Source organism: Geomonas limicola, from assembly GCF_014193675.1.
GTDB classification, from domain to species: domain Bacteria; phylum Desulfobacterota; class Desulfuromonadia; order Geobacterales; family Geobacteraceae; genus Geomonas; species Geomonas limicola.
Window position 1 is genome coordinate 228,575 of sequence record NZ_BLXZ01000003.1, and the last position, 56,859, is coordinate 285,433.

The 56,859-nt window shown below is 60.8% G+C and carries 54 protein-coding genes, 4 tRNA genes, 1 pseudogene and 2 riboswitches (2 of these 61 only partly in view); of the genes and pseudogenes, 15 read left to right on the plus strand and 44 right to left on the minus strand.

Annotation, left to right across the window (positions count from 1 at the left end):
- The 4 genes from H7688_RS08160 to H7688_RS08175 all read right to left on the minus strand — a co-directional run.
- A protein-coding gene (locus tag H7688_RS08160) for a riboflavin synthase (protein WP_183360585.1) crosses the window boundary here: on the minus strand, positions 1–34 show its 5' end (the start). Its footprint begins 611 nt before the window's first position; 34 of the gene's 645 nt are visible here — the first part of the coding sequence; it begins with the start codon at positions 32–34; its stop codon lies off the left edge, out of view.
- Positions 35–254: 220 nt separating this feature from the next.
- Positions 255–1,358 (minus strand): bifunctional diaminohydroxyphosphoribosylaminopyrimidine deaminase/5-amino-6-(5-phosphoribosylamino)uracil reductase RibD, encoded by a 1,104-nt coding sequence (gene ribD / locus H7688_RS08165; RefSeq protein ID WP_183360586.1) that lies wholly within the window; start codon positions 1,356–1,358, stop codon positions 255–257.
- A 226-nt stretch (positions 1,359–1,584) separates the two neighbouring features.
- The gene (gene nrdR / locus H7688_RS08170; RefSeq protein WP_183360587.1) at positions 1,585–2,037 is read right to left on the minus strand and encodes a transcriptional regulator NrdR; all 453 of its coding nucleotides are present in this window, start codon (positions 2,035–2,037) and stop codon (positions 1,585–1,587) included.
- Positions 2,034–2,501: a deoxycytidylate deaminase gene (locus H7688_RS08175; RefSeq protein ID WP_183360588.1), complete on the minus strand. Its 468-nt coding sequence runs from the start codon at positions 2,499–2,501 to the stop codon at positions 2,034–2,036. Before H7688_RS08175 ends, nrdR begins: the two co-directional genes overlap by 4 nt.
- A gap of 346 nt (positions 2,502–2,847) precedes the next feature.
- Between H7688_RS08175 and H7688_RS08180 the strand changes: the two genes are divergently transcribed.
- The gene (locus H7688_RS08180) at positions 2,848–5,130 is read left to right on the plus strand and encodes a Tex family protein (RefSeq protein ID WP_183360589.1); all 2,283 of its coding nucleotides are present in this window, start codon (positions 2,848–2,850) and stop codon (positions 5,128–5,130) included.
- 96 nt (positions 5,131–5,226) lie between these two features.
- Here H7688_RS08180 and H7688_RS08185 read toward each other — a convergent pair whose 3' ends face one another.
- From H7688_RS08185 to H7688_RS08255, 15 genes are all read right to left on the minus strand, one after another.
- Entirely contained in the window at positions 5,227–5,682 is a 456-nt protein-coding gene (locus H7688_RS08185; protein WP_183360590.1) for a hypothetical protein, read from the minus strand.
- Between the two features lie 291 nt (positions 5,683–5,973).
- Positions 5,974–6,624, minus strand: coding sequence for a phosphatase PAP2 family protein (locus H7688_RS08190; protein ID WP_183360591.1), 651 nt, complete (start codon positions 6,622–6,624; stop codon positions 5,974–5,976).
- 89 nt (positions 6,625–6,713) lie between these two features.
- Positions 6,714–7,001 carry a DUF2325 domain-containing protein gene (locus tag H7688_RS08195; protein WP_183360592.1) on the minus strand — a complete coding sequence of 96 codons (288 nt, stop codon included), beginning with the start codon at positions 6,999–7,001 and terminating at the stop codon, positions 6,714–6,716.
- 63 nt (positions 7,002–7,064) lie between these two features.
- Complete coding sequence (locus H7688_RS08200; protein ID WP_183360593.1) at positions 7,065–7,793, minus strand: DUF3793 family protein; 729 nt, start codon at positions 7,791–7,793, stop codon at positions 7,065–7,067.
- A gap of 383 nt (positions 7,794–8,176) precedes the next feature.
- A complete protein-coding gene (locus tag H7688_RS08205) occupies positions 8,177–9,361 on the minus strand; it encodes a methyl-accepting chemotaxis protein (protein WP_183360594.1) in 1,185 nt (394 codons plus the stop codon).
- A 1,042-nt stretch (positions 9,362–10,403) separates the two neighbouring features.
- Positions 10,404–10,802 carry a bacteriohemerythrin gene (locus tag H7688_RS08210; RefSeq protein ID WP_183360595.1) on the minus strand — a complete coding sequence of 133 codons (399 nt, stop codon included), beginning with the start codon at positions 10,800–10,802 and terminating at the stop codon, positions 10,404–10,406.
- Positions 10,803–11,018: 216 nt separating this feature from the next.
- Complete coding sequence (locus H7688_RS22625; protein WP_183360596.1) at positions 11,019–11,258, minus strand: hypothetical protein; 240 nt, start codon at positions 11,256–11,258, stop codon at positions 11,019–11,021.
- A gap of 1,099 nt (positions 11,259–12,357) precedes the next feature.
- Positions 12,358–12,442 (minus strand) — tRNA-Leu (locus tag H7688_RS08220).
- Positions 12,443–12,487: 45 nt separating this feature from the next.
- Positions 12,488–12,563 (minus strand) — tRNA-His (locus H7688_RS08225).
- Between the two features lie 12 nt (positions 12,564–12,575).
- Positions 12,576–12,652: transfer RNA gene (locus H7688_RS08230), tRNA-Arg, on the minus strand.
- A 12-nt stretch (positions 12,653–12,664) separates the two neighbouring features.
- Positions 12,665–12,742 (minus strand) — tRNA-Pro (locus H7688_RS08235).
- Between the two features lie 184 nt (positions 12,743–12,926).
- Positions 12,927–13,535 (minus strand): XTP/dITP diphosphatase, encoded by a 609-nt coding sequence (locus tag H7688_RS08240; RefSeq protein ID WP_183360597.1) that lies wholly within the window; start codon positions 13,533–13,535, stop codon positions 12,927–12,929.
- On the minus strand, positions 13,532–14,248 hold the full coding sequence (gene rph, locus H7688_RS08245; RefSeq protein ID WP_183361020.1) for a ribonuclease PH: 717 nt from the start codon (positions 14,246–14,248) through the stop codon (positions 13,532–13,534). The genes H7688_RS08240 and rph overlap by 4 nt, the downstream gene beginning before the upstream one ends.
- A gap of 172 nt (positions 14,249–14,420) precedes the next feature.
- On the minus strand, positions 14,421–15,527 hold the full coding sequence (locus H7688_RS08250) for a right-handed parallel beta-helix repeat-containing protein (protein WP_183360598.1): 1,107 nt from the start codon (positions 15,525–15,527) through the stop codon (positions 14,421–14,423).
- A 35-nt stretch (positions 15,528–15,562) separates the two neighbouring features.
- Positions 15,563–16,630, minus strand: coding sequence for a GGDEF domain-containing protein (locus H7688_RS08255; protein ID WP_183360599.1), 1,068 nt, complete (start codon positions 16,628–16,630; stop codon positions 15,563–15,565).
- Positions 16,631–16,871: 241 nt separating this feature from the next.
- Between H7688_RS08255 and H7688_RS08260 the strand changes: the two genes are divergently transcribed.
- Positions 16,872–19,109 (plus strand): vitamin B12-dependent ribonucleotide reductase, encoded by a 2,238-nt coding sequence (locus H7688_RS08260; protein ID WP_183360600.1) that lies wholly within the window; start codon positions 16,872–16,874, stop codon positions 19,107–19,109.
- 491 nt (positions 19,110–19,600) lie between these two features.
- Positions 19,601–20,086 (plus strand): ferritin-like domain-containing protein, encoded by a 486-nt coding sequence (locus tag H7688_RS08265; protein WP_183360601.1) that lies wholly within the window; start codon positions 19,601–19,603, stop codon positions 20,084–20,086.
- Between the two features lie 203 nt (positions 20,087–20,289).
- On the opposite strand, the gene H7688_RS08270 is transcribed toward H7688_RS08265, so the two are convergent.
- The 17 genes and pseudogenes from H7688_RS08270 to H7688_RS08350 all read right to left on the minus strand — a co-directional run bounded on the left by H7688_RS08270 (position 20,290) and on the right by H7688_RS08350 (position 34,930).
- A complete protein-coding gene (locus H7688_RS08270; RefSeq protein WP_183360602.1) occupies positions 20,290–20,577 on the minus strand; it encodes a checkpoint protein HUS1 family protein in 288 nt (95 codons plus the stop codon).
- A 22-nt stretch (positions 20,578–20,599) separates the two neighbouring features.
- A complete protein-coding gene (locus H7688_RS08275) occupies positions 20,600–20,788 on the minus strand; it encodes a ferredoxin (RefSeq protein ID WP_183360603.1) in 189 nt (62 codons plus the stop codon).
- 235 nt (positions 20,789–21,023) lie between these two features.
- Complete coding sequence (locus H7688_RS08280; RefSeq protein ID WP_183360604.1) at positions 21,024–21,320, minus strand: DUF1540 domain-containing protein; 297 nt, start codon at positions 21,318–21,320, stop codon at positions 21,024–21,026.
- Positions 21,321–21,466: 146 nt separating this feature from the next.
- Positions 21,467–21,793 (minus strand): annotated as a pseudogene (hgcB, locus tag H7688_RS08285) (mercury methylation ferredoxin HgcB); the annotation flags it as partial.
- Positions 21,771–22,934: a mercury methylation corrinoid protein HgcA gene (gene hgcA, locus H7688_RS08290; protein ID WP_281379427.1), complete on the minus strand. Its 1,164-nt coding sequence runs from the start codon at positions 22,932–22,934 to the stop codon at positions 21,771–21,773. The gene hgcA and the pseudogene hgcB, both read right to left, overlap by 23 nt.
- Before the next feature lie 106 nt (positions 22,935–23,040).
- On the minus strand, positions 23,041–23,397 hold the full coding sequence (locus H7688_RS08295; protein WP_183360606.1) for an ArsR/SmtB family transcription factor: 357 nt from the start codon (positions 23,395–23,397) through the stop codon (positions 23,041–23,043).
- A 216-nt stretch (positions 23,398–23,613) separates the two neighbouring features.
- Complete coding sequence (pyk, locus tag H7688_RS08300) at positions 23,614–25,074, minus strand: pyruvate kinase (RefSeq protein WP_183360607.1); 1,461 nt, start codon at positions 25,072–25,074, stop codon at positions 23,614–23,616.
- Between the two features lie 434 nt (positions 25,075–25,508).
- The gene (locus tag H7688_RS08305) at positions 25,509–25,973 is read right to left on the minus strand and encodes a nitrous oxide reductase accessory protein NosL (protein ID WP_183360608.1); all 465 of its coding nucleotides are present in this window, start codon (positions 25,971–25,973) and stop codon (positions 25,509–25,511) included.
- 12 nt (positions 25,974–25,985) lie between these two features.
- Positions 25,986–26,678 (minus strand): ABC transporter ATP-binding protein, encoded by a 693-nt coding sequence (locus tag H7688_RS08310; protein WP_183360609.1) that lies wholly within the window; start codon positions 26,676–26,678, stop codon positions 25,986–25,988.
- Between the two features lies 1 nt (position 26,679).
- The gene (locus H7688_RS08315; protein ID WP_183360610.1) at positions 26,680–27,864 is read right to left on the minus strand and encodes an ABC transporter permease; all 1,185 of its coding nucleotides are present in this window, start codon (positions 27,862–27,864) and stop codon (positions 26,680–26,682) included.
- Positions 27,861–28,496 (minus strand): hypothetical protein, encoded by a 636-nt coding sequence (locus H7688_RS08320; RefSeq protein WP_183360611.1) that lies wholly within the window; start codon positions 28,494–28,496, stop codon positions 27,861–27,863. Before H7688_RS08320 ends, H7688_RS08315 begins: the two co-directional genes overlap by 4 nt.
- Positions 28,497–28,546: 50 nt before the next feature.
- Positions 28,547–30,286, minus strand: a complete 1,740-nt coding sequence (locus H7688_RS08325) for an ABC transporter substrate-binding protein (protein WP_183360612.1) — start codon at positions 30,284–30,286, stop codon at positions 28,547–28,549.
- 50 nt (positions 30,287–30,336) lie between these two features.
- Complete coding sequence (locus H7688_RS08330) at positions 30,337–30,777, minus strand: hypothetical protein (RefSeq protein WP_183360613.1); 441 nt, start codon at positions 30,775–30,777, stop codon at positions 30,337–30,339.
- A gap of 187 nt (positions 30,778–30,964) precedes the next feature.
- On the minus strand, positions 30,965–31,519 hold the full coding sequence (locus tag H7688_RS08335; RefSeq protein ID WP_183360614.1) for a hypothetical protein: 555 nt from the start codon (positions 31,517–31,519) through the stop codon (positions 30,965–30,967).
- 492 nt (positions 31,520–32,011) lie between these two features.
- Positions 32,012–32,599: a DNA-3-methyladenine glycosylase I gene (locus H7688_RS08340; RefSeq protein WP_183360615.1), complete on the minus strand. Its 588-nt coding sequence runs from the start codon at positions 32,597–32,599 to the stop codon at positions 32,012–32,014.
- Positions 32,600–32,646: 47 nt separating this feature from the next.
- Positions 32,647–33,324, minus strand: coding sequence for a hypothetical protein (locus tag H7688_RS08345; RefSeq protein WP_183360616.1), 678 nt, complete (start codon positions 33,322–33,324; stop codon positions 32,647–32,649).
- Positions 33,325–33,390: 66 nt separating this feature from the next.
- Positions 33,391–33,467: riboswitch (cyclic di-GMP riboswitch) on the minus strand.
- Between the two features lie 131 nt (positions 33,468–33,598).
- A complete protein-coding gene (locus H7688_RS08350; RefSeq protein ID WP_183360617.1) occupies positions 33,599–34,930 on the minus strand; it encodes a sensor histidine kinase in 1,332 nt (443 codons plus the stop codon).
- A 318-nt stretch (positions 34,931–35,248) separates the two neighbouring features.
- Here H7688_RS08350 and H7688_RS08355 point away from each other — a divergent pair, with 318 nt between their 5' ends.
- Positions 35,249–35,614 carry a DnaJ family domain-containing protein gene (locus tag H7688_RS08355; RefSeq protein ID WP_183360618.1) on the plus strand — a complete coding sequence of 122 codons (366 nt, stop codon included), beginning with the start codon at positions 35,249–35,251 and terminating at the stop codon, positions 35,612–35,614.
- Between the two features lie 361 nt (positions 35,615–35,975).
- Here H7688_RS08355 and H7688_RS08360 read toward each other — a convergent pair whose 3' ends face one another.
- Positions 35,976–36,215, minus strand: coding sequence for a hypothetical protein (locus H7688_RS08360; protein WP_183360619.1), 240 nt, complete (start codon positions 36,213–36,215; stop codon positions 35,976–35,978).
- A gap of 224 nt (positions 36,216–36,439) precedes the next feature.
- On the opposite strand from H7688_RS08360, the gene H7688_RS08365 reads away from it, so the two are divergent.
- Together H7688_RS08365 and H7688_RS08370 are read left to right on the plus strand one after the other, a co-directional pair.
- On the plus strand, positions 36,440–36,742 hold the full coding sequence (locus H7688_RS08365; protein WP_183360620.1) for a hypothetical protein: 303 nt from the start codon (positions 36,440–36,442) through the stop codon (positions 36,740–36,742).
- A 40-nt stretch (positions 36,743–36,782) separates the two neighbouring features.
- Entirely contained in the window at positions 36,783–37,079 is a 297-nt protein-coding gene (locus tag H7688_RS08370) for a hypothetical protein (protein ID WP_183360621.1), read from the plus strand.
- An 84-nt stretch (positions 37,080–37,163) separates the two neighbouring features.
- On the opposite strand, the gene H7688_RS08375 is transcribed toward H7688_RS08370, so the two are convergent.
- Positions 37,164–37,943 (minus strand): transglycosylase domain-containing protein, encoded by a 780-nt coding sequence (locus H7688_RS08375; RefSeq protein ID WP_308470305.1) that lies wholly within the window; start codon positions 37,941–37,943, stop codon positions 37,164–37,166.
- 604 nt (positions 37,944–38,547) lie between these two features.
- Between H7688_RS08375 and H7688_RS08380 the strand changes: the two genes are divergently transcribed.
- The gene (locus H7688_RS08380) at positions 38,548–40,833 is read left to right on the plus strand and encodes a hybrid sensor histidine kinase/response regulator (protein WP_183360623.1); all 2,286 of its coding nucleotides are present in this window, start codon (positions 38,548–38,550) and stop codon (positions 40,831–40,833) included.
- A gap of 30 nt (positions 40,834–40,863) precedes the next feature.
- Here the strand turns inward: H7688_RS08380 and H7688_RS08385 are convergent, their stop codons facing one another.
- The 4 genes from H7688_RS08385 to H7688_RS08400 form a co-directional block, all read right to left on the minus strand.
- On the minus strand, positions 40,864–41,265 hold the full coding sequence (locus H7688_RS08385) for a hypothetical protein (protein ID WP_183360624.1): 402 nt from the start codon (positions 41,263–41,265) through the stop codon (positions 40,864–40,866).
- Positions 41,266–41,418: 153 nt separating this feature from the next.
- A complete protein-coding gene (locus tag H7688_RS08390; protein ID WP_183360625.1) occupies positions 41,419–42,108 on the minus strand; it encodes a hypothetical protein in 690 nt (229 codons plus the stop codon).
- Between the two features lie 228 nt (positions 42,109–42,336).
- Positions 42,337–42,831 (minus strand): maleylpyruvate isomerase, encoded by a 495-nt coding sequence (locus H7688_RS08395; RefSeq protein ID WP_183360626.1) that lies wholly within the window; start codon positions 42,829–42,831, stop codon positions 42,337–42,339.
- Positions 42,832–42,998: 167 nt separating this feature from the next.
- Positions 42,999–44,108 carry a hypothetical protein gene (locus tag H7688_RS08400; protein ID WP_183360627.1) on the minus strand — a complete coding sequence of 370 codons (1,110 nt, stop codon included), beginning with the start codon at positions 44,106–44,108 and terminating at the stop codon, positions 42,999–43,001.
- A gap of 361 nt (positions 44,109–44,469) precedes the next feature.
- Between H7688_RS08400 and H7688_RS08405 the strand changes: the two genes are divergently transcribed.
- The 5 genes from H7688_RS08405 to H7688_RS08425 all read left to right on the plus strand — a co-directional run bounded on the left by H7688_RS08405 (position 44,470) and on the right by H7688_RS08425 (position 47,776).
- Positions 44,470–44,955 carry a VOC family protein gene (locus H7688_RS08405; RefSeq protein WP_183360628.1) on the plus strand — a complete coding sequence of 162 codons (486 nt, stop codon included), beginning with the start codon at positions 44,470–44,472 and terminating at the stop codon, positions 44,953–44,955.
- A gap of 320 nt (positions 44,956–45,275) precedes the next feature.
- The gene (locus H7688_RS08410) at positions 45,276–45,437 is read left to right on the plus strand and encodes a hypothetical protein (protein WP_183360629.1); all 162 of its coding nucleotides are present in this window, start codon (positions 45,276–45,278) and stop codon (positions 45,435–45,437) included.
- Complete coding sequence (cmoA, locus tag H7688_RS08415; protein WP_183360630.1) at positions 45,434–46,165, plus strand: carboxy-S-adenosyl-L-methionine synthase CmoA; 732 nt, start codon at positions 45,434–45,436, stop codon at positions 46,163–46,165. Before H7688_RS08410 ends, cmoA begins: the two co-directional genes overlap by 4 nt.
- Entirely contained in the window at positions 46,162–47,109 is a 948-nt protein-coding gene (gene cmoB / locus H7688_RS08420) for a tRNA 5-methoxyuridine(34)/uridine 5-oxyacetic acid(34) synthase CmoB (protein ID WP_183360631.1), read from the plus strand. The genes cmoA and cmoB overlap by 4 nt, the downstream gene beginning before the upstream one ends.
- A gap of 295 nt (positions 47,110–47,404) precedes the next feature.
- Complete coding sequence (locus H7688_RS08425; RefSeq protein WP_183360632.1) at positions 47,405–47,776, plus strand: hypothetical protein; 372 nt, start codon at positions 47,405–47,407, stop codon at positions 47,774–47,776.
- On the opposite strand, the gene H7688_RS08430 is transcribed toward H7688_RS08425, so the two are convergent.
- Complete coding sequence (locus H7688_RS08430) at positions 47,757–48,650, minus strand: alpha/beta hydrolase (RefSeq protein WP_183360633.1); 894 nt, start codon at positions 48,648–48,650, stop codon at positions 47,757–47,759. The genes H7688_RS08425 and H7688_RS08430 overlap by 20 nt on opposite strands.
- A 428-nt stretch (positions 48,651–49,078) precedes the next feature.
- Between H7688_RS08430 and H7688_RS08435 the strand changes: the two genes are divergently transcribed.
- Positions 49,079–50,602: a HAMP domain-containing methyl-accepting chemotaxis protein gene (locus tag H7688_RS08435; protein WP_183360634.1), complete on the plus strand. Its 1,524-nt coding sequence runs from the start codon at positions 49,079–49,081 to the stop codon at positions 50,600–50,602.
- Positions 50,603–50,793: 191 nt separating this feature from the next.
- Here H7688_RS08435 and H7688_RS08440 read toward each other — a convergent pair whose 3' ends face one another.
- Positions 50,794–53,751 (minus strand): ATP-binding protein, encoded by a 2,958-nt coding sequence (locus tag H7688_RS08440; protein WP_183360635.1) that lies wholly within the window; start codon positions 53,749–53,751, stop codon positions 50,794–50,796.
- Between the two features lie 363 nt (positions 53,752–54,114).
- Positions 54,115–54,190, plus strand: a riboswitch (cyclic di-GMP riboswitch).
- 266 nt (positions 54,191–54,456) lie between these two features.
- On the opposite strand from H7688_RS08440, the gene H7688_RS08445 reads away from it, so the two are divergent.
- Complete coding sequence (locus tag H7688_RS08445; protein ID WP_183360636.1) at positions 54,457–56,169, plus strand: beta strand repeat-containing protein; 1,713 nt, start codon at positions 54,457–54,459, stop codon at positions 56,167–56,169.
- 229 nt (positions 56,170–56,398) lie between these two features.
- Positions 56,399–56,859, plus strand: the beginning of a protein-coding gene (locus tag H7688_RS08450) for a right-handed parallel beta-helix repeat-containing protein (RefSeq protein WP_183360637.1). Its footprint extends 1,126 nt past the window's final position; the window shows 461 of its 1,587 coding nt (coding positions 1–461); its start codon is at positions 56,399–56,401; its stop codon lies off the right edge, out of view.

Genomic DNA, 56,859 nt, shown 5'->3' on the forward strand with positions numbered 1-56,859 from the left:
GTTCGCCGACTGTTTCAATGAGACCTGTGAACACGTGAAACCCCTAAAGGCGGGGACTAGGGACGAGGGGCTGGGGACTGGAAAAGTCCTTGCCGCACCTTCGCTCCTGCCTGCCAACAAATTTAGCTGCCGCTGAATAACTACCAGTTACAAGGCGAGGGGCTCCCTCCCCAGGTCCCGGGTTTGTTGCCTTTCCCCTAGTCCCTAATCCCTAATCCCTAATCCCTAATCCCTAATCCCTAGTCCCTAATCCCCTAGTCCCTGCCTCTCACCACCGGGATTCCGGTTACCACGAGGTCGTTACCGCTGCGGGCGACCTTCATCTCTTCCAGGTGCAGGACGTCGGCCATCTTGAGCACTCCCTGACCGGCGAAGAGTCCCATGCCGACGCCGCCCACGAGCTTCGGGGCGAAGAAGATCATGAGGCGGTCGACGAGGCCCGCCCTGAGCGCCGCTCCGGCCAGGTGACTGCCCCCTTCCAGCAGGATGGACTGGATCCCCATCGCGCCCAACTGCTCGAAAAGGTCCTCGAGGTCCACCCGCCCCTCCCTGGCGCCACAGGCAACTACCTCGCCACCATGCGCGGCAACCGCGGCGATCTTCGCGGTGTCGCCGCAGCAGGTCGCCACCAGGGTCTTCGCGGCGGAGTGTGCATTGAAAACGGCGGCATGCAGCGGCAGGCGCAGACCGGAATCGACCACGATGCGGATGGGATCCTTGCCGCCGGGGACCCGGCAGGTGAGCTGCGGGTCGTCTTTGATGACGGTCCCCACGCCGACCATGATGGCGTCCAGTTGGCCGCGCAGCCGGTGCACCAGGCGCCTCGAGGCGTCGCCGGTTATCCAGCGCGAGTCGCCGGTGGCGGTGGCGCTCTTGCCGTCCAGGGTAAGCGCGCTCTTCAGGATCACGTAGGGGCGCCGGGTCTGGATCCACTTGATGAAGGGGAGGTTCAGCTCGCGCGCCTCGGCTTCCAGGAGCCCGACCTCCACCTCGATCCCCGCCTCGCGCAGGATCTCGATCCCCTTCCCCGCGACGAGCGGGTTCGGGTCGACCATCGCCACGAAGACGCGGGCGACACCCGCCGCTACCAGGGCGCGGGCGCAGGGGGGAGTCTTGCCGAAGTGGGCACAGGGTTCCAGCGTCACGTAGACGTCGGAGCCGGCGGCCCGCTCGCCCGCATCGTTGAGGGCGTGCACCTCGGCGTGCGGCGTACCCGCCTTCTTGTGCCAGCCGCGTCCGGCCACGACACCGTCGCGCACGATGACGCACCCGACCGCCGGGTTCGGTGCGGTCTTCCCCACCCCCCGCCGTGCCAGTGCCAGCGCCTGGCGCATCATCTTCATATTGAAAGCGGACATGAAACCTCAGCAGCAGGGATTAGGGGCTGGGGGCTAGGGACGAGGAAACGGCTCAATGTCCGAAGCCGCAGGTACCGGCCTTCTCCGGGGCAAAACATCGGCGCGTTGCGGCCCCCTCACCCCTACCCTCTCCCGGACGGCGAGGGAGGAGAAAACCTCCAGGGCGCTCCAGGTGGATTCTTTGGGCCCAGTCCCTGCTCTTGTCCTCAGTCCCCGGTCCCCGCCGTTACTTTTTCAAAAGATCCTGCAGCTCGCTCATGAACTCGTTGATATCCTTGAAGGAGCGGTACACCGAGGCGAAGCGGACGTAGGCCACCTGGTCGATGCCGTGCAGGTCGTTCATCACCCACTCGCCGAGCGTGGTGGTGGGGACCTCTTTCTCGCCGCTCTCCTGCATGCGGATCTCGAGCCGGTCCACCAGCTTCTCGATGGTCTCCACGGAGACCGGACGCTTCTCGCAGGCCTTCTGGACGCCGGCCACCAGCTTCATCCGGTCGAAGGGCTCGCGCCGCCCGTCCCGCTTGGTCACCAGGGGGAGCACTTCCTCGACCCGCTCGTGGGTGGTGAAACGCTTGCCGCAGGACTCGCACTCGCGCCGGCGACGGATGGTGGCACCACCCTTGTCGGGACGGGAGTCGACCACCTTGGAATCGGCAAAACCGCAGAAGGGGCACTTCATTTCGCGGTCTCCTTTTCCGGCACTTCCAGCTTCTCCACGATGACGCCCGACTCGCGGATCATCTCTTCTGCCAACTGGTCCGGGTAGCCGGCGAGGTACACCACCCGCTTGATCCCGGCGTTGATGACCATCTTCGAGCAGATGATGCAGGGCATGGTGTTGCAGTAGAGGGTCGCCCCCTCGATCACGGTACCGTGCTTGGCGGCCTGGATGATGGCGTTTTGCTCGGCGTGCAGGCCGCGGCACAGCTCGTGACGCTCCCCGGACGGGATGTTGAGCTTTTCCCTCAGGCAGCCGATGTCCAGGCAGTGCGAGGTCCCGGCGGGCGAGCCGTTGTAGCCGGTCGCCAGGATGTTCTTGTCCTTGACGATAACCGCGCCCACCTGGCGTCTGAGACAGGTGGAACGCTTGGCCACCAGGCGGGTTATTTCGATGAAGTACTCATCCCAGCTGGGACGCGACATAGCGCACCTCTCACGTGAAATTCGGTCAGGATAGCTGATTACGCAAGCCCGGTCAAGCGGCGTCACACTCTCGGCAGAAACCGGATTACTCACGGTTTCCGCACTCCACCTTTTCCGGGATCCCCTGATAGTGCAGGGTTCCCTCACTGTGCCAGTGAGGCAGGTTCGCTGAGACAATGAGACGGAATTGTCCTTCGCCAGGTACCAGGCCGTGGCCGGGAAAGGCTGAGCCGCCGCCCCGAGCCCCGCTCCCCTTGGTCGGGACCCCGCTCGCCGTGAAAGTGCTTGTCCGCTTGGCCCAAAGAGTGTAAAAAGGACCTCTTTTTCGCCCAAGGAGAGTACCCAAATGCACGCAAGCGATTCACCGCAACTGTTTGAAATCATCGTAGAAGAGAGCGCCCTGCCGCGTGCGGGCGTCCTTGCCACCATAGCCCTTTTGAACGAGGGGGGGACCGTCCCCTTCATCGCCCGCTACCGCAAGGAACAGACCGGCGAACTGGACGAGGTGCAGATCCGCGAGATCGAGGACCTGCTCGCCTACCACCGCGAACTGGCCGAGCGCAAGGTCACGGTGCTGAAAAGCATCGAGGAGCAGGGTAAGCTCACCCCGGAGCTTGCCGCCCGTATCGCGACCTGCCGCAAGAAGACCGAGCTCGAGGATCTCTACCTCCCCTACAAGCCCAAGCGGCGCACCAAGGCGACCATCGCCCGCGAGCGCGGCCTTGAGCCCCTGGCGGACCTCGTCGCCGCACAGGAGCTGAAAACCGGGAGCGCCGAGGAGGCCGCCCTCCCCTTCGTGAACGCGGAGCTTGGGGTACCGGATGCGGCAGCCGCACTGGAAGGGGCCTCGCACATCCTCGCCGAGCGGCTGAGCGAAGACGCCGATGTGCGCGCTCTGGTCCGTGCGCTGACCCGCGAGCAGGGAATCTTCTCCTCGTCGCTCATCTCCGAAGGGGCCGACCGCGAAGGGAAGTATCAGATGTACTACGAGTACTCCGAGCCGATGAAGAGCGTGGTCTCCCACCGCATGCTCGCCATGCGGCGCGGCGAGAAGGAGGAGGTGCTCAGGCTGGTGCTCCTTGCGCCGGAGCAGGAGATCCTGGAGCGGCTCACCTTCCGGCTCGTCAAGGGTGAGAGCATCTTCAAGGGGGTCCTGGAGGGGGTCGCGGTGGATGCCTACAAGCGGCTCATCTCCCCTTCCATCGAGGTGGAGCTGAGGCTCGAGGCGAAGACCCGCGCCGACGAGGCGGCCATCGCCGTCTTCGCCCAGAACCTGAGAAACCTGCTGCTGCTCCCGCCCGCGGGCGGCCGCCGCGTCCTGGGGATCGACCCGGGGCTGAGGACCGGCTGCAAGGTAGCCGCCCTGGACGAGACCGGGCGCTTCCTGGAGCACGCCACCATCTACCCCCACACCGGGGGCGCGAAGGTCGCCGAGGCGGCCCGCGAGCTGGTGCGCCTGGTCGAGAAGCACGACTGCCGCCTGCTCGCCATCGGCAACGGCACCGGCGGGCGCGAGACCGAGATCTTCGTGCGCGAGTCCTTGAGAAACGCGGGTGTCAGGGCCGAGGCCGTCATGGTCAACGAGGCCGGCGCCAGCATCTACTCCGCCTCGGAGATCGCCCGCGAGGAGTTCCCCGAGCTCGATCTCACCATCCGCGGCGCCATCTCCATCGGACGCCGCTTGCAGGATCCCCTCGCCGAACTGGTGAAGATCGACCCCAAGAGTATCGGGGTGGGACAGTACCAGCACGACGTGAACCAGGTGCTCCTGAAAAAGGCGCTCGACGCGGTGGTGGAATCCTGCGTGAACTACGTCGGGGTGGATCTCAACTCGGCGTCCTGGGCGCTGCTCTCCTACGTCGCGGGGATCTCGGAGAACCAGGGGCGCGCCATCGTGCAGTACCGCAACGAGAACGGCGCCTTCGCAAACCGCCAGGCACTTTTGAAGGTACCGCGCTTCGGTCCCAAGGCCTTCGAGCAGGCGGCGGGCTTTCTGAGGATTCGCGGCGGCGACAACCCGCTGGACAACAGCGCGGTGCACCCGGAGAACTACGAGCTGGTGGGTCGTATGGCGGCGGACCTGGGGAAGAGCCTGGCCGAGCTGGCGGCCGAGCCGGCGCTGGCGGCGGGGATCCGGATCGAGCGCTACGTGACCGAGACGGTGGGGCTTCCCACCCTGCGCGACATCCTGGCCGAGCTGAAAAAACCGGGACGCGACCCGCGCGACAAGTTCCAGAGCGCGAGCTTCCGGGAGGACGTCACCACCATCGCCGATCTGAAAGAGGGGATGATCCTGCAGGGGGTGGTAACCAACGTGGCGGCCTTCGGCGCCTTCGTGGACATCGGGGTGCACCAGGACGGACTGGTCCACATAAGCCAGCTCTCACAGCGCTACGCGAAGGACCCCAACGAGGTGGTCAAGGTGGGCGAGATCGTGAAGGTGAAGGTGCTCTCGGCGGACCCGGAGAGAAAGCGGATCTCGCTCTCCATCAAGCAGGCCGAACCGGAACGCACCGGCAAGGGGGGGCAGGCACCGGCACCGGCACCGGAGCGCCGCAACACCAAGCCGAAGGCCGAGGAGTCACTCAGCTGGGAGAAGGCGGGCTTCCGGGTGAAAAAGAAAAACTGAAAAACCTGTAACAGGGATACAACGGATGAAGGGGATGCAGAACCGATGCGGGTTCACCATCCCCTTCTTGTTTGATCACCGCAGGTTGAGGTTCTGCTAGCAGCCGCAGCGCAGCAGCTTACGGCCGGTCTTGAAGACCACCTCGACCTTACCGGACTGGCAGGAAACCACCACGCCAATCCCAAAGCTTGGGTGCGCCATCAAGGTGTTCGCCTTGAACTTCCCCTCCATGCTGTAGGGACCTGCGAGATCCGGGTCGAGCGGGCGGATCATCTCTTCCCAGATCGACTCGTCGGACTGGGCCGGCACCTTCGCCCTGCTGCGCGGAGCGGCGCCGGTAGTCGAGGTCCTGGCGCTGGCAGCCTTGGTAGCAGCCACCTTGGGTTCCTTGGCCTCCTTGGCGGGGCGGTGGTTGTGCTCGCTGCCGCAGGTATTGCACTTCACCCGTACGACCTGTCCCGCCACCATGGCGATGATGGTGTGATTCAAAAGCGCCTTGCAGCGCGTGCACTGTGAGTCGACAATATCTCCTACCGTTTTTACTCGTAGCATCCTGGTCCTCCCTGACCTCTTTTCAAACAAAAAGGGCTTAACCCTGGTGGCTAAACCCTTTACATCCCTAGCTGAGACCGGTGCCAATCTGGCCATTCCGGTTCTGGTAGTATCGTCTGGTTGAGCGTTCGAAATCTGTCGTCAAGCTGTTCGTGAAATATAGGTGATTTTGTCAGAACTTGCAAGGGAAAAAGCGGTCAAAGCCCTCCCGGATAGCCGTGCCACCAACGGGCAAGATCCTTTAATTGCTGGCGTTTATCGCTTCGGAAGGCAATCTGGGGGAGCTGGTACTCAAGCGCTCTCGGAGCGCAGAGCACGTGTGACAAGCACGGCGACACCGCGTTCGACCAGTACGCCGAGCACGGCGCCGGCCAGCACGTCGGAGAGGAAATGGTAATCGGTGGCGACGAGGGCGCCGCCCAAAAGGACACCCACCGCGGTGCAGCCGGCCCGCCACCTCGGGTAGCAGCGCACCACGGCTGCAAGCAGAGCGCCCAGGACGACCATATGCCCCGAGGGGAAGCCTTGGCACTCCAGGCTCGGATGAAACCAGTGAAAGCCGTACAGTCCCGGCTCCTGGAGCCAGTCCCGGGTGTTCACCCTGCCAAAGACCATCTTGGCGAGGGCCTTTACCAGGTAGGCGGCGGGGGCAAGCGAAATGTTCAACAGTACCAGGCGACTGAGGGGTTCATCAAGGCGCCATTTGTGACGCATCCGGTAACAAAACAAGGAGAGTACGGAGGTCGCGATGACGACCTGCAGCAGGAGGTCGGGAAGGTCGGAGGTGAGCCGGGACCAGGGACCCGGGGTGTAGAGGTTGTCGCGTACCCACAGGGCAAGCGGCACGTCGAGCCATCTCACGCTGAGCAGCACCAGCAGGGCGGCCAGCAGCACGCGGACCAGCCCGGCCAGCCAGGGGGTGGCAACGCCGGCAGGGTTCATGGTTCTCCTTGTGGTCGATTGGTTCCAGCGCGTGAACCTACCACAAGAACGCTGCAATATGAAGCCCCTATCTCTGTCCGTGATCGAGATCAGTGGCCAGTCTTGCAGCACTCGAGGCAGTTACGCAAGGTACAGACACCGCAGGCGTGCTGCATGACGACCGGGATGCCACGCGCCTTGGCCGCCTGCAGGGCCTCGTTGCGCGCCTGGTGCGAGACCTTGTTGGTGAAGATGACCACCGCGTCCGCCTTTTTGAGCTTCACGGCGAAGTTCGCCGGAGCGGTATTGTAGACATCCAGGGTGATGCCGGCCGCAGCCGCTGCCTCCTGGTAGTGTTTTTCCAGCCGATCCATCCCGCCGACGAGTGCGATGCACATAGCCCCTCCCGATTATTTCGAAAGGGCGTCCGCCCCCTCGAGGAAAATGACATCTTTTTTCATTCACGCGGCGCAGGAAAAGAGCTCACCCGCCAGACCAGCACCACCTGCGCTGCGCAGGCACTCCAGCGGCGAGCAGCCGGCCGCCAGGCGCTGCGACATCAGGCAGCGGCACTCCCGGTGCAGCCGGGCAAGGCTCAGACTCTGGCTCGGCTCGCCGAAGATTTTCCAGGGGCCCTGGCAGGTGAAGCTCAGCCGCGCCCAGCCCAGAAAGCCGACCACGTCCTTGAGCGGGTAGCCGAGGAAAACCCCGATCTCGTGCGGGAAACCTTCCCCCGCCACCCGGCGGGTTAATTCCTGCAGCACGGCTTCCCGGTCGGAGCAGTGTGGATAGCCGACCTTGCCAAGGATCACCGCGACGCTCTTCTTGGCGAGCAGCTCATCCAGCGCCTCGGGACGGTAGAGCAGGAGCAGGATAGAGCTGTCGCGGTCGGCAAGTTCCCGCACCGCGAGACCGCTCTCGGCCATGAGTGCTGCTCCGTGCTCCTTCCAGAGCTGGTAGGGATTCCTGCCGCAGCTGCGGCGCCGGTTGGCGATGCTCACCAGGTTTGCCGGCTTGGCCCCCTGCAGCACTTCGGCAACCTCGAGTACCAGAAAGGAGGCGAGACAGTCGCGGTCGTCGGGGAACTGTGCCGAGAGCACCTGCCACCCGGGGCGAGCCTCCTGGAAAGGAGGTAATGCGGTGCTCCTGGTCAGTAAACCACCATCCCCTTGCCGGTCGAGCCTTGCCATCTGTGCCTCCTCTAGTAGTGCTGACTGTCACAACCTGCCAAAAGATCGTGCCTTTGCCAGCATCATTGCTGCGATATTGAAAAGCGAAATCATTTATAGGGGAAAGGCCGTTTCTTGTCAAGAAAAAGTTCTGGGAGCTTCGGTTGAAGTCTCAAGGCCGGTACGACGGTTTCCAGGAAGGAGTCAGCTGAGTCAGAGCGATGCGGGGGTGGTGACAGATAGGGAGCAGGCTGGAATCAGCAGGGGCGTCTGAATGAGAGTGGGACCCGGGTGCAGACACAGGAGTGCCTGGCCGCGCAGCAAAAGCACGACGGCAGGCAGCATGGCAATAGAGACTGGGGAGAGCGACGAGTCCCCGTACGGCAAGGTTGTCGCTGTTCGGGCTAGCTGGCCAGCTTGAACCGGTTCACCATCTGCTGCAGTTCGCGGGAGGAGCGGGACAACTCCACCGCGGCATGCTCCGTTTGGTGGGCGCCGGCCGCGGCCACCTGGATCACCTGCGAGATGTTGCGCATGCTGCCGGTTATGCCGGAGGTGGTCTGGGACTGCTGCTGTGCCGCGGCGGCCACCTGCCCCACGTAGTTGAGCAGCGGCTCGATGTGACCCTTGATGACGTTCATCGCCTCGCTGGAATGCTGGACATCGACGGCACCGTTACGCACGCTGCTGGCGCTCTGCTCCATCGAGTTCACCACGTTTTTCACATCGCCCTGCAGTGCACCGATGATGCTCTGGATCTCGCGGGTGGAGCGCGAGGTCCTCTCCGCCAGGTTACGCACCTCGTCGGCCACCACCGCAAAACCGCGCCCCTGCTCTCCGGCACGCGCCGCCTCGATCGCTGCATTGAGCGCCAAAAGGTTGGTCTGGTCGGCGATATCCTCGATGGCGACCACGATGTCGCCGATGCGCTCCGAGTTGGTCCCCAACGCCTTGACCGCCTCCATGGTGCCGATCACCATCTGTTCGATCTCACCCATGATGGAGCGCATCTTGTCGATCGTTTCGGCACCGCTGCGTGTTGCGGTACTGGTCTTTTGGGCGCTGTTGGACATCTCCTGGCAGTTCTCGGCGATCGTGCAACTGATCGATGCCATGTCGTCGACCGAGGTGGTGACCACTCCCGACTGCACCGATGCATCCTCGGTACCCGCCACGATCTGCGTCGAGGTTGCACTGAGCTGACCGGAGGACTCCTCGAGGTGGTCGGCGGTGCTCTTGATGCCCGAGATGATGCTGCGCATGGCATCCTGCAGCTCGGCCATGGCGCTGATCATCTTGCTGAACTCGTTCTTTCTGAGGGCCGAGATGTTCTGGCTGAGGTCGCCGCGTGCCATGGCCTGCAGGTAGGCGATGGCACGCTGGATGGGGCGATTGATGGACCAGATGTTGACCCAGCCGAACACGCCGCCCAAGACGATGAAGAGCAGCATGGAACCGTACTTGATCAGGTTGGAATCGGACTGCGCGGTGAATGCCATGGCGACAATGCACAGGCTGTAACAGACACACAGGGTCCCGAGACGGGCCTTTATGGTGAAATTAAGGTAGTAGTTCCACAGTGATGCCATGGTTTGCGTCTCTCCTTGTCCAATGGTTTTCAGCCCAGGGAGGGAGCAGCTCAGCTAACTACCCGTTCATGCGCCGAAACCACGCCCAGTGTTTACACAATGGTTCGGAGCATGGACGGAAAACTTGAGCCCCGCGGAAAAAAAACTGGTCATTTTTGAGACATGCAGTGCTAACAGGAAGCCCTCGGCAGGGAAGACGTAACCGGTCAGGCGTTTTTGATACCGTACGGTAATTAGAGGTCTCGACAAAGGCAGGTGGATACGGTGAGGATCGCCAAGGAAAAGATGAGCAGTTGCAGTCCGCCGGCACGACCGAGGGGTTCAGCCACCTGCCGGTTACCGCGGAAAACGCCGCCCAGCAGCGGGGCAGCTCCGGCATGGAAAACGCTCCGGCAACCTGGCCCGAAAGCCCTCCACCAGCAAGCGGGACGGCAGGAAGTGCCCCCCATTCCGTGCCGTACCAAGCCCCCGCCGCGTTAGCGCCCGGGGGCTTGGTTTTTCCTGACATCAATGGTTCGCGCAAAAAGAAAGGCCCGTCGCTGACAGCGACGGGCCTTTCCCAAGAAATAACTGGCGTTCAATTACGGGACACTTTCACCTGATCCGTCGGTAGATAACATCGAGGTTTTTGGCACGCGACGCTTCATTCACGTTGCCATCCCCCTGGCATCTCCTTTTCAGGCGGTTGCGCCGCCTGGCGGATACGGTGGTAATCGCGGTGGATTGGTCTCTTGAACGCCAATTACCAACCCCGATACTCTCGGCTTGTGAGATTGATGCTTCCTGCTGTGTAGCTGACCTGAAGTTCCAGGAAGGTTTCGCCGGTGACCCTTTTTCAAGGGGTTCATGCTGTGCCTGAACCTGAAACAGCTGAGTCAGTGCTTAGCAGGTCGTGACTACCTCAAGAGCTCCAGCCGTGTCTCGGGATTGATTTCAAAGATCTCTCCGACTTGATTTAATTGTACTCCTGCCATTTTTACCAAGTCAACAAAGAAAATGGTGCCCTGTTTACTCCAGGAGGGCTGGCAAAGCAACGGCTCCGCTACCTCCGGATGAACGCACCGTACTTGCCGTCCGCCTGCACGATGTGGTCGAGGAGCCATCTCCTGAGAAAGGCGATGATCTCCAAGGCGAGGTGCTCCTTCTCCGTTCGGTAAAGGTGGTTGAACTCGACGATTTTGAAGATGAACTGTTTGTGCTGCAGAACGTGTTCGTCATAGGCTGGATACTCCACCTGCAGCATCCAGCTCTCCTCGAGCGTGAAGTGATAGTCGGCATACTCGGTAAGGTTACTGACCGCGTCCCTGAGCAGCGCGTCGTCATCCTTATGGGTCGCGTACTTGTCATAGAGTTCGTTGAGCAGCCCCACCAGGTGCTGGTGATGCAGGTCGAACTGTTCAACCCCAAGCTGATATTTCGGCTCCCACTCAACAAACGTCATGCCACCTCCTCGAGGCCAAGCCAGGCTGTCTGCTGCAGAGCCGCTCACCGTACCACGCCATTTAAGTATCCCTCCCACCGGCACCGTCGGCATCCGGCCGACGCACTATAGAGCAAGCAGGCAGCAAAGGCAATGACGGACCCAAAAAAAGAGCCTAACACGTGGTTAGGCTCCGCACTCCTCTTTCCTACCAATGGATCATCGGTCTGTAGCTTGCTAGCGGCCACCACCGCCTGCACCGCCACCAGCACCTCCGGTCCCGCCGGCACCACCAGTTCCGGTACCCATCGAGCCACCTGTGCCGGTCCCCATCGACCCGCCGGTCCCCATGGAGCCGCCAGTGCCCGTTCCTGTCGAACCACCAGTATCCATGGAGCCACCGGTACCGGTACCCGTCGAACCGCCGGTACCCATCGAGCCGCCGGTGCCGGTACCCATCGAACCGCCAGTATCCATGGATCCGCCGGTGCCGGTACCCGTTGAACCACCAGTACCCATAGAGCCGCCTGTTCCGGTACCCGTTGTGTCGCCACTGCCGGTGCCCATAGAGCCGCCGGTACCTGTGCCGTAGGACCCGCTACCCGTGCCGGTGCCTGAATCCAGCGAACCTCCCGTGCCAGTGCCATAGGAGCCGGTTCCGGTGTCGAGAGAGCCGCCACTTCCGGTGCCCATTGAGCCGCCCGTTCCAGTTCCAGCCCCAGTCCCCGTACCCATTGAACCAGTCCCCATCGAGCCGCCGGTCCCCATAGACCTATCAGTACCCATAGTGCCCCTGGTGCCCGTAGAGCCACCGGTGCCAGTGCCAGTGCCTGTGCTGCCGGTGCCCATGGTTCCGGTTCCGGTTCCGGTGCCGGTGCCATAGCTGGATCCGGATCCAGTGCCCATCCGGCTCCCGGATCCGCTACCCGTGCTCGTGGTCCCGCCAGCTCCGGTGCCTGTTGTGGTACCCGCGGTACCAGTGTCATAGCTCGGTCCGGTCACGGTAAAGTCGCGATCAGTCGTGGTCCAGGCGCCGGTCCGGTACGGATCGGTATTGCTGGCCGCGTAACCCATGCCGGTGAACAAGGCCATTGCGCCGATCATGGCTACTGTTGTTAACAGCATTTTTCTGATGCTTTTCATGTCGTGCCTCCTCGTAAAGCTTGTGGGCAGCTGTTAGTGTAAAAAATCCGCGATGCAGCGACCCGCAGATCTCACCTACTGATTTTATTCTAGGCCTTATTGTTTTTGCAAACAATGGATTTATCGAGTATTAAACGCCACGCTTAATGATACGTAGAGGATATAATCATAATTAAAGGTGAACTATAACTGTGTTAACCTCGAGGTAAAGCGCCACGCAACACTGCAGGTAGCACCTTAGTTCATAGAAATTTTCAGATAGTGCTTCTAGTACATGGTACAAAATGAATACCATCCAGAAACAACAGGAGTATGTACTATATATGCAGCTGGGAATAGAAGCTAAGTACGGCAATATTGGGTGAGGAAGGATGGGGGGTGAGAAACAAAAAAAGCTCCAACCTTCAAAAGGTGGAGCCTTACAGAGCATGATTGGTGCGAGAGAGGGGACTTGAACCCCTATACCTTGCGGTGCCAGATCCTAAGTCTGGTGCGTCTGCCAATTCCGCCACTCTCGCTTGCGGCACAAACAGAAAACCCCGCTTGCACGGGGTTCTATTATTTGGGGTGGCTAGTGGGATTCGAACCCACGTATGAACGAGTCACAGTCGTTTGTGTTAACCGCTTCACCATAGCCACCATATTCAATTTTGGCACGCCTGAGAGGGTTCGAACCTCTGACCTACGGCTTAGAAGGCCGTTGCTCTATCCAACTGAGCTACAGGCGCAGAGTGCTTGAGTGGTCGGGGTGAGAGGATTCGAACCTCCGGCCCCCTGCTCCCAAGGCAGGTGCGCTAGCCAGGCTGCGCTACACCCCGTTCAAGAACCAACCTTATAGCACAGGGCATTTCGGGGTGCAAGCTTTTTCATCGCTCCTGCCATTAAAGTCAGCCAACCGCTCTCAGGAAAACCGGGAGCATCGAGGACGCGTACCCAGCACCGGCCCCATAAGGCTGCCCACTCCAACCTAGTTGCAGCGTCTTCTTGGCAGAAGCCCGCCCCCTACCCTTGTGCTGCCTCGCCATTGTCGGCAAGCGCTACTTTGAGGAGCTGCATGGCCCGGCCACGGTGGCTGATACGGTTCTTGATTTCCAGCGGCAGCTCGGAGAAGGTCTGGCCGTACTCCGGCACCAGGAACAGCGGGTCGTAGCCGAAACCGCCGCTGCCGCGCGGCGCCTCCAGGATCACCCCGGCAAGCGAGCCGTCGAAGGTCCGGCAGGTCCCGTCGGGAAGGCACAGGGCGATTACGCAGTGGAAGGCGGCGCCGCGTTTTTCGGCGGGAACACCGGCCAGTTCCTCCAGCAAGAGCGCGTTATTTGCCGCGTCGCCCGCACCCTCGCCGGCAAACCGGGCGGAGTAGACGCCGGGACGACCATCGAGGTACTCGACGCTGAGGCCCGAGTCGTCCGCCAATACCGGCAACCCGGTGAACTGGGCGGCGGAGCGCGCTTTTTTCAGGGCGTTTTCCTCGAACGTCGCACCGTCCTCGACAACGTCGGGAAAACCGGGGAAGTCAGCGGGGGAAAGCACGTCCTCCACCACCCCCTTCAAGAGTTCGGCGAACTCCCGGAGCTTCCCCTTGTTGCCGGATGCCACCAGGAGCTGCTTCATGCCTTGAGTGCCTCCCGCTGGATCTCAAAGAGCCGGGCAAGCCCCTCGATGGCGTGGCTGCGCATGGTGTCCATCTGCTCCAGGGTGAACGGCTCCGCTTCTGCAGTCCCCTGCACCTCGACAAAGCGCATCGAGGAGGTCATCACGAAGTTCATGTCAACTTCGGCACCCGAATCTTCCGGGTAGTCCAGGTCCAGAAACGGGGTCCCCTCGACGATGCCGACACTCACTGCCGCCACCGCCTCGCGCAGCGGGTTCGCGGCCAGTTCGCCGTTGTCCACCAGGGTCTGCAGTGCATCGGCCAGCGCGACGTAGGCACCGGTGATGGAGGCGGTGCGGGTGCCGCCGTCGGCCTGGATCACGTCACAGTCGATGAGGATGGAGCGCTCGCCGAGCATTTCCAGGTCGACTACGGCGCGCAGCGAGCGCCCGATCAGGCGCTGGATCTCGTGGGTGCGCCCGGAGAGCTTCCCCTTGGAGGATTCGCGCTGGTTCCTGGTGTGGGTGGCACGCGGCAGCATGCAGTACTCCGCCGTTACCCAACCGCTCCCCTTCCCCTTCAAAAAAGAGGGGACCCTGGTCTCGACGGTGGCATTGCAGATGACCTTGGTGTCGCCGAATTCGACGAGCACCGAGCCTTCGGCGTGCTTCAGATAGTTCCTGGTGATTTTTACCGGCCGTAAGGCGTTGGCCGCGCGGCCGTCTCTGCGCATCATAGGTAAAACCTTTCCTTTCCTGGTGCAGGCCGCATCTTGGGCAGCCGTGTTGGTGGTGGTAGAGGGCGGACGCAGGGCGCGCCCGCCGGGACTGGAGAAAAAGTGGGAGTAGTGCACGGATGACCGCGGCGCTGCCGGGTCCGCCTCTGAGGAAGCGAGCTTGACGCAGCTACCTCATCGACTGGGGCTTGGCACCCAGCACCGGGGAGAACAGCACCCGGCCGCGTCCGTTGTTGTCGAAGACCTTGGGCTGGCCGCCCCCCCACCAGTTGGCCGGCGCCCGGAACTCGTCCAGACCGCTGTGGTAGAGGTCGAAACCGGCGTTTTCGTAGATGGCGTTGTCCCAGGCTGCGGCCGCCCCGTCGGTGACGATGACCCCGTTGTTGCCGTTGCCGAAGATCTGGTTCCCCACCACCTTCACCCGCGAGGCGGAGAGCGACAGCCCGAACTCGCGATTCTTCATGAGCTTCGCGCCGAGGATGCTCCCCTCGCAGCCGAGCAGGGTGACGCCGCTACCGTTACCGGCGACCTGCCCCCCCTGGAACTTGATGCGGCAGCCGTCGGCGGCGAAACCGGCGGAGCGGTTGCCGGACAGGGTAGCGTCGGCCAGGTAGAGCGAGCTGTGCAGCGCGTTGATCCCCTGGCGATTGCCGCTCAGTACCACGCCGCGCAGGGTGGCCTCGCTCTCGGAAAGGCGTACCGCGGTATCACAATCGGTCGCCCCGCCACCCTCCATGGTGACCAGCGCGTCCTGGAACCGGAAACCGGTCTGGGACCGTGCGGCCTTGACCCCTTTCAGGATGACCGTCGAGTAGAGCGCCTCGAGGCCCGATTCAGCCCCCTCGATGCGGCAGTTCTCCAGGATGTTCTTTTTCTCGCTTCCCAAAAGAAGGATCCCCTGCCAGTCGGCGGCCTGCGGCTCGGCCAGCGCACTGCCGAAGAGGACCGGCGTTTCCCGGGTACCGGAGACGATGAGCCGCCCCTGGACCACGAGCTGCGCCGCCTGGCTTCCGTTGCGCCGGAAGCGCACCACCGCGCCCGGCTCCACGGTGAGCGTCGCCTGGGGGGCGATCACCAGCACACCGTCCACCAGCACCTCGCCGCGCCAGGTGGTGTCCTCGCTCACTACACGGCTGCCGTAGACGGTCTGCGGCCGGAAGGCGAGCTCGGCCCGTGCGGGAGCCTCGACGGCCGCGGCAGGTGCCGACGCAGCCGAGGCGACACCGACAGGAAGTCCGGCACCGAAGGCGGACGCAGCGAAAAGGTGAGCTGCCACAAGCAGCCCGAGGGTGGCAATCGGGAATGGTTTTATCATAGTGAGGGAATTTGCAGGCTTTCCTGGTGGTACACCTTATTCTTGCCGCAGCGCTTGGCCTGGTACAAGAGCGAGTCCACGATATTGAAGAGTTCGTCCATTTTGTCGGCGTTTTCCGGGTAACTCGCCACGCCGATACTTACGGTCACCCCGCGCCCGCGGGAGCCTGCCAGCTTGTTGGCTGTACCGGCCTGCACCGCGGCGCGCAGGCGCTCGGCGGCCAGGATCGCCTTCTCCAGGCGGGTCTCCGGAAGGAGCACGATGAACTCCTCGCCACCGTAGCGGAAGGCAACGTCCACGCCGCGGATGGTTTCCAGGATCACCGCCCCCATGACGGTCAGGAGCTCGTCGCCGACCGCGTGCCCGAAGCTGTCGTTGAAGGACTTGAAATCGTCCACGTCCATCATGATGATGGAGAACGGCTTGTGGTAGCGCCGGGCGCGCCCCATCTCCTGCTTGAAGAACTGTTTGAAGTAGCGGTGGTTGTGCAACCCGGTCAGCGAATCGGTGATCGCCATCAACTTGGTGCGCTTGTGCAGCGTGGCGTTGTGGATCGCCATGGCGGCAAAGGATGCCAGGATGGAGAGGAGGTTCAGCTTGTCCCGGTCGAACTGGCGCGGCTCGAAATCGTCCAGGTAGAGGATCCCCATGATCCGGCTCTGGAACACGAGCGGCACGCAGACCAGCGAGCGGATCCCCTCGTTGAGGGCGATGGGATTTTTGAAAAAGCTGATCTTTGCGGTGTCCTCGATAAAGGAGATCTCGCCGGCCTTCAGCACCTGGTCCGTGAGCCCCCCCGACGCCACAGTCCAGCGCTCCTTCTTGATGAAGTCGGCGGTGAGACCTGAGTGGGCGTGCAGGGTCAGTTCCTGACGTTCCTCGTTGTAGAGGGCGACGCTGCCAGCCGGGGTCGAGGCGAGCCCCATGGCGCTGGTGAGGATGGCCTGCAGCACGGTGTCCAGGTCCAACGTCGAAACGACCGCCTTGGCAACCTCGATCAGGTCTTTGAGCGCCTTTACCTGGGACTCGAGCTCTTCGGTTTTGCTGTCATCACACTCGGCCATTGGCCACTCCGGTTCCGGGGAAGTTAAGCTGTTATTTTTAGCACAGGCGGCCCCCAAATGTAAATGGCCAAGGCGTAAGCCTACTTGCGACAAAACAAATTTCCGCGGGCTGAAATTTTAATGTTTAAACTCTTGACTCGGCCATACATCTTGTGGTTTATTCCCACCGCTTCCACTAAATGTGGTATGAACGACCCGAACATGTTAGGCATGTTATTTTATCCAAGGAGATCGGAAAGTTATGAAGAAATCAGTCGACAATGGGACCATTCCGGGGCTTTCGAAGAACGCTTTGACGGTACTTGAGAAGCGCTACCTGAAGCGCGACACCTCGGGCAAGACCCTGGAAACCCCCGCGGATATGTTCCGGCGCGTTGCGGCAGCCATCGCCGCGGCGGATGCCACGTTCGACAAGAAGGCCGATCTCAACGCCCTCACCGACAAGTTCTACAACCTGATGACCTCCTTCGAGTTCCTCCCCAACTCGCCGACCCTGATGAACGCCGGTCGCGAACTGGGCCAGCTCTCCGCCTGCTTCGTGTTGCCGGTAGGCGACTCCATGGAGGAGATCTTCGAGTCCGTCAAGAACACCGCGCTGATCCACAAGTCCGGCGGCGGCACCGGCTTCTCCTTCTCGCGTCTTAGACCCGCCAACGACGTGGTCATGTCCACCACCGGCATCTCCAGCGGTCCGCTCTCCTTCATGAGGGTGTTCGACATCGCCACCGAGACCATCAAGCAGGGCGGCACCCGCCGCGGCGCCAACATGGCGATCCTGCGCGTGGACCATCCGGACATCATGGACTTCATCATGTGCAAGAACGACCAGCGCCAGTTGAACAACTTCAACATCTCGGTCGGCATCACGGAAGAGTTCATGAAGGCGGTCGACGCTGACCGCGACTACACCCTGATCAACCCGCGCGACAAGAAGCCGGCCGGCACCCTGAACGCCCGCAAGGTGTTCAGCCGCATCGTGAAGCAGGCCTGGGAAAACGGCGAGCCGGGGATCATCTTCCTGGACCGCCTGAACAAGGACAACCCGACCCCGCACATCGGTGAGATCGAGTCCACCAACCCCTGCGGCGAGCAGCCGCTGCTCCCGTACGAGTCCTGCAACCTGGGCTCCATCAACCTCGGCAAGATGGTGACCCACGGCCGGGTCAACTGGGACAAGTTGAAGGAAGTGGTGCACGCCGCCGTGCACTTCCTCGACAACGTCATCGAGGTGAACAACTACCCGCTCGACGAGATCGACAAGATGACCCGCTCCAACCGCAAGATCGGCCTGGGCGTCATGGGCTGGGCGGACATGCTCATCATGCTGGGGATCGCCTACAACTCCGACGAGGCGGTTACCCTGGGCGAGCAGGTGATGAAGTTCATCAACGACGAAGGTCACGCGGCCTCCCGCGCGCTGGCCAAGACCCGCGGCGCGTTCCCCAACTTCAAGGGGTCGATCTACGACCGTCCGGGTGCTGAGCCGATCCGCAATGCGACCGTGACCACCATCGCCCCGACCGGCACCATCTCTATCATCGCCAACGCCTCTTCCGGCGTCGAGCCGCTCTTCGCGGTTTCCTTCGTGCGCCAGGTAATGGACAAGAACATCCTGGTCGAAGTGAACCCGCTCTTCGAGAAGCTCGCCAAAGCAGACGGGTTCTACTCCGAGGCGCTCATGCAGAAGATTGCCGAGCACGGCACCGTGCACGGGATCAACGACATTCCGGAGCAGGTACGCGACATCTTCGTGACCGCACACGACATCACCCCGGAAGAGCACATCACCATGCAGGCCGCCTTCCAGCGCCACACCGACAACGCGGTGTCGAAGACGGTGAACTTCCCGAATACCGCGACCGTCGAGGACGTGGAGAAGGTCTACCGGCTCGCCTACCAGACCAACTGCAAGGGTGTCACCATCTACCGCGACGGTTCCCGCGACGAGCAGGTTCTCTCGGTAGGGAAGAAGGAAGAGGCACCGGCAGCGGTTCCGGCCCCGGCCCACGAGGAGAAGCGCACCGTGAAGCGCGAGCGTCCCAAGGCGCTCAAGGGGTGGACCTACCAGATGCAGACCGGCTGCGGCCCGCTCTACATCACCATCAACGAGGACGCCACCGGGCTCTTCGAGGTCTTCACCACCATGGGCAAGGCGGGTGGTTGCGCCGCCAGCCAGTGCGAGGCGATCGGCCGTATGGTCTCCCTGGCCTGGAGAAGCGGCATCCAGGGCCGCAGCGTCGTGAAGCAGCTCCTCGGCATCTCCTGTCACTCGCCGTCCGGCTTCGGCGACAACAAGGTACTCTCCTGCGCCGACGCGGTAGCGAAGGCGATCCAGTCCCACCTGGCCCTCACCGGCCACGCCGACATCGTCGAGGTCCCGGTGTTCGACAAGGGCGCCTGCCCCGAGTGCGGCGGTGTCGTGGAGCACGAGGGCGGCTGCGCCGTCTGCCGCGTCTGCGGCTACTCCGAGTGCGCCTAGTTCGGCGCCGGGGTACCGGCAGCCTGGTAACACAAGAAAGCCCCGGGGGAATCTCCTCCGGGGCTTTCTTACGTCGCTCTGCCGACTGCGGTCTCCTGGTTCACCGGCATTTGCGGCAGCTCTCTATTTGGGCGAGTCACCGCCCGCGCTTCGCCCCAGCGTTTTTCCGTACTAGAACCTTTACTCATCCCGATAGGCTGGTACCTGTAGATAGATACCTTTGCGTGGGTCAGCTCGTCAGATGGAGCCGACACGGTCAGCAGCAGTACGATCCCGAGCTGACACAAAAGCTGCAGATGAGGCACAGCGGACAGCCCCACCACTCATAGAGCTTTCGCAGGTTGTCGTCACTGTCAGGCAGCCAACCCGTCTCCCTTTCCACCTGACAGCTCAAGCGCCAACTCCTTTCCTCACGGTCATTTTTTGATATACTGAAGCTATCCGATCTTCTCCCTGCGGTGTACGGGCTCTGCCCGAAAAAGGAGATAGCCATGAACGTTTTCGACTGTGCCATAAAGATAGAAGAGGAAGCCAGGCAGTACTACGAAACCATCGGCTCACAGAGCCGCGATCCCGAGATGAAGCACCTGTTCTCCATGTTGGCAGCATCCGAGGAGGAGTTCCGCGACCAGCTTATGAAAATGAAAGCAGCCCTGCCGCCGGAACAGGCCAAGGCCGACGGGATGGACGGTGCGGTCTGCTCGTTCCGCCCGCTGCTCACCGAGCGCGAGTTGCTGGAGGTCGTGAAAGACGACCATGACCTGTACCAGCTCTCCATGCGCGAGGCGGAGGAAGAGATCAAATTCTACGAGGAACTCGCCGCCAAGACCAAAGATCCTGCCACGCGTAACTGTCTCACGATGCTCGCCGAGGAGGAGCGCCGACACCTGCAGGTGGTGGAAAACATCTATGAGTTTGTCGAAGCCCCCAAGACCTTCCTCGCCTGGGGTGAGTTCAGCAACCTGAAAGATCTCTGAGAGGGAATTTCAGGCATGAAAAAAGCCCGCGCTGCGGGCTTTTTTTTTAGGGCAAGGTTTGAAAAGATTGAACGAGGCGTCACAGATAAATGGGAACCGACTATAGATCTGAAGCTTACGACCTTGATCCAGTGTCCGGCGTCTTACTTATAAAACAACCCACATGAGCCTCATCCCATTCATCCCATTTATCCCTGTTGGTTTCATTCCAGCATCCCGTCCATCCCTGTCTCGGTCCGTGCCGCATCGTCGGCGCTGTCGGGATCGCATTCCGGGCGCAGGTATCTTTCCAGTTCGTCGAAGAGGCGATCGGTAGTCAGCTTGAGCGCCGCTACCTGGTCCAGCGACGCCGGCCCTCCCTGCGTCGCCGAGAGGTGCAGACGGTCCACCATCCCCTTCATTTCGCGAAGCATGTTGTAGGTGTTCCTCAGCATGAGGTACGAGCTTTCGCTCAACTCCTCCACCCGTTCGATACGCAGCGTCGCTGTCATGTTCCCCTCCCCTGCTCTCGGGCTAGCGCCAGTGGATGCAGTTAACCGGGCAGCTGTCGATCGCCTCCTGGACGCTTGCCTCGTCAGCCCCTTCCTGGTCGTACGCCTCGGACACACCTGCGTCGTTGAGGCGGAACACTCCGGGAACCAGGCTTTCGCACAGCCCGCACCCTATGCAGACATCCTGATCGACATATACTTCGCGTGCCATAACTCCTCCTGTTGCTGATGTCATTTAAAATGTGCACTGCTGACGCCGCCTGTCGTTGAGCAGGCGCCGCCGGGCCAGAAACTGGACCGGCAGGCTGCTGGCTTGTCCTGAGGGGCGGAGCCGGCGACGCTCAATAGCATACCGTAGCAAAGGGAAAAGTCGACAATACTCCTAAGGGAGCCGGGAAAGAGGCGAGCGACGAAGAAGGGGGCGGGACCGATGGGTGGATCCAAGGTTACCGGGGGGTGAAGGTCATGCAGTCGGGATGTGACTCATGTTTGCCGATGGTAACGCTGGGGGCGGTGCATTCGAGGGAACTGTTGAGCTTGCAGGATTCTACCTTGCAGGCGCCGATGCCACCCTGGACATCGACGATCCCTGCCTGCTGGTTGGTGTGCACATAGGTATCGCAGCTCGGGCAGGGGTCGCTGGGGCCGCCCACGGTGATCGCCAGCGTGTGGCAGGCGTTGTGTTTGTTGTACGCGCAGTCCGTTACCTCGCACGAGGTGATTCTTACCATCTGTTTCTCCATAGCATTCTCCTTTGCCCTGCCCCCTTCTCGCTTAGGATTTTTTAACAGTTCCTAACCGATAGTCAAGCAGGTAAGAGAAACGGATGGTGCAGCACCCCCTAGCCGGGCTGCAGCGAAGCCGAACTGCTCCTTGCGGGACGCACCCGTCAACCGCAGCTGCCGCCACCCAACCCCGGGATTTTTTTCTCGCGCAGCCACTCGTTGATGATCCCGGTGGCACAACCGACCCCGGAGTCGACGGAGATCGCATCGACCGGACAGTTGCCGGCGCAGGCACCACACTCCATGCAGGCGTCCCGGTCGCCGATGCAGGCGCGTCTGGCCTCGAGCACGAATACCTGGTGCGGACAAACCTCGAGGCAACGGCCGCAGCCGATGCAGCGTCCCTGGTCCAGCTCCAGCGTGGCGACGTTGGACAGGTAGCGAAAGCCTTTCATTTCCCTTGCCTCCTTACTTGACCAGGGTTCCCACCAGAGCCAGGCACAGGCTCGCCACCAGCGCGCCCCCCAGGACCGGCAGGCTGAGCCGCATCTCCTTTTTCACCCCGGAACGCGAGGTGTAGGTGGTGCAGCCGGTGAAATTGAGGGTGTAAAAGGAACTCACTGCGGGAAAGGCGAGGAAGGAGGCAAGCTGCACCGGCCAACTCCAGAGCGCTCCGCCGGCCACGGCATAGAAAACCGCACTGAAGGCAAGACCGGCCAGGGCCCCTTTGACCGCGAAGCTGCGCCCGGGGATGAAGGGAAGCAGGACCGGGCCCAGTGCGATGCCGGTAAACACCGCTCCCAGGTACCCCAGGAGCGCTGTCAGCGCGGCGCTCGAGCCGGCAAGGATCAGCGCCGCCAGGTAGAGCCCGCCTCCCAGCACCAGAAGCGTCTTCAGCACCAGGACGATCTCCACCGGTACCAGCACCAGGCGCTCATACATGGTGAAGCTGAGTTCGCGCATCGCCGGAGTGGTTCGCTCGCCGTTATCCAGGTATTCCGGAAGGTCCTCGGCGCGGATAGTTGCGTAGCGGACCGAGAACCCGGTCTGTTTCAGCACCTCGTGGGCGGCAATGCCCGGCGCCCCGAGGATCGGCAGCGTAACACGCCGGTGCGTCACCACCTTGGCGAGCCCGCTCTCGGCAACCCGGCGCACCAGTTCCCCGGTTCCGAAGGTCCCCTTCCCCGCCGCACACCAGACGTTGATCCCGAAGGTCTCCAGCACCAGGAGCCAGACATTTCTTCCGGCAAGTACCCGGCGCACCAGGTCGTAGGTCATCTTGTAGTTCGCGGTCACCAGCACCGGCGCCTCCGGGGTCGGTGTACCGATAGCGTACAGACCGGGGGGCACCAGGAAATCCATCCGGTTGATCCCCCAGCGTGCCTTGCAGGCGCCCAGGTGGTCGGACATGGCGAGCTGACTCGTTATCCTCGGCACCCGCCCGGCCGGCGTTTCCAGCCAGCTTTCAAACCCCGGCACCTTCTCGTCGATAGTTCCGCCCCCGGCGGACGTGCGGGGACCTCAGCAAGGTGGCGCATCCGGATCGCTACTCGGGGCGCAGCCGCCCGTCGTCTCCTTCGGCTTGGCCATTTCGATCTTCTTGAACTGCCGCATCTTTACCGGCTTTTCCATCGGGTTCTCCTTGCCCAAAGGGATCGCCGGCAGATGCCGCACGCTCCCCTCCCTCATCTCATTTTTTCAGCGCGTTCACATTCTTAAGGTGAACGGGCTGCCGGGTTCAGCGCGGTGCGGCCAGCACAGCCGCACCTTCCCGGGGAAGTTTTTTCAGTCGCTCCAGGTCCGCGCGGGCCGCTTCGGTGGCAGGGAGGAAATTGCGCAGCACCGGGACAAGGAACTGCTGAATCGCCCCCAACGAACGGTTGATCGAGTAGTGGATCCAGACCCCCTCGCGACGGTCCTTGAGCCAGCCGGCATTCTTCAGGATGGCCAGCTGCCTCGAAACCGTCGACTGCGGTAACTGCAGCACCGCCACCAGGTAGCAAACGCAGAGTTCATCCTCTTCGAGAAGCAGGGCGAGAATACGCAGCCGGGTTACGTCGTCCAAGGATTGGAAGAGAAGTGCCATGTTTTCCATGGCGGGGACTATATCCATAAATGTGGATATAGTCAAGGGAAAGAGCAGGTGGGAATTCCGACCGGCCAAAGGATACCAAGCTTGCAGCAGCCGGATTATGAACGAACGCAGTGTTCGAGTGAGATAAAACCGTGCCCCCAGGAATACGAATACATCCGCAAAAACAAAAAGAGGCGGCCTCCCGGCCGCCTCTTTCATTCTGATATCGTTCGTGAATCAATCGCCCCCGTCACACGAGGAATAAAAGTCGTCGTTGTCCAGGCGATGTACCTTCATCAGGTTGGTGGTGCCAGGGCTCGAGAGTGGGCTTCCCATGGTGATGACCACGACGTCCCCCTTCTTGAGCGGGCCACTTGTCAGTACCGTCTTTTCCACCGAGCGGATCTGGGCCTCGGTGTTCCCCTCGATGACGACCAGAAGCGAGTGCACCCCCGCGTAGAGCGCGAGTCGGTTGGCTACCTTGGCAAAGGGGGTTACCGCGTAGATCGGGGATGCGGGTCGGTACTTGGAGACCAGTTGTGCCGTGCTCCCGGTCTGGGTAAAGGCGAGGATCGCTTCCGCCCTGACCCCCTCGGCGACCCGGCAGGCCGCCTGACCGATCACCTCGGCCAGACAGGGGAGCCCGTCCTTTTCGGGGATCGGGTAGAACACCTGGGTCTTCAACTGCGGGTCTCCCTCGACGTCGCGCGCCACCTGGACCATCATGGTGACCGCTTCGACCGGGTACTTGCCGGACGCGGTCTCCGCGGAGAGCATGATCGCATCGGTGCCATCCAGGATGGCGTTTGCCACGTCGGAGACCTCGGCCCTGGTGGGACGCGGGTTCTGTATCATGCTCTCCAGCATCTGGGTCGCGGTGATTACCGGCTTCCCCGCGGCGTTGCAACTGCGGATGATCCCCTTCTGGATCAGGGGGACCTTCTCGGGGCTGAGCTCCACCCCCAGGTCGCCGCGCGCAACCATGATGCCGTCCGAGACTGCGAGAATCGCGTCGAAGTTCTCTACCGCCTCCGGCTTTTCGATCTTGGCGATCACCCTGAGTTCGGACTGGTGCGCCTTGAGGATGTCCTTCAGCTCCTGGACGTCCGAGGCCTGGCGCACGAAGGAGAGCGCCACGTACTCGAGCTCCTCGCGGATGCAGAACTCCAGGTCCTCGCGATCCTTTTCGGTGAGGGCCGGCGCCGAGACGTTCGCGCCGGGAAGGTTGATCCCCTTGCGGTCCTTGAGGATTCCACCACTCACCACGGTGCAGTGCACGTCCTCGCCCTCGACGCCCACCACGCGCAACTCCATGAGCCCGTCGTCCAGAAGGATGCGGTCCCCCGGAACCACGTCGCCCGGCAGACCGTGGTAGATGGTGGGGATCAGGTTGCCGCTCCCCATGATGTCGCGGGTGGTGATGATCACCTCGCTCCCCTGGACCAGTTCGAGCGCGCCCCCCTCCATCTTGCCGGTGCGGATCTTGGGCCCCTGCAGGTCCCCCAGGATGGCGACGGCGCATTCGTTTCGTTGCGACAGTTCGCGGATGGTGCGGATGATGGCAGACTTGGCAGCCTGCTCACCGTGAGAGAAGTTCAAGCGGAAGACATCGACGCCCGTCTGCATCAGCGCATTGAGGCGTTCCTCGGAATCGCAGGCGGGGCCTACGGTGGCGACAATCTTGGTACGACGCAGCATACAGGTAGCTCCTTCATGGTGTAGTCAGAGCGTGATCCCACGCTCCATCCGGCGCCCCTCGGATAGACTGGAGCGCGGCAAAACCGGCGGGTCGGGCCAAAGGGACCCTTTTCATCCCATCGGATAGGTTAAGGGTTACACGAGAAAGACGAAATATACAATCCTTTTTGGACTCATGAAGGAAGATGTAACGCAAGGGTAACCTGCAGCGGCAGGCTGGGGAGAGCGGCAGGATTTCGCGTGGTGGCCCCGTCAGATCCCCTAAGATCCGTTGAATCCGCCTTCCCGTTTTTTTCTGGAGATGTTCACTGTACCGCGGGGCAGAAGGAAGCGAAAAACTGGGCAAAACAAAGAGGGCCACCGAAAAATCAGGTGGCCCGCTTACGGCTTTAACCGTAGATCCTGGAACGTGGAATTTGGAAACCGCCTCTTGCCTATTCGGACTGGGCCGGCTTATCCATTTCGGCAACCTCATTTTTTAAGAGCTTCAGCACCTCTTCCCAAGGGGTGATCGCCCCCCCCTGCTCCTTGACGAAACGGCCGGCATCTTCGGAGCGGGCAAAGGACCACTTACCCGGCGAGGTCATCACGCCGCGCTCCCGGCCCCCTACTACCCAAACGGCACTCTTGGCCTCGACAAGTTCCTTGCTGTAGAAGTCCGCGACCCTGAGCGAGGCCTGTTTCTTCCCCGACTTGAGGATATCCTCCACCGCGCAGTGCACGCTGCAGGTGGCGGCCTCACTGCCGTCGGCGTAGCGGACCAGCGCGCGGCTGTGGGCGAAAAACACCCGATCCATGCCGCAGCGCACGCAGTCGACCGTCTTGTCCACCCCTTCCAGGGCAAAGGCGGAACCAATCAGCGTCAGGACGAAAATCAGCAGCATTGCGATGCGTTTCACGTTGTCATCCTCCTAGTTCTCGAAGGCGCGGCCGTCGCGCATCTCGATGCGCCGCCCCGCCAACCGGGCCAGTTCCGGGTTGTGGGTCACCATGACAATGGTAAGCCCCGAGCTGCGGTTCAAATCGGTGAGCACTTCGCCGATCTCGCCCGCCCTTTTGGTGTCCAGGTTCCCGGTCGGCTCGTCCGCCAAAAGGATCTCCGGACGGTTCACCAGGGCGCGCGCTATGGCCACCCGCTGCATCTCGCCACCGGAGATCTGCCCGGGAAGGTGGTTCATGCGGTGCTCCATGCCGAGCATCTTCAGCAGCCGCTCCACTTCCTCCTCGGCGCCGGGCTTCCGGAAAAAGGCGAGGGGCAGCGCCACGTTCTCCAGGACGGTCAGGGTCGGGATCAGGTAAAAGTTCTGGAAGATGTAGCCGAACACCTCGCGGCGCACCCGGGTCAGTTCCTTCTCGCCCAGCTTCTGCCCGTGACCGAAGACCGTTTTCCCCGCCAGTTCCAGCTCTCCGGAGCTCGGGTTGTCCAGGCACCCCAACAGGTTGATGAGGGTGGTCTTGCCGCTTCCCGAGGAACCCATGAAGGAGACGAACTCCCCCTTGGTGATGGAAAGCGAAACGCCGTCCAGCGCCTGAATCTCTTCGCTGCCGCGCCGGTAGACCCGTGTCAGATCCCGCGCCTGTAAAGACAAGCAGTTCGTCGCCATATCATTCCCCCCGGATCGATTCGAGCGGCCGGATACGCCCCGCCTTCCAGGCCGGGTAGAGTCCGCTCAAAAGTCCCACCACCACGATGATCGCCAGGGTCAGCAAGGACAGTTTCAGGTCGATGGCCACCAGCCCCCCCTTGGGCGCATAGGGGAGGATGCTGCGCGCCAAGAGGTCGGTGACCCGCGAGAAGATAACGGCGAGAAAGATCCCCGCCACCCCGCCCAGGCCGCACAGGATGAGCGTCTCGGTCCAGACCAGCCGGAACACGTCCCCCGGCATGGCCCCCATGGTCTTCAGGATGCCGATCTCCTGGCGGCGCTCCAGGACCGACATGAGCACCGTGTTGATCACCCCCACCATGGCGATTAAAAGCGCCACCACCGCGATGGAGAAGACCATGACCCGCGCCGTCGCAATGAGCTTCATGATGGTCTGCTTCACCTGGCTGAAACTCACCACCTGCACGTCCTTCAACTGGTAGAGCTTGTTCTCCAGTGAGGTGATGTCCGCGTCTTTTTTCACCTTGATCCCGATGGTGGTGATCTGGTCCACCTGGGAGATTTTCTGCAGCGTTTTCAAGGGGACGAAGATGGTGCCGTCGTCCTGGCTGCCGGTTCGTTCCAGAATCCCCACCACCTTGAGCTTCACGTTCTTCTCGGGAACGATGGTTTCGTCCCCCACCTCGCGCTGTTCGAGTTCAGCCGCCTCGTACCCCATCACCACCTCGTCGGCGGTGTTGTCCTTGAACCACCCCCCCTTTTTGAAGCGGAAAAAGGGTTTCATGGCCGGATAGCTGTGAGCGTCCACCCCGTAGAAACCGGCGATGCCGCCGCTCTCCCCCTTGTTCGGGTCGAAAAAGGCCTGCATCAGGATAGGGGTCACCTTGTCCACCTCGGGCTCCTTGGTGATCTGGTTCACCATGGACTGGTCCATGTAGCGCAGCCCCTTGCCACCCTGGAGCATCATGGTGGCCGCCTCGTAGGGGCACCCCTTGGCCATCACCATGAGCTGGTAGCCCATGTTCTCGATGTCGCGGTTCAGCGCCGTTTCGTAGCCCCGGTTGAAACCGAACAGGCTCACCAGCACCCAGGTCGAGAGCATGATCCCGATCAGGGTCAAAACGCTTCTCACCTTCTTGCGCAACAGGTTCTTGTAGGCGATCTGGAAGGGTGTGATCATCATGGCTTGGCGCGCTCCGCCGCGAAAACGAACTCATCCATGAGCACCAGGTTCTTCTTCAGCCCGCGCAGGATGCCGTAGTAGTCGGTCTCCAGCTCCGGCGAGGGATTGGGAACTTCGGCGACCCTGCCGGTCCCCTTGCCGCGCACCGGGTCGTAGTGATCGAAGTCCTTCAGGGTCACCCCCTCGAATTTCCTGGCGAACTTGGCCTCGCGGAACTTGCTCGCCGAGGCGCCGGTGATCTTCTGGAGGTAGAAGGTTTTCACCTTGCCGGTGAGATCCTGCGCGATGAACACCTGGATGCCACCGAACTGCCCCTTCTGGTTCACCCCGTGGATATAACCCACCTTTTTCTTGTCCTTGTAGATCTCGTAGAGCGTGTAGGGGACGTCGACCGGCGCGTAGAGAGCGATGCTCTGGGCGCCCAGGCGGTTTTCGATCTTTTTGAGGAGCGCCGGTCCGCCAAGCTTCTGGATGGAGACGTAGACGGTCTTGAAGCTGGTCGATTCCGGGAAGAGCCGGGGGACGTCGCGATCCGGGTTGTTCAGATCGCAACCGACAGCAGCCAGGGCCGAGGTGGTGAAAAGCGCCAGCAACAGAACCGGCAGGAGAATTTTAGTAAGTACGAAACGCATCGATTACCTCAAAATGAATCGGTCAGCCAGCGCAGGGAACCGCCCCCCCCTTACTGCGCGCTCCAGCCGGTCTGCTTCACCAGTTCCGGGTTGGTCCCCGGGCCGAGCTGAACCACGTAGCACCCCTTCGAGGCGTAGCGCTGGCCGGTGCCGAAGCTGAGCCGCCCGAAGAGCGGGTGCGGTTGGTCGGTCATCATCCCGGCGACGTCCAGAAGGTTGTCCCGGTAGTAGTTCCCCTTGAGATCCATGAGCAAAAGCGAGAGAAGCTGGGTGACGGCGTTGGTTTGGGCGATCACCTGCTGGGTCTCGGAGCGAACCGGGACCTCCCCCTTGCGCATGGCCTGCTTGGTGTCCTCGGGGATGAGGGTCCGTCCCATAACCGGTTTGGGGAGCGGCATGAATATATAGGGGTAGGTCAAGTAGGTAAAGCCGCGCACCGGCTCGGGGAGGGTCCAGAGGCTCTCACCCAGGTAGCGCCCGGAAAGAACCAGGGCCTCGGGGCGCAACTTTTCCTTGAAGAGCGCCAGGGCAGGAAGCGCGGAGGCGTCGTCCCAGACCAAGAGGCGCACGGCCCGTCCCCCCTCCCCTGCTTTCTCCATCGCCGACTGCAGGGCCTTGGCTTCCAACTTCTCTCCGGCGGGCAGGGATACTGTCACCGGTGCTATTTGCCCCAGTTCCTGCCAGGCATGACGGAACCCGGCGGCGAGTGCCTTCCCCTGCGGGCTCTCGCGCACGATCTCGACCAGCGCCGTCTCGTTCACCTGTTTCTGGGCCAGAAAGTGCGCCGCGCTCTCCCCTTCCTGGTAGAACCCCTTGGACTGGTACAGCGTGTACCAGTCATTTTCCGAAAGTACCGGAAGGTCGGTCGCCGGGAAGATGCTCGGGATCCCGTTTTGCTCGCAGAACTGGTGGATCGGCTGCCAGGACCCGTTCACCGCCCCTCCAACCATGGCGAAAACGGGATCGTTGCGGTAGTACTCCTCGAGCTGGGCCCGCCAGGTATCCGGGGAACCGCGCAACACCCAGCGCGCCAGCGAGAGCGACTTGGTCACCAGCTCGCGCGAAGGGAGCATGTTCTCGGCCATCAAGCGCGATTTCGAGCCGCTGCGCGGGTTGCCGAACCCCTTTATCTGTCCGTTTTTCAGGTTGACGAAGAAGGTCAGCGTGGTGAACAGCGCATCGCGCTTGGCGGGAGGGAGGTCATCGGAGACCACGGTGGCGATCCGGATCCGGTCCTCGCTGATGCCCGGGGAGAACTCGACCGAGAGGGACTTCAGGTAGGCCACCAGAAGCTTCAGATCTTTTTCCTCGAACTGGTACTGCGGCATGCTCGCGCTGAGCTGCCGGCCGTTGGGATCCTTACCGTGGCGCAGCGCCTCGATGAGGGCCGCCTCGGTATAGGCGGGCCTCAAGGGCGGCTCGGCCCCCTCGTTCAAGACGATCCCCTTGTAGGTGCGCGGCAGCGGCTTGAAGAGTTTTTCGCCGTTGATGGCAGGGACGTAGACCCCTTCGTCGAAGGCGCCCAGTCCACTGCGCAGGTGACAACTCGCGCAGGTAAAGGTGAGCCCCGGCGCCGCCGGCTCGCCGTGCAGGTTCACCCGCAGACGCTCGCCGGAGGGGAGGATCCCCTCGCGGTAGATCCGCTCGCCCAGCTTGAGCTCTTCCTTGGTGGCGGCATGGGCCGGGAAAGCCGGACCGAGAACGCAAAGAAAAAGGGGAATGGCCAGCGCAGCCCGAGAAAACAGGGAGCTAAGACGCGCCTTCAATCGGTGCCAGGTGGATCGGGTCATGGGTGGTGGTCTCCTTCTGGCGCATCGGGCGCCGGCTCTAAAACCGCCCGCTACAGGTCGAAGAGGTAGCAGCCGCGCAGCACAGTCTTGCCGTCTTTCAGGAACACGAAGCTCACCTCCCAGTCGCCCGGCATCACCAGGCGTACCGGCAGCAGGTAGACCCCCTTGTTGGACAGGGCGAAGTTCTGGTCCCCGGCCGCGTGAGCGCCACGCATCGAGGGCATGTCGGCGTCGCCTTTCACGGTGAACGAGGTGTCACGGACACCCTCGCGGGTGAAGATCTCGACCCGCATCACCGCGTTACCCAACTTGGGTGCCTTGGCAAAGCCGTAGGTGAAATAGTGTCGGGGGCCCAGGGGGATCTTCTCTCCCGGCTTGGGGAGCACCTGGTAGTCGCGCTTGACGAGGGAGGGGTTGGCGGCCGGGGCCGCGGTGGGGTAAACCTCACAAACAGCAAGCGCCAGTATCAGCGCCGCAAGCAATACTCTCATGGTTAGCACTCCCTGTCATAGCTACACGACTCATGGCTGCATCGAACTCATAGAGACTGATGGGAAAGATTTCATCAATCAATCAGGTCGTGTTTATACAGCAAATCATATGAGTGTCAAGCCGAATTCCCGCACAAAGAGGGAGACAATCTTCGTCGCAAAGGAAAAACAAAGATAACGCCGCAGGCTACTGCAGCGGCGTCGGGTTCATGTTGCGCTGCATCTTCAAGGTCCTGATCTGCTGCTTCATGTCCTGGCGCGAGGTCTGGTAGTTCGGCTTGGTAGCGACCGGTTGGTCCGCCGTGCGTTGCTGGTCGGAGTTACCATCCTTGCCCTGGCTGGAGCCGGAACTGTTGTCGTGGTTCGCCGGAGCATTCTGGCCGGCCTGCCCCAACTGGGCAAGTTCACGTTCGTACGCTTCGATCTGCTGTTTTTTCTGTGCTGCAAGCGCCTGGGCGGCCGCACCTTCAGGCCCCTCCTGGGCCGCAACCAGTTCGGTCTGCACCAGCTCGCCCCTCAGTCGCTCGATTTCCGCGGCAAGCCAGGCCGAGCGGCGCGGCGCATCGCGGCGAACCGGTGCGCTAACGCCCGCCTTGTCGGCAGCTGCACCCCCCTCGGGCGTTCCGGTGTACTCCACCACGATACCGCTGTCGCTCTCCACGATCGTGGGTGTTTCCGCCCGGGCGATAACCGCCATGATGACTACTGCGCCGATTGCCGTGATCATACTGATGGTACTCATGACATCCCTCCTGCCGTACCCGGCGCCCCGGTTCCCCGGTTACACCGAACTCCGGGCGAAGACAGCGGTCCATCGCCCTTTTTCTCAACGTGTTACCCAGGATTTGCCACAAAAGGCCGAATCCGTGGTCAGCGTGCCTCTGCCGGTCCTGCCAGTCACCGCAATACAGGTTGCGTGCCATGCGGCGCTGCCGCCCGCTATCTACCTTTTTTTGCACGGATTGGCAAGAGATACCACGGGAAGAAACTAATGGGAAGGGTGCTCCAAATTTACCCCGAGGGAAACGGTAAAGGGCTAGAGCTTTGGAATAGCGAGAGTTTTTCAGATTAACCGAAGGTACCAGCTGTTTCAATGAGACAGCCCTCCCCTTCTGTGTGCCCGTGGGGGACCGGCTCGGCTCCATAAAATGGTACGAGGCTGGAACCGGCCCGTGGATTTCTGCGGGCAAGGCACAAACTGCTGGAAACAATGAAAACCGCCGTAAAGATCCGGCTACGGCAGGGTTCCGCCGAGTTCGGACCAGCGAAAGCAATCGAAGGTGTGGTCGTTCACCATCCCGACCGCCTGCATGAAGGCGTAGCAGATAGTCCCCCCCACGAAGTTGAAGCCGCGCCGCTTCAGGTCGCGGCTCAGTGCATCCGAGGTGGCGGTTGTGGCTGGAACCTCGCTGAGACTGCGCCAGGCGTTTTGCCGTGGAGTGCCGTCGACGAAGCGCCAGAGGTAGGCGTCGAAGGAGCCGAATTCGTCCTGCACGGCGAGGAAGGAGCGGGCGTTGGAAATGGCGGAGGCAAGTTTCAGCCGGTTTCGCACCAAGCCGGAGTCGGCGAGCAGTCGGGCGAGGTCCGCCTCGCCGAACCGGGCCACCTGCTGCGGATCGAAGCCGGCAAAGGCGGTGCGGTAGGCGGCCCGTTTTCTGAGGATGGTTATCCAGGAGAGCCCGGCTTGGGCGCCTTCCAGGATCAGGAACTCGAAGAGGAGCCGGTCGTCGTGCACCGGCCCCCCCCATTCGAGATCGTGGTAATTCTGGTAGAGGGGGTCGCTGCCGGCCCACGCGCAGCGCTGTCTCGGAATTTCAGTCACGTCCCGCTCCTACACGAAAAAGTTGTTCTCAGCAAACGTTCCCGCCGCTAATCGCGGCGCCTCTCCTCGCGTTCAGCGCGCTTCTCCTCCCGGCGCTGTTCCTTTTCGTAGCGTTTTTCCTCGCGGCGCTGCTCCTTCTCGCGGAAGTGCTCTTCCTTGCGCTGCTCGTGCGCGTCCCGGCGCTGCTCGCGCCACTCTTCCTTCGCCGAACGGAAGTGGCGGCCGCGGTAGTGGTCGCGGTCCCTGCGGTACACCTCGTACTCGCGGGCGCGGAACTCACGGATCCGCTCCAGGCGGTGCCGGCGCAGTCCCGGCGGCAGTTCGCGGTAGCGGGTCGTCACCCAGGGGCCGCGACTGCTCGGCGCGCGCAACCAGCGCCCGTCGCGGTACAGGAAGTAGTTGTTGTTGACGAAAAAGAGATCGTAGGGGACGCCGACGGCAACGTAGAAACCGAGCGCGCCGGGGTAGACGAACTGGATGTCGTCATTGACCTCGATGAACTGCACCGGCGGCTGAGCCGGGACGTAAACCGTTGCCGGGGCCGGAGGCGGTACATAAACCGGAGCCGGCGGCGGCACGTAAACCGGCTGGGGCGGTGGAGTCACCACCACGGTCCGCGGCGGCTCACCCAGATTGATGTTGACGTTCACACCGGCGAAGGCGGCCTGCGCCCCGCACAAAAGCAGGACCGTACCCTGCAGGAGAACCTTTTTCTTGCTAGTCACGCTGAAACCTCCTTGGGAGCCTCCCCTGCGGCAAAAAAAAAGGGTTGCCGATATCGGGAGAGATATTTCGGCAACCCGGCTGTCTCGAAGAGACCCTTTAGGCTTTCCGTCCCACCCTCGCGGATGGTTTAGTATTATCGTGTATCTACTCGGCTTTGGCGCCGAATTGTCTTTCCCGGCATCGGCAACCCAACAACCGGGGAGGCATGTGTTGATCTTTTACTCTAACCGGACCAAAAAAGTCAAATATAAAAGGCAGGCTCCAGAAGAGCTCTCAGGACCTGGGGAGCAAGAAGAAGAAGGTGGCTCCCTCGCCCGGCCGCCCCTCGGCCCAGACCTTCCCACCGTGCTTGGTGATCACCTGCTCCACGATGGCAAGCCCCACCCCCGTCCCCTCGAAGTCCTCCGAGGTGTGCAGCCTTTGAAAGACGCCGAAGATCGTGTCGGCGTATTTCATCTCGAAACCGATGCCGTTGTCGCGCACGAAATAGACCAGCGCCTGCTCCTGGACCTGGCACCCCACCTCCACGACCGGATGCCCGGCATTCCCGGAGAACTTGGCCGCGTTTCCCAGCAGGTTTTCCAGGACTTGGGCGATCATGGCGCGATCGCCGCGCGCCGTGGGGAGTACGGCGATCTTGAATTCGGTCTGGCCGCCGATACCGTTACCCTGCAGCTTATCCACGCTCTCGCGGGCAAGGGCAGTCATGTCGATCACCTGCAGCGAAAGTTGCAGGCGGCTGTTCTTGGTGAAATTGAGCAGGTCGTCGATGAGGGCTCCCATGCTCACGGTGCGCCGCAGGATGGAGCCGAGCAGCCGTTGTCCCTCCTCATCGAGCCGTGCACCGTAATCCTCCAAGAGCATCGAGGCAAAACTGTTGATGCTGCGCAGCGGCGAGCGCAGGTCGTGCGACACCGAATAGGAGAACGTCTGCAGGTCCCTGATGGTGGCCTGCAACTCTGCGGTGCGCACTTCGACGCGCCGCTCCAGGGTGGAGTTCAGTTCCTTGATCTCCAGTTCGGCGCGGGTGCGCTCGGCAATCTCCGCCTCAAGCGAATAGGTGCGCTCCCGTACCAGCCACTCCAACTGTTCCCGGTAGCGATCCAATTCCTCTTCGGCCAGCTTGCGCTTGGTCATGTCGATCGCGGCGAGGAGACAGGTGTGTCCTGCAGAATCCGCCAACGCCTCGAGCTTCACGAAGAGCGGCAGGTCCCCCTCGGCCATGCGCTGCAGTCCGATCTCGAGTTCCTGTTTCTCCGTCGTGTCCCTCGTCTTCAGCAAGAACGCCTCGAACGCGTGCCGGTCGAGGTGGTTCACGAGGCCCGGAAAACTGCGGCCAATGAGTGCGGCGCGTTCCGTCCCGAGCAGTGTGGCCCCCGCCAGGTTGACGGCCAACACCGTTCCGGAGAAGTCGAGGGTAAAGTAGCCGACCGGCGCGAGATCGTAGAGTTCCGTGTACTGTTTCAGGAGCTGTTCCATGTCCTGCCGGGCCTGGCGCAGCTCCTGGTTTTGCTGTTCGAGCTCGATCTGGTGCAGTTCGAGGGTGCTCACCAGGGGGATGAGGTCCCGGAGCTGGTGTACCGTCTTGCGTCCTGTGACGGTCATTTTCTCCTGTGGCTCTTTTTGCTGCATCCAGATCCTCCGTTGCTGCACTGGGGAGAAAGTTCACTGAGTCAGCCAGGCGCTTGTGACACTTTGGTATCCACAGTTTCGCAGCGAGATGGTGTCAGACCCGATGCCGTTACCTCTTGTGAGCCATGAGCTCAACCGCTATGACTGGGTTCCGGAAGCTAGAGTCAATCATAGGGTATCATGTGAAAAGGAGCCTGCAGTCCAATTCTAAATTTTTTCACACATTCCTACAGTAACGCAGCGCAGCATCTTAGGTTGACTCAGCCAGGGGCGCTTTGAGAGAATCAGGATATGGACATCTTGGCGAACATAGCGGAACGGAAGATCCAGGAGGCGATGGCGCGCGGCGAGTTCGATAATCTCCCCGGGCGGGGCAAGCCCTTGGTTCAGGAAGATCTTTCCGGGGTTCCCGAAGAGCTGCGCATGGCATACAAGGTGTTGAGGAATGCCGGTTGCGTGCCGCCCGAGGTCGAGCTGGTAAACGAGGTGCAGTCGCTCAGGCGACTTCTGCTCAACCTCGATGACGGCGAGGAGCGTCGCAACAAGCTCCGCGAGTTGAACTTCAAGCTGATGAAACTCGAAATTGCCCTGAAGCGCCCGGTTCGTCTTGACCTTTTCCCACTGTACCAGGAGAAACTGGTGGAAAGGGATAAGTAGCAATTCAGCAAGCAGCAGTTCCCGCCCCAGATCTTGTCTTCCCGAGTCCCGGCCCCACTGTTGGCCACTCGTCCAGTTCCCTGCGCGTGCCACTAGTGCCTACGGTAACGATGCCGTTTACCGCTGGTTCCTCACCCATCACCACGATTGACGAGCCCTAAAACAGAAAAGGCCGTACCCAATGAGGATACGGCCCGTTAAACTGTTTCAGGTGCACGCTTGGAAGAGTCGTGAAGGGATCCTTGTTAACCGTCGTGTCGGAGGCCCTTCTCCGGATGGGTGCCCGGTGCCCAAGCATCATCCTTCGACTGCCGTTCTGCTGTTCTCCGTCAATCGTGAATCGTCAATTGTCCAATGTCCTTTATTTAGGTTCCACCGTGGTCGTCGTGGTCGTCTCCTTCTTCACCACCTTCTTGGCGTGGTGTTTTTTGTGATGTTTTTTGTGGTGTTTCTTGGTCGTTTTTACCTGTCCGGTGTCTTTAGTCGTGGTCGTGGTCGTCGTGCCCGGTTCGGTAGTGGTCGTGGTAGTCTCGGCAATTGCAACCGACGCAAATAAGGCCGCGATGAGCCCCGCCACCAGAGATGCAAGAATGCGCTTCATATCCGACCTCCTTCTTTTTTTCTGTGACCATATTAGCACTTTCCAACCATAGAATAAACAACGAGCAGCTGGTCCGCATCCAACCACCCGGAATTTTCCGCCACCCAACCCGGAAATGCGTAGCGGCCTCTGCTCCTTTGTCGATTGCCTTTCCCTTTCTCATGGGTAAAATTAGCCAAATCCAATTTTTCACCACGGTAGCAGATCAGGGTGAGGAGGGCACGATGAATGAGGAAACCGTCTATTCTCAGCAATTCATCCAGTCACTGATGGAGAACATGGCGTGGGGGCTTATTCAGCTCGCCACGGACGACGAGGGAAACCAGCAGATCATGACCCGCAAGGCAGACGACCTCATGTACCTGCGGATCATAAACAGCAAAAGAGAAGTCGTCTTTCAGGTATCTGGCGAAAATATCGATGCATTGGGTAGCCAGATGGTATTGGCCTGCCTGCACAAGATCAGCATTGAGAAACTGAGACAACTGCACAAGACCCCTCTACGACGCCCTCTGCAGGCAGTCTAGCCACAGGTAATGGAAGGGATATAAAAAGGAGGGGACCACGATGAGCCAGGACAAGAACATGGACCAATTTTTCGAGGCAATGGCGTTGCAATTGGTGCAGATTGCTACCGACAATTTTGAAGAAAAAGATATCCTCCTGCACAAGCAGGGAGATCTCGCCCACCTGGAGTTTCGGGCAATGGACGGGGAAGTTCTGCTGAAAGTTGTCGGCAGGGACAGCAAGGAAGTGGCGGCCCAGTTACTGTTGGCCTGTTTTCACAACCTGAGCATCGAGCATCTGGGCGCCATCCACCTAAGGCCCCTCAACAACAGCCTGCAGTCCCAGGGAAAGAAATAGCCATCCTCCCGGTTCGCGCCCCGGGAAACCGGCGGATCGGGAGGAGCCGCAGCGCAGATCGCCGCACCCGCCCGGCTTCATACATCAAAACGAGAATAACCGCTGAAAGAACCTCTTCACCTGTCCTGTGAAACTCTTGTCGACTTTCCTCTGCATCCCGGAGATATCTACCGATTCCGCAAGGGCACGCCGATATTCCCCCTCGCTCAGCACTCCACGCTGCTTCAAAAGAAAGAGGATCTGGTTCGAGCGTTTCAGTACCCGGTCCATGTGCCGGTACGGGTTGTAGGCCTTCTGCGGCCCCGGGAGCATGGCCGCCAGAAACGAACACTCCCTCGGCGTAAGCGCTTGGGCCGGCTTGTCGAAATAGTAGCGCGCGCCGTGCCCCACTCCGTAGACCATCGGTCCCAACTCCACGATATTCAGGTAGAGCTCCAGGATCCGTCCCTTGGTGAGTTCCTGTTCCATACGTTTCGCGAGATAGAGCTCCTCGATCTTGCGGGTGAGCGTCTTCTTGCGCGACAGGAAAAGGTTCTTTGCCGTCTGCTGCGTGATCGTCGAGGCACCACGAGCGAAACGCTTCTTCTCCAGGTCGTAGCGGATCGCCTCCTTGATTGCCTTAACATCCACCCCGCGGTGCTCATAAAAATTGGCGTCCTCTGCCACGATCACAGACCACTCCATCTCCACGGGAATGCGTTCGGCGGACACCCAGCGTGGATTGTCCGGTCCGACGACAAACGGGTGCAGTTTCCCCTTCCAGTCCCTCACCTCGATAGTCAGGCTGACAGACCGGTCTGCGAGGCTAGCCACCGACGGCAGCCGATAAATACTGATCCCGATCCACCCAGCGTAGAGCAGCACAAGGAGAGCGATCAACGCTGCAAGCAATTTAAGTATTCTCAAATTAATTTACCCACTAAAAACAATCAGTTTTTGAGTATCAGAGATTCGCCGTACTGACTCAGATCATGACAGAAGCATATATCTGAAACAAAACATTTCCACCCCTACCAATGAAAGACCTTGTAAAGTCCCAGCACAAAAGCAGGTTCGTGTAGCCCCTTCCAGGCATAACCATTTTTTAATTTACAAACAATTAAACATGAAATATATTCCGCACCAGAAACTGTGCTTGTAAGACAATATCCACCAACAGATCATAAGACTATAAAGTACATAGATAGAGAATTACAGCGGTGTGGCTATAAGTTTTTTACTGATCGGGTTAAAGACCGACATTCTCTCAGCCGGAGTCCCGCATTGTTTCTGCTGCGTGGAAACGAGCAGGATGTGCGGTCGATTGTGGATTGTACCAAGGCAAGGCCGAGCTATAGAACTGGCTGCAGATTCAGATCCCTGGTGCACCGTTGCACCGGCACCAAGCATCCTGCTGCAACCGGTGTTGTCTTGATTCGCTGGACCAAAATACCTTTCAATTTGCAAGCCCTGCCGATCGGGAGGAAACGTGGACGAAGATGTTGTGAATTTGCTGTTGCAGGTTGCCGTGGAAGGTTTTTGGGACTGGAACCTGGAAACCGATCTTGCCTACTTAAGCCCCCGGTTTTGCGAGTTGACCGGTTATCAATCTGATGAAACCGTTTTCAACAGCGCGTTCTTTGCCAGCATCATCCACCCTGAAGATCGGGAAAGCGTGTTAACCAAACTCCGGGAGAATCTGAAGAGTAGCCAAGATGAATCGACCCTAGAATATCGGATGATCTCAAAAGATAGCGGCTTGCGCTGGATTGAAGGCAGAGGAGTCATCGTAAAGCGGGATGAACGGGGGAAACCGCTGCGGATAATCGGCACTATCGTCGACATCTCGCACAAAAAACAGGCCGAAAAGGATTTGCAGGAGGCAAAGCAACTTTACGAGACCCTCTTCCGCCTCAGCCCGGAAATTCTGACTCTTACCTCTGAAGATGGACGCTACCTCGCTGTCAACTCTGCCCACGACGTCGCCACCGGGTATTGCTCTGAAGAACTGCTGGGACGTTCCTGGGCCCAAACGGGTATTTGGCCCGATGCAAACCAACGGCGGCAAACTATTGAAATGCTGGACAGTGCGGGAATCGTGCACAACGCGGAGGTGACCTTTTGCCGTAAGTCGGGGGAGAGCTTTCCTGCCCTGCTTTCCATGGCACGCGTGGATATCGGTGGCAAACCATGCGTGGTCTCCGTGGTGCGGGACATCACCGCACGCAAGCAGATGGAGCAACAACTGAGAACCAGCGAAGAGTGGTTCCGCAGCATCATGGCACTTTCTCCGGATGTCATCAGCTTACTCGACGAACATGGTGTTCTGGTCTACAACTCCCCCGCCGCCTTTGCCATCCACGGCTACGTCGAAGAACTCGAAGGAAGAAATACCTTCGAGCTCATTCACCCGGATGACCGCGCGGCGGTTGGCGCAGCTTTCGAAACTCTCATCAATAATCCTGCCGAGTTCACTCCCGTTCAATACCGTTACCTCAACAAGGATGGCAGCTACGTCTGGATGGAGGCGACCGGAAGCAACCAACTCAGAAATCCACTCATCAAAGGTATTGTGGCAATCTCGAGAGACATCTCCGAAAGAAAAGAGATCGAGGAACAGCGCCTTAAATTGGAACGTCACCTGCTCCAGGCCCAAAAGCTGGAAAGTCTCGGCATCCTGGCCGGTGGCATAGCTCACGACTTCAACAACATCCTCACCGGCATCATGGGAAACATCTCCTTTGCCAAACTGTACATGGATCCCTCGGAAAAGGCCCAGGAACTTCTTGATCGGGCTGAAAAGGCAACCCAGCGAGCTGCCGACTTGTCACGGCAGTTGGTGGTCTTTGCCAAGGGGGGAAAGCCCGTGAAACGCGTGATGTCGTTGCAACGGGCGGTGGGCGACGCCCTGGCGTTGACGCTGACCGGAACCAGCGTCAAAGGGGTGACCGAAATCGAGGAGGAGCTTTTCGCGGTAGAGGCCGACGAGGGACAGATCAGCCAGGCTCTGCACAACATCATCATCAACGCCGTGCATGCGATGCCAGGAGGCGGGAGATTGGTAGTACAGGGAGAGAACGTCACACTCAAATCTCCCAACGTCACTGGCTTGGCGGCGGGGTCCTATGTCAAGCTATGTTTCATCGATGAAGGTTGTGGCATTTCCCCGGACGATCAGGAAAGGATCTTCGACCCCTACTTCACCACGAAGGCAAAAAGGTCCGGGTTGGGGCTTGCGTCCAGCTATGCGATCGTGACCAATCATGGGGGACATATCACGGTCAGCTCAACCCCTGGAGCAGGATCTACCTTTACGTTGTACCTTTCCGCATTGCCACGAACATTTTCAGAGGGTGAAGAGCGCCCCAACGGTAGCTTCGGGTGCGGCAGGGAACTCAACGTTCTCGTGATGGACGACGAGGAGGTGGTACGGGATCTGGTCAGGATTGCCCTGGAACACTCAGGCCACAAAGTGGAGACCTGCAACGACGGCGAGGAGGCTATCTCCATCTATGCCGCAGCTATGGAAGCGGGCAACCGGTTCGACGTAGTTATCATGGATCTGACGGTTCCCGGTGGCATGGGAGGATCCGAGGGTGCACGCCATATACTATCCATCGATCCCGAAGCCAAGTTGATTGTCTCGAGCGGCTACTCCGAGGACCCGGTCATCTCGAACTACTCGGTATACGGATTCTGTGCAGCAATCGAAAAGCCTTACAAGGCGGATGAACTGGCAAGCCGGTTGGAGCGGGTGCTCGTTTCGCCCAGGTAGGAACTTAAAACTGCACGTTGCGCTATTCTTTCAGACCGCTACCTGGGGTTCGATTCGTTTCGCACGCGATGAAATCGTTTTATGTGCGTTGGTTTTGTTAAACGCCGAGATGAAATCGTTTCGTCCGAGTTTGTTTTGTTTCGCGCGAGATGAAAACGTTTCGCGTGAGTTGGTTTTGCTAAACGACGAGATGAAATCGTTTCGTCCGAGTTCGTTTCGTTTCGCGCGAGATGAAAACGTTTCACGCGAGTTGGTTTTGCTAAACGCCAAGATGAAATCGTTTCGTCCGAGTTCGTTTCGTTTCGCGCGAGTTGGTTTTGCTAAACGCCGAGATGAAATCGTTTCGTCCGAGTTCGTTTCGTTTCGCGCAAGATGAAAACGTTTCGCGCGAGTTGGTTTCGCTAAACTCCGGGATGAAATCGTTTCGTCCAAGTTTGTTTCGTTTCGCGCGAGATGAAAACGCTTCAAGTTACGTTTGACCGGAGAGGAAGGATTCGCTGAGGCGCTTGCTACGCGGGAGATGAAAGAAGCGGTTGGTGGTTGGAAAGAAAAGGCCTGTCGTTGTTAACGACAGGCCTTTTGCTGTTATACGATGACCAGGCTTACCACTTGTGACCAGGGGCCGGGACCGTCAGGCCCGTCCGATCTGATCCTGAAGAAGTACTCGTTGGCGGACTCCAGGTTGTTGAGGATGATATTGCCACACTCTCGATAGTGGCCCCCCGGTGTGCACCAGCTCTCCTCGGAGGCGGGGTGCCCCTTGCAGATTTGCAGGTGGTAAGGCCCGCCCATTTTAACATGTTTGCCCGCGAGGATCGCGGTACCAGATTCGACACCAAGCCGTGTCTTTTTGTGCTTGGCAGTTAGAACTACCGGCACGGACGTCGGAGCGATCCGGTAACTGGAGCGCGCGGTCTTGAGCTCCTTGAGCGGCAAGCCGGTATTCTGTAACAGCGACGGATCCTGCTTCTCGATGGCCCTCATCACCACGTAGTTGATGATCAAAAGGATATCGAGCTCCGCCCGCGCCCTGACCTGGTCGCGCTGGGCCTTCATGTCCCGGTCCCCGCGGTCTGCGCCCACTCCGAACTCTTTAAGTTTTACCAGGTGATTGCGCAGAATGAGGTAGTTGGGAACGTAAGACTCCCAGTTGTCCCGGAAGAAGGAGTGAACCTCCAGGGCATCGGAGGCGGTGGTGAGGACCATGTGCAATTCCGGATAGGTCAGCCTGCGGAGGTTCGGATCGAAGATATCGTACTGCTCTGGTATTGGCATCGGATCACCTCTCGACAGCGGCATAGATTGGCTGTTGCTAATCTTACGACAGCTTTCGTACGTTGCAAGTGCCGCTCGTTTTTTTGCCAACCTTTTTCTCCGTCCTACGATCTCGACAGGGATGCATCAATCCGCTTCGAGGCCGAAACGACGAGTGGGCGTCCCCTCCGGGGACGCCCACTCACCTATGCTGCCTGTCTGGAGGCAATGTTTTTCTGAAGGAAGGAACTACGGTGCCAACTCTGCCAGAATCTCCTTGAGGTGGTCGACATGAGACTGCAGGTGATATTCCCCCAATGCTGCGATCAGGCCGTCCAGGGTCGGGTGGTCACCCAAAGGAGAATCTTTCAGCTTCGGGATGTACGCGGTACGTCCCAACTGCTCGTCGGAAAGCTCCGTTGCAAACCTCGCGATCCCCTGGTACTCCTGCTCACATTCCCGCACCAGTTGGGCGAAACTTGTGTTCGCTCGGGCCTCGGTGAAGAAGGGATCTTCGGTCCTGAGGTCAATGGTCGGGGTATCTGCGGTAAGGAAGGGTGTGAGTATCGGCAGGTGGCCGGTCCCCTCCGGCCCGCAGAGATGCGAAAGGATCTCCTTGGGTGACCACCGCCCCGAAGGGGCACGAGATGCGGTGGCTTCGTCGATTCCGTTGCAGACGTCTTTCAGGTTGGCTATTTTTTGCAGGATCACCTGCGCTAGCTGTTTGCCACGTGGACTGGCCATGGTGGATCTCCTTTTCCCTCTAACTAAATACAGGTACTGGGTTAAAGAATATCACTTTGCCCGCAATCCGCGAAATTCCGGTGCTCGCCTTCACCTCGCCAGTTGCCGTCCCCCTTCTTCGCACCAACCGCAGCGTGTGCCGTGTGTCTTGAAAGTCCCCCTCCGCTTTACTCCTTGGCAGTAACCTTGACGGTCCCCTTTTCCAGGTGCAGGTTTCCCTTCAGCTCCAAGCGGTAGACCTTGCCCGTTTTCCATTCCTTGTCGAAGCCGAAACGGCTCCCGCCCTGCCCCTTCCCGCGGCTGGCGTCTATGAAGAGCTCGCCACCGATATAGCGCAGGGTCAAGGTGCCAGATTCTGCACCGGCCTTGGCAACGAGTTCCCGGGTCTCCCCTTCCTTGAGGCGCAGCACCGCCTTCTCGACCGGCTGGTTTTTGCCGCGGACCTTCAACTCGCCCGAGAGCAGCACGACCTCCACACTGCGGGGCGCCCGCTCGGCCAGCACCGGCGGCGGTTGACGGGGGGCGGGAGGCTCGTGACGCGGTTTCTCCCGCTCGATCACTATCGGCGGCCGCGGCGCCTCCTTCTCACGCACGATCACCACCTGGGGCGCCGGTTCACGCTCCCTTATGACGACCGGAACATCCTCCCTGACGATGACAAACCTGGGGCGTTCCCTTTCGTAGCGCGTGGAGCGGTCGTGCACCTCGACGAAGACATCGACCCCCTGTAACGCAAGCGGTCCGGAAGTGCCGGTGTCCGCGTAGAGCAGCCCTTTCCCCCAGCGGCGCTCATACTCAAAGCGCACCCCCTCGATGATCAGCGCGCCCCCTGAGTAGCTCGCCGTCAGTTCCACCGCTCTTCCCTGGTAATCGGCAACCGGGATCTTGACGGTTTCGCTATCGGCAATGGTAAAGGTGAGCGGCTGGTAGTGGTGATGGCGATCACCGATCCTGATGCGGCCACCCTGTAGGCGTACCCGGATCAGTTCTCCGTACGCCCCCCTCCCCTGGTGCAGTGCTTCGATGCGTTCCTGCCGTTCCCGCTCCCGTGCCGCCTGCCGCGCGCGTTCTTGCTCCCGTTCCAGGGCCTGGCGTCGCGCGCGCTCCTCCGCGGCGCGCCGCTGTTCTTGCTGTTCACGTTCATAGGTCCGCATGGCCTGGATACGTTCGGGCTCGCTCATCCGGTCCCAGCTTTCCTGAGGAACGCCGTACAGGTAGGGGGTGCAGGCAGCAATAAGAAGTAGGACCAGAAACAGACAGGCTTTGCGCGTGAACATGGGGGACTCCTGTGAGAAAAGCGTTTTCCGCACCATCCGACTTCACTCTTTCGGCGCTTTCAGAATTATCCGACAGCAGGCGCCGAAACTTTAGCGAAAATGCTTATGGCAGAAGCAGATAGTGGACGTCGAGAGATTGAAGGCCGGCACTGGCCTCTGGGCATGTCGAGACTACCTGAGCGCATACCAGCAGACAAGAAGAAGCCGTCGTGCAGCGGAAGGCCGGGATACGCACGGTCAGGGCAATAGTGACGGCTCGTGTGGAAATAGACGGCCTGTCTGCAGCGTTGCATTTGTTATAATCCGAAGGAGAGGCACCTGAGGCAGTTTCTGTTAGCAGTTTATCTTACGGGAGGATGTCATGGTGAAGCCAGCGAAAAACACCATTTGCATTTGGTACGATGGCACTGCCGAGGAGGCAGCGCGGTTTTATGCGGAGACCTTTCCCGATTCATCGGTCGACGCGGTGCACCGTGCACCGGGAGACTTTCCCTCAGGAAAGGAGGGGGTCGTATTGATCGTCGAATTTACCGTGATGGGCATTCCCTGCATCGGACTCAACGGAGGTCCGGAGATCAAACACAGTGAGGCCTTTTCCTTCCAGGTCGCAACGACCGACCAGGAGGAAACCGATCGTTACTGGAACGCGATCGTCGGCAATGGCGGCCAGGAAAACGCTTGCGGATGGTGCAGGGACAAATGGGGGGTGTTCTGGCAGATCACTCCGGTCGCGCTGACCGAAGCGGTCACCGATCCCGATCGCGCGGCCGCCAAGCGGGCCTTCGAGGCGATGCTGCAGATGACCAAGATAGATATAGCGGCAATAGAGGCAGCACAGCGCGGCTGATGACGCCAGGGATGTCCACCAAAACCAAAGGCCTGTCGTTCATTCACGACAGGCCTTTTAGCGTTCGTGACCAGCTCAGATCTTCCGCCAAAAGCGTCCCTCCGTGTTGATCCCATCCCCCTCCTGTCCTCCCCCTTGAAGGGGGAGGGACGCGTGCCACCAGTGTTTGCCCCATCCCCACCCCGACCCTCCCCTTGAAGGGAAGGGAGAGCGGAAGGTTGCGTTAATCAGGTAGCGTATGAGATGACGAGGTGATGGGCCACACAGGTTATGGCAATGGTCCCGCCAGTCCTATTTAGAGGGATTATAGTCCGTCGGCCTTGCTGACGGCACAACAAGGTGTTGATATTCCGGCGGGGACCGGCTATCTTCCAGTTTTGTTTTTTCCTGATGAGCACCAACCTTCCGCGGAGCTGGCGGAATTGGTTCACATCAGGCCCGATTTTCAGAAATGCGATTTTGAAAAGGACCAGGAAACGTGACCAAGAACGACGCCCTCTACGCTGCGCCCCTGCAGGAAATCATCGATTTCCAGTTCGACGAACGGGTCGTTGCCGTTTTTCCCGACATGATACAGCGCTCGGTTCCCGGGTACGGGATGATCATTGCCAATATCGGCATCCTCGCCGCGAAGTACGCCCAGGCTAATTCGCACTGCTACGATCTCGGCTGTTCCCTCGGGGCCGTGAGCCTCGCCATGCGCCAGCGCATCAGTCAGCCGGGCTGCGACATCATCGCCGTCGACAACTCCCCTGCCATGATCGAGCGCGGCCGGGAACTCCTGGCCCGTGATACCTCCTCACGTGTTCCCGTGACCATGATCTGTGCCGACCTAAAAGAGGTGACGGTCGAGAACGCCTCGGTGGTGGTCCTCAACTTCACCCTGCAGTTCATTCCGCCGGCGCAGCGTTTGGAGTTGATCCGGTCGATCTACGCGGGTCTCAGGCCGGGCGGCATCCTGGTACTGTCCGAGAAGATCGCCTTCGCGGACCCCGCGCAGCAGCAGGTCCTTATGGAGCTGCACCACGATTTCAAGCGGGCCAACGGCTACAGCGATCTCGAGATCAGCCAGAAACGAACCGCACTGGAGAACGTGATGATCCCCGAGACCCTGGCATGTCACCAGGAGCGGCTGCAGGAGGCCGGTTTCTCGGCCTCCTACCTCTGGTTCCAGTGCTTCAATTTCGCCTCGCTGGTCGCACTCAAATGACCTATTTCGATTCCCTTTACCCGCATTTGGCAGAGCTCGGCCAGGAGGCCTGGGCCGAGCAGTTGCGGGCGGTCCTGCCGGAGAGGCTGGCTGAACGACTGGGCGCGGTTGAGTCGCTACCCGAGCTGAAGCCGTCCGTCATCGAGCTTGCCGACTCCGTTACTATCGGCTCCAGCTACGATCTGGGTGAAAGCACCCGGGACGGCTTGATCGCCCAACTCCAGGGTTTCCACCCCTGGCGCAAAGGTCCCTACCGTTTTTTCGGTGTCGAAATCGACACCGAGTGGCGCTCGGACTGGAAGTGGGAGCGCGTAGTGCCGCACATCCAGCCGCTCACCGGTCGCCGGGTCCTCGACGTCGGCTGCGGCAACGGCTATCACGGCTGGCGCATGCGCGGCGCGGGTGCGGCGTTCGTATTGGGGATCGAGCCCTTCCTGTTGTCGGTACAGCAGTTCCTGGTGATGCAGCACTACCTGCGTGACCCGCGGCACCACGTCATCCCGGTCGGCATCGAGGAGGTGCCCCAAGATATGGCCTGTTTCGACAGCGTCTTCTCGATGGGGGTTCTCTATCACCGTCGTTCGCCCCTCGACCACCTGTTCCAGCTCAAGGGGTGCCTGCGCCCGGGTGGGGAGCTGATTTTGGAGACACTGATCGTGGAGGGGGACCGGGATACCGTCTTCGTGCCGCAGGGGCGCTACGCCAAGATGCGCAACGTCTGGTTCCTCCCCTCGATCGCCGCGTTGACCCTGTGGCTCGAGCGCTGCGGTTTCACCGACGTCGCCTGTGTCGACACCAACCGTACCAGCTGCCAGGAGCAGCGCTCGACCGAGTGGATGCGCTTCGAGTCGCTGCCGGATTTTCTGGATTCGCGAGATGCGGGGAAGACCATCGAGGGGCACCCTGCGCCGGTGCGGGCGATATTTACCGCGACGCGACCGTAGGAAAAGCGAATTTAGCCACGGAGCCACCAAGAACACGGAGAGAAAACCTGCAGACGCAGCTCGCCACAGCACAGAAGTGGCGTCTCCTGTGAACAACAAAAAACTTCCCAACGTGTTCGGCCCTCTATCGTTAACACATGAGGCCGAACCGGTTACCAGGGTTTCACTCGCCGTTCAGGTTGTCCGCACCAAAGTACCACCCTACGTTATTTCTCCGTGCCCTTGGTGGCTCCGTGGCTGACTGATTTTTGATTTTTTTTGGTGTTTGCAAAAAAGAACAGGGAAGGAGGTCTACATGCGCTATATCAATACCGACAGGATCCTGGCCGCTCAATTGACTACGCCGGCGGAGAACCCTCTTCTGGGGGACGACACACGACTGGTCGATGCCTGGTTCGACGGCACAGGGGTGCACAAGCAGCTTTTCAAGAAGGTGACGAAGCTCGAGCAGGAAACGCTCGCCCGGGACCTGGAGAAGAAAGGGTTCATCCGCGCCGGAAACCTTCTCTTCAACCCGCGTGCGGTGCTTTTCGCGGAAATGGAACACGAGATCGTGGGGGGCGTCGTCACGATTGGCTACCAGGGTAACGGCAACCCGGTAGAACTGAAGATCGACAGCATGGCATTCAAAGCGCTCTGCTCGCAACTCACCGCGGCGCAGGACTGACGGGACCGACCGGCGCCGGACCGGCTTTGCCCGGCAGGGCCTTTTGGTAAAACTGCACCAGGGCCTTCCGGTAGGGGGAGTCGGCCTCGGCGAAAGCGCCAGCATGCGTCCCGCCGGGCACCTGCCAGAGTTCCTTGGGCTCGCGGGCCTTCTCGTAGAGTTTCAGCCCCTCGGAGATCGGGACGATGTTGTCCTGGGTCTCATAGATGAGCAGTAATGGTACGGGGGAAATGGCGGCCACTGCGTCGAGCGCACTGTAGCTGTCGCCGATCAGCAGGTAGGAAAGCGGCCAGCGCAGCAGGGAGAGTACAGGGATCTGGGCCATCTTCTCCCTGACGATGCTGCGGTAGGAAGCAAAGGCGGACTCGACGGCCACCGCCTGCACCCGGGGAGTCCCGGTCCCCCCAAGCGCCGCGATGGCGTTGGTTCCCCCCAGACTCTGCCCCAGGACCACCAGCCGCTCCCGGTCCACGTCGTTTCTGCCAGCCACGTAGCGCAGCGCCGCCTGGGCATCCTCGAAAAGCCCTGCGCGATCAGGAGCACCGGCAGACTTCCCGTAGCCTCGATAGTCGAAAACGAACAGGTTGAAACCGGCCCGCGGCAGCCAGTAGACGTAGCTGAAGTGGGCCGTCATGTTCTGGGCATTGCCGTGAAAGTGGATCACCGTCCCCTGCGGCACGCCAACGGCGGGGATGAACCAGCCCGAAAGCTTGGTGCCATCGGAACTGGGAAAGGTCACCTCTTCGTAGGGGAGCCCGACCTTCTCGGGGGTATGGTACACGTTGCGGCCCGGGTAGTAGAAGAATCTCCCGAGACACCCCTGACAGCAAAGCAAGGTGACAATCGACACGATGCGCACACACCACCTGTACATGAAGCACTCCTCGATCGGCACATCCGGTCCGAAAGGTAACTGTCGGCTGCAATAATAGCCCCAGCCTGCCCTGGAGTCCACCGGACGCGCACTCTGGGGCAGATTCAGGCCCTCTCTTTCGGCCCCGATACATTATTTCCCCCCAACCTGAAGAAGCCTTCCCTCCGCACTGGTCTTACCAATTATTTTTTATAAAACAGAGTGCCGACGATTCTGACCGGCTAACCATCCGCGAGAGCTGCCGATCCCCCCGAGCGAGCGCTTTTTCCAGGCGCCCAGCAAAACACCGTTAGCCTCACGTCCCTCCCGTCAGCGGCGTACCACGCCGTAAACATTGACGATTTACCCTAAAGGAATCAGGTATTTCTCCGAAGGGCTTTCCTGACATGTAATACCTGCACCTATAGATATGGAAACAGGAGGAAACGGTGAAAAATTGGACCATCGGTAAACGGTTGAGCGGGGTATTTGCGGTAACGATCACCCTGTTTGTAGCGAGCATCGTGTACACGTCGTTCGAGTTCAGCAAGATCCAGAAAAGCAGCAAACATATCTCGGATGCCAACCTGCCCAAGATCACCCTGATTACCAACGCGGCCAATGCCATCCAGACGATAACCCGCACCGTGGCCCTCTATGCGGCCATCCAGGATCCCGAGTTCCGCAAGACCGCCCGTGCCACGATCGACAGCGAGCGCATGGTGTACCGCGACGCCATGAAGAAGCTGGAAGACACCCCGGTTGCCGACACTCCGGCCGGCAAGAAGTACAAGGAGCAACTGGTCGCCTTCAAGGATGCCATCAAGGAGTGCTCGGCGCTCAACAACAACGTGATCGAGGCTGCAACCTCGGGGCACCAGGAGGAAACGGTCCGGGCTCTCAAGGCTGCGGCACCAAGCCTGGTGCGGGTCAACGAGGCCTCCTCATCGCTTCTGAAGTCGCAACAGGACGCCGTTTCCGGCCGCATCAAGAACGACATCGTCGGCGCGCTGGGCGAGGCGCAGACCGCCCTTTCGGTGATCAGCCTGCTCGTGGTGGCGATCTCCGCCCTCTCCGCCTGGCTCTTGATCCGCAGCATCATGAAACCGGTCAACGCGCTGGCGGTGGTTTCCACCCGGCTCACCACCGGAAGCCAGGAGCTTTCCGCGAACGCGCAGACCATGTCCCAGGGTGCCAGCGAGCAGGCGGCTGCCGCCGAGGAGGCCTCCTCGAGCATGGAACAGATGAGCGCCAACATCCGGCAGAATGCCGACAACGCGGCCCAGACCGAGAAGATCGCCATCAAGTCGGCCGAGGCAGCCAAGGAAGGGGGCAAGGCGGTCGAGGAGACGGTCGGCGCCATGAAGGAGATCGCCTCCAAGATCAACATCATCGAGGAGATCGCCCGACAGACCAACCTTTTGGCCCTGAACGCGGCTATCGAGGCGGCCCGCGCCGGTGAGCACGGCAAGGGGTTTGCAGTGGTGGCAAGCGAGGTGAGGAAGCTTGCGGAGCGCAGCCAGCGCGCAGCCGGCGAGATCTCGGAGCTCTCCGCCAACAGCGTGAACGTTGCGGTGCGGGCGGGCGAACTGCTCTCCAGGATCGTCCCGGACATCCAGAGAACCGCCGAACTGGTCCAGGAGATCAGCATCTCGAGCCGCGAACAAGACTCCGGCGCCGGGCAGATCAACAAGGCGATCCAGCAGCTGGACCAGGTGATCCAGCAAAACGCCAGCGCAGCGGAAGAGATGTCCTCGACCGCCGAGGAGCTGGCCGGCCAGGCGGTGCAGATGCAAAGCGCCATCACCTTCTTCAAGGCAAGCTCCGATGACGCCGGTTACCTGGCACCGCAGGCGCAGGTGAGACGCAGCGCGGCACGGCCGGCAGCCGCACCCAAGAGGGTCGCGGCCCCCATCGCGAACCGCCACCAGGGTGTCGAGCTGGAGATGGACGAGAAGTTCGAGAGGTTCTAGACAGGGGGAGGCAGGTCCCGAAGTTCCTCTTCCAGCCCCAAGGCCACCCGACGATCCACGGCGATCTGCACACAAAACGGCACCCGGTACTCACCGGGTGCCGTTTGTCGTAAGGTGCCGGGAGCACCCTCGCCGGTCCTCTCCCCTCCTCTCCCCTCCTCTCCCCTCCTCTCCCCTCCCCTCCCCGGGTTTCACGAGGGAGGCTGTTCCTGCGCCTCGGGCGGTTCGCCGGCGTCTTCTCCCCCCTGGTATCCGAAGAAAATCTGTTTATGCAGCGCCTCGGCCCAGTCGGGGTTTTCCGTTTCCCTGCCGTTGGTCGGCGTCTGAGCCTGCTCCCACTCCAGCACCTGGTTGCGGTCTTTTCCGATGTCCCGGAGGGTGAGGGTCAGGGTCTCCTTGTTGTAGTCGCAGATGTACCAGCTGCGCGCCGGCCTGGTACCGAACACGGAACTTAACGGGAAGGGGTGGGATATCTCGTTGGTGGTGTAGTTGTAGAGAGCGGCCTTCTTCCCTAGCCGAAGCATCAAGGTGTTGGTCTCGGGACTCAGCGCGATTTTGCTGTGGTATTCGGCAAAGAAATAGCAGCACGGCGAGTTGGGATAGGTTACCCGGTTTTCGTACCCGATGAGGTCGGCCCTCTTCAAGATGGCGCGGTCGAAGTAGTAGAAATGCCCCTTCGCCCTATCGACTTCCCAAACGTCCTTCGGAGACAGGTCGAGGCTGTACTCCGGTGTCAGGTTCTTCACGCAGAATTTCATGAGGTCCTCGCTACCGATGATGAACTTGTCCGGATAGCAGGAAGTCCGCACCATTTCGATCCGTTTCTTGTTACCTACTCTCACGGTGGCGGCCTGGCTTCTATTCCCCAGCTTCTTGCGCACCACTCTTCCCGGACCGGTATCGTCGACGTCCCAGATGACGACGTAGTAGTCGGTGCTCCGTTCGGAGGATAAGAAGACGTAGACCGGGAAGTCGTCTCCGCTTTCGCAGAATTCCCTGATGTCGACACAGGCGGTGAAGGCACTTTTCTCGTCACTGAGCACCGCCCGCCATTTATGCACGGGATTCTTCGGGTCGCTTAACAGGAAGGTATCGTCCGACGGAAGCGCGTCGTAGAGGTAGAGCTCCTTCAGATGCGGCGAGACGTACCTCCCGGCCTGCAGCTTTTCGAGATCGACGACCACGAGGACATCGTCTTGTTCGCGCAGCAGGATATGGCGGTCGGTCGAGCCGATCCAATACAGGGGAGGATTGTTGAAGAAGTCGGGTTGGAGCGTCTCGGAGAACTCGAGCCGCAGGGGGGTGCGTGCTATGGCAAGGTCTGCGGCGATCTCCGCATCGAAACCGTCGAAGACCTCGTTATGGGTTGGCAGCGCCGCTCTCACCATGGCGGCCCTGTCGTGCATGCCTGATCTGACGAAGTACTGGTAGGCCTCGAGGAGTTCCTCTTCCTTGTCCACGGGTATCAACTCCGCAATGCGCGCCTCCAGTTTCCGGCCGATTTCCACGCGCTCCTCCAGGGGAAGGTGGATCATCGCCTTGCGGGCCGCACTGGCAAAAGCCTGGGCCTGGCTCAGCGTGGTACCTTCCCGGTTTGCCGCAACGAGGATCCCCTCGACCTCTTCCCGGGCGCGGGCCTGCTCCCAGGCAAGAGCCCGGTCGTAGACCTCGTGAAACTCGCGAAACTTTTCGAAGTAGTGCTTCACCCGTTCCAGCAGGTCGAGGCATCCCGCGGGCTGGCCCGCTTTGAACGAGCTTATGGCTAACACCAGATCCAGCCAGGCCTGGCGGGCATTCTTTTCCGGAAGCCTCTGCAGCCGGCGGTTTCCCAGCAAGAAACCGAGATAGGGGGAGAGGGAACGGGCTTCCCTGCACAACGCGTCCAGGTCCGTGTGGCTCTGCAGCCACCAGGCGATCTCGAAGGCCTCCGGCCAGCGGGCCTCGATTACCAGGGCACGCAACTGCTCGAGGCGGCTTTGTGCCCGTGCCTTTTTCTGGTTTTCACGCTCCCGTGCGATGGAGGCGGCGATGGTCGCCTCATGGGGGCGGTCGCGGACCAGCAGTTTTTCCAGGAGCTCCAGCCGCGCCTCGCACCCTTCGGTCTGCGCGAGACGCTCCCACAGGATGGCAACTTCGGCGGCTTCCCGGTCTGCAGAGATCCCGGCTACGATTTCGCGCGCCCGCGGGTCGTTCGGGGAGAGCTGCAGGACCTGGCGCGCCAAAGCCTCGGCCTCGGCCAGGTCGGCGCCTTGCAGCGCGGTGTAGGCCTGCTCGAGCAGCGGAGCCACCTGCGCCTGCAAGGCCGCTTCGACTTCCCGCTTCAACCCTTCCAGCCCCCCCGCATACCCTTCGGTCTCCTCGGCCGCCAGCAACAGCTTGTAGGCCAGGGCCATGTTGGCATCCCTGCGTGCGATGTCGGCATAGGCGACCAGGGACTCCTTGTCGAGTTCCTTGCGGTGCAGCTCGTCAAAAATCGCCCGGGCCTCGGGGAAGGCGCCGCTCAGGTAGTAGGCCCGTGCCAGGAGCGCCCGCAGCCTCGCGTCGCGCAAAAACTGGTGCTGCTGAGCGAGCACCAGGGCGACCGCCTGCCGGTAGGCCCCCATCTCCTCAACCAGGGCACGGACGGCCCTCTCGAGAGTGGGGATGTCGTCGCGGTCCGAGATACCGATGCTGCACAAGGCCTCCTCCGCAGCCGCGAATTCGTAGTCGGCAAGAAACTCCTGCGCCCGCTTCAAAAGCTCACGGGGAGTCTGTCCCAGGTCGGGAGCCTCCTTCCTGGTCTTGCGGTTTTTTTTCGCGGGGAGCTGCTCGGCAGCTTCGGTTTCGCAACCGGCCTGGTCGAGTGCCCTTAAGGAAAGGGCCGCCAGTGGGGCGTGGCAGGCATCGATGGAAGGGAGGGCCGCATGCTTGATGAGGACGATCTCGGCGTTGAGGGGATGGGGGACCAGCCGGAAGGTTTGTCCGTAGTGTTCCAGCAAGAGGTTCTGCAGTCGCGACTTGATCTCGTACCCCCTGAGGCGCTGCGCCTCGGAGAGGCAGGCCGTGGTCGGGTTGACCTTCTTGATCAGGGAGATGAGGTCGAGTGAAGAAGGGATGAGCGAGGAGTCCAGCGTTTTCAGGGCGTCTTGCACAGCGGCTTGCCAGCTCATAGCAGCGTCTCCTTTGCCTGATAAATTTGGAAATTTTAATATCATATCGGGCCGTGTCAAAGAGGATGCGTTGAACCGGGGGAGAGAAGGCAGGTACCTTTTGCAGGGGAGGAAAACCTGGGGAAAAAACGGGACTCGGAACAGGCGGAAAGCCCCGGCCGAACCGGGTCCGGGACCGTTGCTGCGGGAAGACTCACCGGTCGTCAAAGGGAGCGCTCGGCAGCCGAAAAGATCCCCCGCGGGAAGACAAACACCGGTAAAGGCCTGGTTTTACGAACTGGCGATGTTGTGACGAGGGTCACCAACGGTTCCCGGGCGCCTGTGCTACCGTCGCTGCAACGAAAACGAAAACGGAATACCGATAGACGACAATACTAAAACTTCCGCGAGGAAGTGACGGAAAGCCTAAGGGTCTCACCGAGACAGCCGGGTCGCCGAAATATCACAACTGCTGATATCAGGCCCCGGTTTTTTTGCGTCCGCAGTACGGACCACGGAGCCGAACAGCACCGAAAAAGGAGAGTCCATGAGGGAACAGGAATCAGCCTCCCCGGCCAACAGGCATCGGAAGAGAGGCACTACCGGGCAGCTTGCTGCACCAGCCCGACGACCGTAACCGTCACACACGCAAGGAGGCTACAAGAGTTTATGATGCAAAAAAGCTATGTACATCGAATCAACCGACCCGCGCGAATAGCGTGCCTCGTGCTTTTCATCGCTACCCTGATAACGGCACAGCTGCTCCTGAACGGAGTCACCGCGCACGCGGCCCAGGCCACCATGTCCTGGTCCGCTCCGACCACCTATTCCGACGGCAGCGCTCTTTCCGGCCTGAAAGGGTACAAGCTCTACACCGGCACGGCCAGCGGAAGTTATTCCAACCCGGTAGATGTCGGCAACGCCAACTCCTACACCATGACCGGCCTGAACGACGGCGCCACCTACTATTTCGCCGTCACCGCCTACGATAGCCTGGGTAACACAAGCGGCTACTCTAACGAGATCAAACTCACCACTCCGGCAACAGCGGGAAGCGGCGGGAGCGCCTCGGCCTACACCGTGACCGCCTCGGCGGGGAGCGGCGGCAGCATCACCCCCTCCGGGGCGACCGTGGTCTCCAGCGGTGCGAGCCAGGCCTACACCGTCACCCCTGCCACCGGCTACTACATCTCCAGCGTCACGGTCGACGGGACCCAGGTCGCCGCGAACATCGCCGGCGGAGCCCCGTACAGCTACAGCTTCACGAACGTGAGCGCCTCCCACACCATCGCGGCCAGCTTCGCGGTCCGCTCCTACCACATCGTGGCGAGCGCAGGGAGTAACGGTACGGTCTCCCCCGCAGACACCTGGGCTGTCTACAACACCTCGCAAACCATCAGCATCACCCCGGCCAGCGGCTACCAGGTGGCCGACGTGACCGTGGACGGGAAATCGGTAGGTCCCGTCACCTCCTACACCTTCAATAACCTGGCCGCCGACCACACGGTAGCGGCGACCTTCGGCAACCAAGGCTACACCATCACGGCTTCGGCCGGGGCTAACGGCTCCATCACCCCCACCGGTACCGCTACCGTCAGCGCGGGGAGCACCCCGACCTACACCGTCACTCCGGCTACCGGCTACTACGTGGCGAGCGTCACGGTTGACGGCACGGCAGTGGTTTCCAACATCCCCGGCGGCGCAGGGTACAGCTACACCTTCACGAGCGTCGCAGCATCCCACACCCTCTCCGCCAGCTTCGCGATGCGCTCCTACCACGTGGTGGCGACCGCGGGGACCGGTGGTTCGGTCACCCCGCCGGACAGCTGGGTAGCCTACAACACCTCCCAGACCATCGGCATCACCCCGGCGAGCGGCTACCAGGTGGCCGACGTCGCGGTGGACGGGAAGTCGGTTGGTGCCGTCACCTCCTATACCTTCAACAACCTGAGCGCGGACCACACTGTCGCGGCGACCTTCGCCGCCGGCTACAGCATCACTGCCTCGGCAGGCGCCAACGGCACCATCACCCCGACCGGGACCAGCGCGGTCACCGCCGGCAGCAGCAAGACCTACACCATCACCCCGAACACCGGTTACTACCTGCAGAGCGTGGTGGTCGACGGCACGACGGTGGCCTCCAACGTCCCCGGCGGTGCAGCCTACAGCTACACCTTCAATAACCTGAGCGGCAGCCACACCATCTCGGCAACCTTCGACGTGCGCTACTACAACATCGCGACCACGGCAGGGACCGGCGGGAGCATCACGGCGGGGAGCTGGGCCCTCTACAACACCTCACCGGTAATCACCATCACACCGGCAAGCGGCAAGAAGATCGCCTCCGTCACGGTGGACGGCGTCTCCGTCGGGGCGCTCTCCAGCTACACCTTCAGTAACGTGAGCGCCGACCACGCCATTTCGGCCACCTTCATGTAATCCACCCGGCGACCGGCTCCCGGCGGTTTCGACCGAAGGCACCCTGAAGGGCGCGCCGCAGGAAGCCCAATCATCGACAGGCACGCCGCGTGCCTTGCACGAGCAGCACGAGCCGGCATCCGGGACCGTCGTGTCCCGGTGCCGGCCCCGCACGGGCTGCACACAAAACTGTGCACAAAACATTTAACGGAACAGGAGATACTAGATGTCTGTAAAGAAACCTACTCGAATGCGTCAGGTCACCATCCTGGGCATGCTGGCCGCTCTTTTGATGTGCTCCTCGAGCTGGGCTGCAACCTACTACGTTGACCCCAACGGCAACGACACCTCCGGCAACGGCAGCTCGACTTCCCCCTGGAAGACGCTCTCCACCGCCTGCTCGAAAGTGACCAGCGCCGGTAACACCATCTACCTCAACGCCGGTACCTATACCGACAACAACCGCTGCAACCTGGCGCTGGGTGTCAACATCCAGGGTGCCGGCAAGAGCTCGGTTACCATCAAGACCGCCTACAACGGCGGCTGGGGCACCGGCTACATCTTCCGCCAGACCTCGCCGAGTTCCCCGGTGGTGCACGGCAACAACGAGATCAGCGGCTTCACCCTGGACGGCAGCAGCAAGACCCTCTCTGCGGGTATCTTCATCCGCGGCACCGACCAGATCAACATCCACGACATCAAGTTCCAGTC

Coding starts and splice junctions, on each gene's coding strand:
- ribD (WP_183360586.1), bottom strand. CDS start 1,358: ATGTCCGCTTTCAATATGAAGATGATGCGCCAGGCGCTGGCACTGGCA.
- nrdR (WP_183360587.1), bottom strand. CDS start 2,037: ATGAAGTGCCCCTTCTGCGGTTTTGCCGATTCCAAGGTGGTCGACTCC.
- H7688_RS08175 (WP_183360588.1), bottom strand. CDS start 2,501: ATGTCGCGTCCCAGCTGGGATGAGTACTTCATCGAAATAACCCGCCTG.
- H7688_RS08180 (WP_183360589.1), top strand. CDS start 2,848: ATGCACGCAAGCGATTCACCGCAACTGTTTGAAATCATCGTAGAAGAG.
- H7688_RS08185 (WP_183360590.1), bottom strand. CDS start 5,682: ATGCTACGAGTAAAAACGGTAGGAGATATTGTCGACTCACAGTGCACG.
- H7688_RS08190 (WP_183360591.1), bottom strand. CDS start 6,624: ATGAACCCTGCCGGCGTTGCCACCCCCTGGCTGGCCGGGCTGGTCCGC.
- H7688_RS08195 (WP_183360592.1), bottom strand. CDS start 7,001: ATGTGCATCGCACTCGTCGGCGGGATGGATCGGCTGGAAAAACACTAC.
- H7688_RS08200 (WP_183360593.1), bottom strand. CDS start 7,793: ATGGCAAGGCTCGACCGGCAAGGGGATGGTGGTTTACTGACCAGGAGC.
- H7688_RS08205 (WP_183360594.1), bottom strand. CDS start 9,361: ATGGCATCACTGTGGAACTACTACCTTAATTTCACCATAAAGGCCCGT.
- H7688_RS08210 (WP_183360595.1), bottom strand. CDS start 10,802: ATGACGTTTGTTGAGTGGGAGCCGAAATATCAGCTTGGGGTTGAACAG.
- H7688_RS22625 (WP_183360596.1), bottom strand. CDS start 11,258: ATGGATACTGGCGGTTCGATGGGTACCGGCACCGGCGGCTCGATGGGT.
- H7688_RS08240 (WP_183360597.1), bottom strand. CDS start 13,535: ATGAAGCAGCTCCTGGTGGCATCCGGCAACAAGGGGAAGCTCCGGGAG.
- rph (WP_183361020.1), bottom strand. CDS start 14,248: ATGCGCAGAGACGGCCGCGCGGCCAACGCCTTACGGCCGGTAAAAATC.
- H7688_RS08255 (WP_183360599.1), bottom strand. CDS start 16,630: ATGGCCGAGTGTGATGACAGCAAAACCGAAGAGCTCGAGTCCCAGGTA.
- H7688_RS08260 (WP_183360600.1), top strand. CDS start 16,872: ATGAAGAAATCAGTCGACAATGGGACCATTCCGGGGCTTTCGAAGAAC.
- H7688_RS08265 (WP_183360601.1), top strand. CDS start 19,601: ATGAACGTTTTCGACTGTGCCATAAAGATAGAAGAGGAAGCCAGGCAG.
- H7688_RS08270 (WP_183360602.1), bottom strand. CDS start 20,577: ATGACAGCGACGCTGCGTATCGAACGGGTGGAGGAGTTGAGCGAAAGC.
- H7688_RS08275 (WP_183360603.1), bottom strand. CDS start 20,788: ATGGCACGCGAAGTATATGTCGATCAGGATGTCTGCATAGGGTGCGGG.
- H7688_RS08280 (WP_183360604.1), bottom strand. CDS start 21,320: ATGGAGAAACAGATGGTAAGAATCACCTCGTGCGAGGTAACGGACTGC.
- H7688_RS08295 (WP_183360606.1), bottom strand. CDS start 23,397: ATGGAAAACATGGCACTTCTCTTCCAATCCTTGGACGACGTAACCCGG.
- pyk (WP_183360607.1), bottom strand. CDS start 25,074: ATGCTGCGTCGTACCAAGATTGTCGCCACCGTAGGCCCCGCCTGCGAT.
- H7688_RS08310 (WP_183360609.1), bottom strand. CDS start 26,678: ATGGCGACGAACTGCTTGTCTTTACAGGCGCGGGATCTGACACGGGTC.
- H7688_RS08315 (WP_183360610.1), bottom strand. CDS start 27,864: ATGATGATCACACCCTTCCAGATCGCCTACAAGAACCTGTTGCGCAAG.
- H7688_RS08320 (WP_183360611.1), bottom strand. CDS start 28,496: ATGCGTTTCGTACTTACTAAAATTCTCCTGCCGGTTCTGTTGCTGGCG.
- H7688_RS08325 (WP_183360612.1), bottom strand. CDS start 30,286: ATGACCCGATCCACCTGGCACCGATTGAAGGCGCGTCTTAGCTCCCTG.
- H7688_RS08330 (WP_183360613.1), bottom strand. CDS start 30,777: ATGAGAGTATTGCTTGCGGCGCTGATACTGGCGCTTGCTGTTTGTGAG.
- H7688_RS08335 (WP_183360614.1), bottom strand. CDS start 31,519: ATGAGTACCATCAGTATGATCACGGCAATCGGCGCAGTAGTCATCATG.
- H7688_RS08350 (WP_183360617.1), bottom strand. CDS start 34,930: ATGACCGTCACAGGACGCAAGACGGTACACCAGCTCCGGGACCTCATC.
- H7688_RS08355 (WP_183360618.1), top strand. CDS start 35,249: ATGGACATCTTGGCGAACATAGCGGAACGGAAGATCCAGGAGGCGATG.
- H7688_RS08360 (WP_183360619.1), bottom strand. CDS start 36,215: ATGAAGCGCATTCTTGCATCTCTGGTGGCGGGGCTCATCGCGGCCTTA.
- H7688_RS08365 (WP_183360620.1), top strand. CDS start 36,440: ATGAATGAGGAAACCGTCTATTCTCAGCAATTCATCCAGTCACTGATG.
- H7688_RS08370 (WP_183360621.1), top strand. CDS start 36,783: ATGAGCCAGGACAAGAACATGGACCAATTTTTCGAGGCAATGGCGTTG.
- H7688_RS08390 (WP_183360625.1), bottom strand. CDS start 42,108: ATGCCAATACCAGAGCAGTACGATATCTTCGATCCGAACCTCCGCAGG.
- H7688_RS08395 (WP_183360626.1), bottom strand. CDS start 42,831: ATGGCCAGTCCACGTGGCAAACAGCTAGCGCAGGTGATCCTGCAAAAA.
- H7688_RS08400 (WP_183360627.1), bottom strand. CDS start 44,108: ATGTTCACGCGCAAAGCCTGTCTGTTTCTGGTCCTACTTCTTATTGCT.
- H7688_RS08405 (WP_183360628.1), top strand. CDS start 44,470: ATGGTGAAGCCAGCGAAAAACACCATTTGCATTTGGTACGATGGCACT.
- cmoB (WP_183360631.1), top strand. CDS start 46,162: ATGACCTATTTCGATTCCCTTTACCCGCATTTGGCAGAGCTCGGCCAG.
- H7688_RS08425 (WP_183360632.1), top strand. CDS start 47,405: ATGCGCTATATCAATACCGACAGGATCCTGGCCGCTCAATTGACTACG.
- H7688_RS08430 (WP_183360633.1), bottom strand. CDS start 48,650: ATGTACAGGTGGTGTGTGCGCATCGTGTCGATTGTCACCTTGCTTTGC.
- H7688_RS08440 (WP_183360635.1), bottom strand. CDS start 53,751: ATGAGCTGGCAAGCCGCTGTGCAAGACGCCCTGAAAACGCTGGACTCC.